This window comes from Mycobacterium sp. NGS41, from assembly GCF_059812725.1.
In genome coordinates this window covers 112,482-168,226 of record NZ_JCALDF010000009.1, presented here as the reverse complement: position 1 = coordinate 168,226, position 55,745 = coordinate 112,482, and the positions used below count along the sequence as shown (strand labels likewise).

Annotated in this window: 61 protein-coding genes and 1 pseudogene (2 of these 62 cut by a window edge); 27 read left to right on the top strand and 35 right to left on the bottom strand. The window is 63.9% G+C overall.

Going from position 1 to position 55,745, the window contains the following annotated elements; all coding sequences use genetic code 11:
* Positions 1–426, bottom strand: partial view of a 3-hydroxyacyl-CoA dehydrogenase NAD-binding domain-containing protein gene (locus AC5Y21_RS11560; RefSeq protein ID WP_499912337.1) — the 5' end (the start) only. The gene continues 1,719 nt to the left of window position 1, outside the view; 426 of the gene's 2,145 nt are visible here — the first part of the coding sequence; its start codon is at positions 424–426; the stop codon falls past the left edge of the window.
* Between the two features lie 4 nt (positions 427–430).
* Positions 431–1,642, bottom strand: coding sequence for an acetyl-CoA C-acetyltransferase (locus tag AC5Y21_RS11555; RefSeq protein ID WP_499912336.1), 1,212 nt, complete (start codon positions 1,640–1,642; stop codon positions 431–433).
* Positions 1,643–1,961: 319 nt separating this feature from the next.
* On the opposite strand from AC5Y21_RS11555, the gene AC5Y21_RS11550 reads away from it, so the two are divergent.
* A complete protein-coding gene (locus tag AC5Y21_RS11550) occupies positions 1,962–3,170 on the top strand; it encodes a pyridoxal phosphate-dependent aminotransferase (protein ID WP_499912334.1) in 1,209 nt (402 codons plus the stop codon).
* On the opposite strand, the gene AC5Y21_RS11545 is transcribed toward AC5Y21_RS11550, so the two are convergent.
* From AC5Y21_RS11545 to AC5Y21_RS11530, 4 genes are read right to left on the bottom strand one after another with little or no spacing between them, the layout of a single operon-like run.
* Positions 3,148–3,591, bottom strand: a complete 444-nt coding sequence (locus AC5Y21_RS11545; RefSeq protein WP_499912333.1) for an SRPBCC family protein — start codon at positions 3,589–3,591, stop codon at positions 3,148–3,150. The genes AC5Y21_RS11550 and AC5Y21_RS11545 overlap by 23 nt on opposite strands.
* 42 nt (positions 3,592–3,633) lie before the next feature.
* A complete protein-coding gene (locus tag AC5Y21_RS11540; protein WP_499912331.1) occupies positions 3,634–4,092 on the bottom strand; it encodes an SRPBCC family protein in 459 nt (152 codons plus the stop codon).
* A 57-nt stretch (positions 4,093–4,149) separates the two neighbouring features.
* Positions 4,150–5,229, bottom strand: coding sequence for a CaiB/BaiF CoA transferase family protein (locus AC5Y21_RS11535; protein WP_499912329.1), 1,080 nt, complete (start codon positions 5,227–5,229; stop codon positions 4,150–4,152).
* Between the two features lie 5 nt (positions 5,230–5,234).
* Positions 5,235–5,678, bottom strand: coding sequence for an SRPBCC family protein (locus tag AC5Y21_RS11530; RefSeq protein ID WP_499912327.1), 444 nt, complete (start codon positions 5,676–5,678; stop codon positions 5,235–5,237).
* 56 nt (positions 5,679–5,734) lie between these two features.
* On the opposite strand from AC5Y21_RS11530, the gene AC5Y21_RS11525 reads away from it, so the two are divergent.
* Positions 5,735–7,414 (top strand): alpha-keto acid decarboxylase family protein, encoded by a 1,680-nt coding sequence (locus tag AC5Y21_RS11525; protein ID WP_499912325.1) that lies wholly within the window; start codon positions 5,735–5,737, stop codon positions 7,412–7,414.
* Positions 7,415–7,508: 94 nt separating this feature from the next.
* Here the strand turns inward: AC5Y21_RS11525 and AC5Y21_RS11520 are convergent, their stop codons facing one another.
* The 5 genes from AC5Y21_RS11520 to AC5Y21_RS11500 form a co-directional block, all read right to left on the bottom strand.
* On the bottom strand, positions 7,509–7,694 hold the full coding sequence (locus tag AC5Y21_RS11520; RefSeq protein ID WP_499912323.1) for a (2Fe-2S)-binding protein: 186 nt from the start codon (positions 7,692–7,694) through the stop codon (positions 7,509–7,511).
* 12 nt (positions 7,695–7,706) lie between these two features.
* The gene (locus tag AC5Y21_RS11515; protein WP_499912322.1) at positions 7,707–8,336 is read right to left on the bottom strand and encodes a fatty-acid--CoA ligase; all 630 of its coding nucleotides are present in this window, start codon (positions 8,334–8,336) and stop codon (positions 7,707–7,709) included.
* A complete protein-coding gene (locus tag AC5Y21_RS11510; protein WP_499912320.1) occupies positions 8,333–9,784 on the bottom strand; it encodes a FadD3 family acyl-CoA ligase in 1,452 nt (483 codons plus the stop codon). The genes AC5Y21_RS11515 and AC5Y21_RS11510 overlap by 4 nt, the downstream gene beginning before the upstream one ends.
* Positions 9,785–9,859: 75 nt before the next feature.
* On the bottom strand, positions 9,860–11,050 hold the full coding sequence (locus AC5Y21_RS11505; RefSeq protein ID WP_499912318.1) for an amidohydrolase family protein: 1,191 nt from the start codon (positions 11,048–11,050) through the stop codon (positions 9,860–9,862).
* A gap of 86 nt (positions 11,051–11,136) precedes the next feature.
* On the bottom strand, positions 11,137–11,556 hold the full coding sequence (locus AC5Y21_RS11500) for a lipoprotein LpqH (protein WP_499912316.1): 420 nt from the start codon (positions 11,554–11,556) through the stop codon (positions 11,137–11,139).
* A 107-nt stretch (positions 11,557–11,663) separates the two neighbouring features.
* Here AC5Y21_RS11500 and AC5Y21_RS11495 point away from each other — a divergent pair, with 107 nt between their 5' ends.
* Both AC5Y21_RS11495 and AC5Y21_RS11490 read left to right on the top strand, forming a co-directional pair.
* A complete protein-coding gene (locus AC5Y21_RS11495; protein WP_499912314.1) occupies positions 11,664–12,428 on the top strand; it encodes an enoyl-CoA hydratase/isomerase family protein in 765 nt (254 codons plus the stop codon).
* Entirely contained in the window at positions 12,425–12,862 is a 438-nt protein-coding gene (locus AC5Y21_RS11490) for an Rv2576c family protein (RefSeq protein ID WP_499912313.1), read from the top strand. The genes AC5Y21_RS11495 and AC5Y21_RS11490 overlap by 4 nt, the downstream gene beginning before the upstream one ends.
* Here the strand turns inward: AC5Y21_RS11490 and AC5Y21_RS11485 are convergent.
* Positions 12,778–13,488 (bottom strand): TetR/AcrR family transcriptional regulator, encoded by a 711-nt coding sequence (locus AC5Y21_RS11485; protein WP_499912311.1) that lies wholly within the window; start codon positions 13,486–13,488, stop codon positions 12,778–12,780. The two genes, AC5Y21_RS11490 and AC5Y21_RS11485, sit on opposite strands and share 85 nt — an antisense overlap.
* Positions 13,489–13,682: 194 nt before the next feature.
* On the opposite strand from AC5Y21_RS11485, the gene AC5Y21_RS11480 reads away from it, so the two are divergent.
* Positions 13,683–14,975, top strand: coding sequence for a cytochrome P450 (locus AC5Y21_RS11480; RefSeq protein WP_499912394.1), 1,293 nt, complete (start codon positions 13,683–13,685; stop codon positions 14,973–14,975).
* Position 14,976: 1 nt separating this feature from the next.
* Here AC5Y21_RS11480 and AC5Y21_RS11475 read toward each other — a convergent pair whose 3' ends face one another.
* The 4 genes from AC5Y21_RS11475 to AC5Y21_RS11460 are packed head-to-tail and all read right to left on the bottom strand — an operon-like array spanning position 14,977 to position 17,431.
* Positions 14,977–15,255 (bottom strand): cytochrome C oxidase subunit IV family protein, encoded by a 279-nt coding sequence (locus tag AC5Y21_RS11475; RefSeq protein WP_499912392.1) that lies wholly within the window; start codon positions 15,253–15,255, stop codon positions 14,977–14,979.
* Positions 15,256–15,261: 6 nt separating this feature from the next.
* Positions 15,262–15,840, bottom strand: coding sequence for a cytochrome c oxidase subunit 3 family protein (locus AC5Y21_RS11470; RefSeq protein ID WP_499912309.1), 579 nt, complete (start codon positions 15,838–15,840; stop codon positions 15,262–15,264).
* Positions 15,837–16,649 carry a hypothetical protein gene (locus AC5Y21_RS11465; protein WP_499912308.1) on the bottom strand — a complete coding sequence of 271 codons (813 nt, stop codon included), beginning with the start codon at positions 16,647–16,649 and terminating at the stop codon, positions 15,837–15,839. Before AC5Y21_RS11465 ends, AC5Y21_RS11470 begins: the two co-directional genes overlap by 4 nt.
* Positions 16,646–17,431 (bottom strand): hypothetical protein, encoded by a 786-nt coding sequence (locus AC5Y21_RS11460; protein ID WP_499912306.1) that lies wholly within the window; start codon positions 17,429–17,431, stop codon positions 16,646–16,648. Before AC5Y21_RS11460 ends, AC5Y21_RS11465 begins: the two co-directional genes overlap by 4 nt.
* 101 nt (positions 17,432–17,532) lie before the next feature.
* On the opposite strand from AC5Y21_RS11460, the gene AC5Y21_RS11455 reads away from it, so the two are divergent.
* Entirely contained in the window at positions 17,533–18,135 is a 603-nt protein-coding gene (locus AC5Y21_RS11455) for a TetR/AcrR family transcriptional regulator (RefSeq protein ID WP_499912304.1), read from the top strand.
* A gap of 11 nt (positions 18,136–18,146) precedes the next feature.
* On the opposite strand, the gene AC5Y21_RS11450 is transcribed toward AC5Y21_RS11455, so the two are convergent.
* Together AC5Y21_RS11450 and AC5Y21_RS11445 are read right to left on the bottom strand one after the other, a co-directional pair.
* Positions 18,147–18,548, bottom strand: coding sequence for a hypothetical protein (locus AC5Y21_RS11450; RefSeq protein WP_499912303.1), 402 nt, complete (start codon positions 18,546–18,548; stop codon positions 18,147–18,149).
* Positions 18,549–18,657: 109 nt separating this feature from the next.
* Complete coding sequence (locus AC5Y21_RS11445; protein WP_499912390.1) at positions 18,658–18,957, bottom strand: hypothetical protein; 300 nt, start codon at positions 18,955–18,957, stop codon at positions 18,658–18,660.
* Between the two features lie 278 nt (positions 18,958–19,235).
* Here AC5Y21_RS11445 and AC5Y21_RS11440 point away from each other — a divergent pair, with 278 nt between their 5' ends.
* From AC5Y21_RS11440 to AC5Y21_RS11430, 3 genes are all read left to right on the top strand, one after another.
* Positions 19,236–20,042 carry an Rv1363c family protein gene (locus tag AC5Y21_RS11440; protein WP_499912301.1) on the top strand — a complete coding sequence of 269 codons (807 nt, stop codon included), beginning with the start codon at positions 19,236–19,238 and terminating at the stop codon, positions 20,040–20,042.
* Entirely contained in the window at positions 20,039–20,680 is a 642-nt protein-coding gene (locus tag AC5Y21_RS11435) for an Rv1363c family protein (RefSeq protein WP_499912300.1), read from the top strand. Before AC5Y21_RS11440 ends, AC5Y21_RS11435 begins: the two co-directional genes overlap by 4 nt.
* Positions 20,681–20,811: 131 nt before the next feature.
* Entirely contained in the window at positions 20,812–21,333 is a 522-nt protein-coding gene (locus AC5Y21_RS11430) for an Rv2253/PknI dimerization domain-containing protein (RefSeq protein WP_499912299.1), read from the top strand.
* An 80-nt stretch (positions 21,334–21,413) separates the two neighbouring features.
* On the opposite strand, the gene AC5Y21_RS11425 is transcribed toward AC5Y21_RS11430, so the two are convergent.
* From AC5Y21_RS11425 to AC5Y21_RS11385, 9 genes are all read right to left on the bottom strand, one after another.
* The gene (locus tag AC5Y21_RS11425; RefSeq protein WP_499912298.1) at positions 21,414–23,162 is read right to left on the bottom strand and encodes an MCE family protein; all 1,749 of its coding nucleotides are present in this window, start codon (positions 23,160–23,162) and stop codon (positions 21,414–21,416) included.
* Positions 23,163–24,542 carry an MCE family protein gene (locus tag AC5Y21_RS11420; protein WP_499912296.1) on the bottom strand — a complete coding sequence of 460 codons (1,380 nt, stop codon included), beginning with the start codon at positions 24,540–24,542 and terminating at the stop codon, positions 23,163–23,165.
* Positions 24,539–25,978, bottom strand: a complete 1,440-nt coding sequence (locus AC5Y21_RS11415; protein WP_499912295.1) for an MCE family protein — start codon at positions 25,976–25,978, stop codon at positions 24,539–24,541. The genes AC5Y21_RS11420 and AC5Y21_RS11415 overlap by 4 nt, the downstream gene beginning before the upstream one ends.
* Positions 25,975–27,093 (bottom strand): MCE family protein, encoded by a 1,119-nt coding sequence (locus tag AC5Y21_RS11410; RefSeq protein WP_499912294.1) that lies wholly within the window; start codon positions 27,091–27,093, stop codon positions 25,975–25,977. The genes AC5Y21_RS11415 and AC5Y21_RS11410 overlap by 4 nt, the downstream gene beginning before the upstream one ends.
* Positions 27,093–28,115 (bottom strand): MCE family protein, encoded by a 1,023-nt coding sequence (locus AC5Y21_RS11405; RefSeq protein ID WP_499912292.1) that lies wholly within the window; start codon positions 28,113–28,115, stop codon positions 27,093–27,095. The genes AC5Y21_RS11410 and AC5Y21_RS11405 overlap by 1 nt, the downstream gene beginning before the upstream one ends.
* Positions 28,112–29,380: an MCE family protein gene (locus AC5Y21_RS11400; protein WP_499912290.1), complete on the bottom strand. Its 1,269-nt coding sequence runs from the start codon at positions 29,378–29,380 to the stop codon at positions 28,112–28,114. The genes AC5Y21_RS11405 and AC5Y21_RS11400 overlap by 4 nt, the downstream gene beginning before the upstream one ends.
* A gap of 19 nt (positions 29,381–29,399) precedes the next feature.
* Positions 29,400–30,245 (bottom strand): MlaE family ABC transporter permease, encoded by an 846-nt coding sequence (locus AC5Y21_RS11395; RefSeq protein ID WP_499912289.1) that lies wholly within the window; start codon positions 30,243–30,245, stop codon positions 29,400–29,402.
* 25 nt (positions 30,246–30,270) lie between these two features.
* Complete coding sequence (locus AC5Y21_RS11390; RefSeq protein ID WP_499912288.1) at positions 30,271–31,083, bottom strand: MlaE family ABC transporter permease; 813 nt, start codon at positions 31,081–31,083, stop codon at positions 30,271–30,273.
* Between the two features lie 207 nt (positions 31,084–31,290).
* Positions 31,291–32,496 (bottom strand): CaiB/BaiF CoA transferase family protein, encoded by a 1,206-nt coding sequence (locus AC5Y21_RS11385; RefSeq protein WP_499912286.1) that lies wholly within the window; start codon positions 32,494–32,496, stop codon positions 31,291–31,293.
* 385 nt (positions 32,497–32,881) lie between these two features.
* On the opposite strand from AC5Y21_RS11385, the gene AC5Y21_RS11380 reads away from it, so the two are divergent.
* The 6 genes from AC5Y21_RS11380 (at position 32,882) to AC5Y21_RS11355 (ending at position 37,367) form a co-directional block, all read left to right on the top strand.
* The gene (locus AC5Y21_RS11380) at positions 32,882–33,583 is read left to right on the top strand and encodes an SDR family NAD(P)-dependent oxidoreductase (RefSeq protein WP_499912285.1); all 702 of its coding nucleotides are present in this window, start codon (positions 32,882–32,884) and stop codon (positions 33,581–33,583) included.
* Positions 33,584–33,623: 40 nt separating this feature from the next.
* On the top strand, positions 33,624–33,824 hold the full coding sequence (locus tag AC5Y21_RS11375; RefSeq protein WP_499912283.1) for a ferredoxin: 201 nt from the start codon (positions 33,624–33,626) through the stop codon (positions 33,822–33,824).
* Positions 33,825–33,838: 14 nt separating this feature from the next.
* Positions 33,839–35,209 carry a cytochrome P450 gene (locus tag AC5Y21_RS11370; RefSeq protein ID WP_499912281.1) on the top strand — a complete coding sequence of 457 codons (1,371 nt, stop codon included), beginning with the start codon at positions 33,839–33,841 and terminating at the stop codon, positions 35,207–35,209.
* Positions 35,210–35,352: 143 nt separating this feature from the next.
* On the top strand, positions 35,353–35,796 hold the full coding sequence (locus AC5Y21_RS11365) for a hypothetical protein (RefSeq protein ID WP_499912279.1): 444 nt from the start codon (positions 35,353–35,355) through the stop codon (positions 35,794–35,796).
* A gap of 30 nt (positions 35,797–35,826) precedes the next feature.
* Entirely contained in the window at positions 35,827–36,798 is a 972-nt protein-coding gene (locus tag AC5Y21_RS11360; protein ID WP_499912277.1) for an Rv1363c family protein, read from the top strand.
* A complete protein-coding gene (locus AC5Y21_RS11355; protein WP_499912275.1) occupies positions 36,795–37,367 on the top strand; it encodes a hypothetical protein in 573 nt (190 codons plus the stop codon). Before AC5Y21_RS11360 ends, AC5Y21_RS11355 begins: the two co-directional genes overlap by 4 nt.
* 96 nt (positions 37,368–37,463) lie before the next feature.
* Here AC5Y21_RS11355 and AC5Y21_RS11350 read toward each other — a convergent pair whose 3' ends face one another.
* The 7 genes and pseudogenes from AC5Y21_RS11350 to AC5Y21_RS11320 all read right to left on the bottom strand — a co-directional run bounded on the left by AC5Y21_RS11350 (position 37,464) and on the right by AC5Y21_RS11320 (position 44,159).
* Positions 37,464–38,651, bottom strand: coding sequence for an acyl-CoA dehydrogenase family protein (locus AC5Y21_RS11350; RefSeq protein WP_499912274.1), 1,188 nt, complete (start codon positions 38,649–38,651; stop codon positions 37,464–37,466).
* Positions 38,635–39,645, bottom strand: coding sequence for an acyl-CoA dehydrogenase family protein (locus tag AC5Y21_RS11345; RefSeq protein WP_499912273.1), 1,011 nt, complete (start codon positions 39,643–39,645; stop codon positions 38,635–38,637). Before AC5Y21_RS11345 ends, AC5Y21_RS11350 begins: the two co-directional genes overlap by 17 nt.
* Positions 39,646–39,722: 77 nt before the next feature.
* Positions 39,723–39,959 (bottom strand): annotated as a pseudogene (locus AC5Y21_RS11340) (nitroreductase family protein); the annotation flags it as partial.
* Positions 39,960–41,354 (bottom strand): acyl-CoA reductase, encoded by a 1,395-nt coding sequence (locus AC5Y21_RS11335; RefSeq protein ID WP_499912271.1) that lies wholly within the window; start codon positions 41,352–41,354, stop codon positions 39,960–39,962.
* Positions 41,351–42,697, bottom strand: coding sequence for a hypothetical protein (locus tag AC5Y21_RS11330; RefSeq protein WP_499912269.1), 1,347 nt, complete (start codon positions 42,695–42,697; stop codon positions 41,351–41,353). Before AC5Y21_RS11330 ends, AC5Y21_RS11335 begins: the two co-directional genes overlap by 4 nt.
* Positions 42,698–42,763: 66 nt before the next feature.
* Positions 42,764–43,507: an alpha/beta fold hydrolase gene (locus tag AC5Y21_RS11325; RefSeq protein ID WP_499912268.1), complete on the bottom strand. Its 744-nt coding sequence runs from the start codon at positions 43,505–43,507 to the stop codon at positions 42,764–42,766.
* Positions 43,508–43,526: 19 nt separating this feature from the next.
* Complete coding sequence (locus AC5Y21_RS11320) at positions 43,527–44,159, bottom strand: TetR/AcrR family transcriptional regulator (RefSeq protein WP_499912267.1); 633 nt, start codon at positions 44,157–44,159, stop codon at positions 43,527–43,529.
* Positions 44,160–44,373: 214 nt separating this feature from the next.
* Between AC5Y21_RS11320 and AC5Y21_RS11315 the strand changes: the two genes are divergently transcribed.
* From AC5Y21_RS11315 to AC5Y21_RS11290, 6 genes are all read left to right on the top strand, one after another.
* Positions 44,374–44,754 carry a carboxymuconolactone decarboxylase family protein gene (locus tag AC5Y21_RS11315; RefSeq protein WP_499912266.1) on the top strand — a complete coding sequence of 127 codons (381 nt, stop codon included), beginning with the start codon at positions 44,374–44,376 and terminating at the stop codon, positions 44,752–44,754.
* Between the two features lie 8 nt (positions 44,755–44,762).
* A complete protein-coding gene (locus tag AC5Y21_RS11310) occupies positions 44,763–45,677 on the top strand; it encodes an NAD(P)-dependent oxidoreductase (RefSeq protein WP_499912264.1) in 915 nt (304 codons plus the stop codon).
* A 226-nt stretch (positions 45,678–45,903) separates the two neighbouring features.
* A complete protein-coding gene (locus AC5Y21_RS11305; protein ID WP_499912263.1) occupies positions 45,904–46,995 on the top strand; it encodes an amidohydrolase family protein in 1,092 nt (363 codons plus the stop codon).
* Between the two features lie 52 nt (positions 46,996–47,047).
* Positions 47,048–48,193 (top strand): amidohydrolase family protein, encoded by a 1,146-nt coding sequence (locus AC5Y21_RS11300; RefSeq protein ID WP_499912261.1) that lies wholly within the window; start codon positions 47,048–47,050, stop codon positions 48,191–48,193.
* Between the two features lie 2 nt (positions 48,194–48,195).
* Positions 48,196–48,597, top strand: coding sequence for a Rieske (2Fe-2S) protein (locus AC5Y21_RS11295; RefSeq protein ID WP_499912260.1), 402 nt, complete (start codon positions 48,196–48,198; stop codon positions 48,595–48,597).
* Positions 48,598–48,609: 12 nt separating this feature from the next.
* On the top strand, positions 48,610–49,476 hold the full coding sequence (locus AC5Y21_RS11290) for an alpha/beta fold hydrolase (RefSeq protein WP_499912258.1): 867 nt from the start codon (positions 48,610–48,612) through the stop codon (positions 49,474–49,476).
* Positions 49,477–49,481: 5 nt separating this feature from the next.
* On the opposite strand, the gene AC5Y21_RS11285 is transcribed toward AC5Y21_RS11290, so the two are convergent.
* Positions 49,482–49,964 (bottom strand): hypothetical protein, encoded by a 483-nt coding sequence (locus tag AC5Y21_RS11285; RefSeq protein ID WP_499912256.1) that lies wholly within the window; start codon positions 49,962–49,964, stop codon positions 49,482–49,484.
* 33 nt (positions 49,965–49,997) lie between these two features.
* On the opposite strand from AC5Y21_RS11285, the gene AC5Y21_RS11280 reads away from it, so the two are divergent.
* The 6 genes from AC5Y21_RS11280 to AC5Y21_RS11255 all read left to right on the top strand — a co-directional run.
* Complete coding sequence (locus AC5Y21_RS11280; protein WP_499912254.1) at positions 49,998–51,302, top strand: NADH-ubiquinone oxidoreductase-F iron-sulfur binding region domain-containing protein; 1,305 nt, start codon at positions 49,998–50,000, stop codon at positions 51,300–51,302.
* Positions 51,299–51,595: a ferredoxin gene (locus AC5Y21_RS11275; RefSeq protein WP_499912252.1), complete on the top strand. Its 297-nt coding sequence runs from the start codon at positions 51,299–51,301 to the stop codon at positions 51,593–51,595. The genes AC5Y21_RS11280 and AC5Y21_RS11275 overlap by 4 nt, the downstream gene beginning before the upstream one ends.
* Before the next feature lie 142 nt (positions 51,596–51,737).
* Positions 51,738–53,387, top strand: coding sequence for a thiolase C-terminal domain-containing protein (locus AC5Y21_RS11270; RefSeq protein WP_499912250.1), 1,650 nt, complete (start codon positions 51,738–51,740; stop codon positions 53,385–53,387).
* Positions 53,384–54,334 carry an alpha/beta hydrolase gene (locus tag AC5Y21_RS11265; protein ID WP_499912248.1) on the top strand — a complete coding sequence of 317 codons (951 nt, stop codon included), beginning with the start codon at positions 53,384–53,386 and terminating at the stop codon, positions 54,332–54,334. The genes AC5Y21_RS11270 and AC5Y21_RS11265 overlap by 4 nt, the downstream gene beginning before the upstream one ends.
* Positions 54,334–55,149 carry an NAD(P)-dependent oxidoreductase gene (locus AC5Y21_RS11260; protein WP_499912246.1) on the top strand — a complete coding sequence of 272 codons (816 nt, stop codon included), beginning with the start codon at positions 54,334–54,336 and terminating at the stop codon, positions 55,147–55,149. The genes AC5Y21_RS11265 and AC5Y21_RS11260 overlap by 1 nt, the downstream gene beginning before the upstream one ends.
* A 114-nt stretch (positions 55,150–55,263) precedes the next feature.
* Positions 55,264–55,745, top strand: the beginning of a protein-coding gene (locus AC5Y21_RS11255) for a cytochrome P450 (protein ID WP_499912244.1). Its footprint extends 721 nt past the window's final position; 482 of the gene's 1,203 nt are visible here — the first part of the coding sequence; its start codon is at positions 55,264–55,266; the stop codon falls past the right edge of the window.

Below are 55,745 nucleotides of genomic sequence, written 5' to 3'. Positions count from 1 at the left end.
CGCCTCCGGAAATCCGAACTGTGACCCCTTCACATCGGCCGCGATGCGGTGATGGCAGGCCAGCGCGATCTCCAGGCCGCCGCCGAGCGCGGCGCCGTTGAGTGCGGCCACCACTGGCACGCCCAGCGTCTCGATGGTGCGCAGCTGCTTCTTGACGTTCTCGACCAGATCGAAAGCCTCACCGGCGTTCTCCGGCCCAATCTGGATCATGCTCTTCACGTCACCACCGGCGAAGAAGGTCTTCTTCGCGCTGGTGATCACCACGCCGGTGATCGAATCTTTCTCCTCGACAAGACGATCCACCGTCTTGCCCATCGACTCGATGTAGTTTTCGTTCATCACGTTGGCCGAACCCGACGGGTCGTCCAGCGTCAGCGTGACGATGCCGTCGGCATCTTTGTCCCACTGAATTGCGTTGTCGGCCATGTACTTAAACCCTCTCGATGATCGTCGCGACACCCATGCCGCCGCCAATACAAAGCGTCACCAACGCGCGCTGGGCGTTGCGGCGCTCCAGCTCGTCGACCATGGTGCCCAGGATCATTGCGCCGGTGGCACCCAGCGGGTGGCCCATCGCGATGGCGCCACCGTTGACGTTGAGCTTCTCGTCCGGGATGTTCAGGTCCTTCTGGAACTTGAGCACCACCGACGCGAATGCCTCGTTGAGCTCGAACAGGTCGATGTCGTCGACGGTCAGTCCGGCGCGGTCGAGCACCTTCTTGGTGGCCGGTGTCGGCCCGGTCAGCATGATCACCGGGTCGGCGCCGCTGGTGGCGGTGGCCACGATGCGCGCCCGCGGGCTCAGCCCCTGCGACTTGCCCGCCGCCTGGTTTCCGATCATCACCAGCGCGGCGCCGTCGACAATCCCGGAGCTGTTACCGCCGGTGTGGACGTGGTTGATCTTCTCGACGTAGTAGTACTTCTGCAGAGCGACGTCGTCGAAGCCACCCATCGCGGCCAGACCCTCGAAGGCCGGCTTCAGCTTGCCCAGCCCTTCCTTGGTGGTGTCGGGCCGCATGTGCTCGTCGTGGTCGAGGATCAGCAGACCGTTCTGGTCGCGGACAGGCACCACGGACTTGGCGAAGTAGCCGCCCGACCACGCCTCGGCGGCCTTCTCCTGGCTGCGTAGCGCGTAGGCGTCGACGTCGTCGCGGGAGAAGCCCTCGATGGTCGCGATGAGGTCGGCGCCGATGCCCTGCGGGACGAACATGACGTCGTAGTTGGTAGCGGGGTCCAGGCCCATCGCGCCGCCGTCTGATCCCATCGGCACCCGACTCATCGACTCCACGCCGCCGGCCAGCACCAGGTCATCCCAGCCGGAGCGCACCTTCTGCGCGGCGGTGTTGACGGCCTCCAGGCCCGACGCGCAAAACCGGTTGAGCTGTACGCCGCCGGAGGTCACCGGCATACCAGAGGCCAGCACCGCGGCGCGGGCGATGTCACCGCCCTGGTCGCCGACTGGTGAGACGCACCCCAAGATGACGTCGCTGATGAGGTTCTCGTCGAGGTCGGGGTTGCGCTTGCGCAGCTCCTCGATCAAGCCGACGACCAGGCTCAATGGCTTGACTTCGTTCAGCGAGCCGTTGCGCTGCTTGCCGCGCGGCGTGCGGATGGCCTCATAGATGAAGGCTTCTTCGGACATGTCTGCTTCCTGTTCGCGAAAAGGGGGTTCAGATCCGTCTAAAAGACTAGGTCCAGTAATTGAACACTAACAAAGGACTCGGCCAACCTGTTGGTTGGGCGGGATTTAGCTGGTCACAGGCTGGGCGACGTCGCTCGTGGTCGGCGCGCGGCTTTCGGTGTGAACGTAGGGCGTTCGGAGTGAACGTAGGGCGGGCACCCGCGAAACTTTCCGCCCAGGCGTCACACCCAAAGCCCAGGATTCACAGTCGACGCCGCCAAGTCACACCGAAAGCGCAGGATCTACAGTCGACGCCAACAGCACCCTAAGCTCGACGACCATGACGGTGTCGCGGCTGCGGCCCTACGCCACCACGGTCTTCGCCGAGATGTCGGCGCTGGCCGCGCGCATCGGCGCGGTGAACCTCGGGCAGGGCTTTCCCGACGAGGACGGACCGCCGGCGATGCTTAAGGCCGCCCAGGACGCCATCGCCAACGGCGTCAACCAGTACCCGCCCGGCCTGGGAATCATGCCGCTGCGCGAGGCGATCGCCGCCCAGCGCAAAAGGCACTTCGGCATCGATTACGACCCCGAAACCGAGGTGCTCGTGACGATCGGCGCCACCGAGGCCATCGCGTCAGCGGTCCTCGGGCTCGTCGAACCCGGTTCGGAGGTCCTGCTGATCGAGCCGTTCTACGACTCCTACTCGCCGGTGGTGGCAATGGCCGGCGCTCATCGCGTGCCCGTGCCGATGGTCCCCAATGGCCGCGGCTTTGCGCTGGATCCCGATGCGCTTCGGCGCGCGCTGACACCGCGGACCCGGGCGCTGATCATCAACTCCCCACACAACCCGACCGGCGCGGTGTGCACCGCCACCGAACTGGCGGCCATTGCCGAGATCGCGGTGGCCGCAGATCTTTTGGTGATCACCGACGAGGTATACGAACACCTGGTGTTTGACGGCGCCGAACACCTGCCGCTGGCGGCTTTCGACGGTATGGCCGAACGGACCATCACCATCTCGAGCGCGGCCAAGATGTTCAACTGCACCGGCTGGAAGATCGGATGGGCTTGCGGCCCAAGCCAACTCATCGCCGGGCTGCGCGCGGCCAAGCAGTATCTGAGCTACGTCGGCGGCGCGCCGCTGCAGCCGGCGGTGGCGTTGGCGTTGAACACCCAGGACGCCTGGGTGCCCGCACTGCGGGCACGCCTGCAGGCACGACGCGATCGGCTGGCCGCGGGCCTGGCCGACATCGGCTTCGAGGTACACGACAGCTACGGCACCTACTTCCTGTGCGCCGATCCGCGCCCGCTGGGTTATGACGACAGCACCGCGTTCTGTGCGGCATTACCGCAGAAAGTCGGGGTGGCCGCCATCCCGCTGTCGGCGTTCTGCGATCCGACGGCGACGCATGCCGCACAGCAAGCCGAAGTGTGGAATCACCTCGTGCGCTTCACCTTCTGCAAAACCGATGAGACTCTGGACGAGGCGATCAGGCGACTGGCGGCGCTCCGGCATGGGCCGGCTATTTCGACTCCCGGTTCATGACGAAATCCCGCAGCCCCTCGGTTGCGGAGCTCAAGACCTTCTTGCGCGCTCGCTTCACCAGAAACTCAGGCAATGGCGCCGACGGCTCCAAGGTGATCTCGAAACGCACTCGGGTTCTGTTCTCCCCCTCGCGGTGCATGGTGAACTCGACGTGCTGGCCGTGCTGCTGCACGGTCTTCTTGGCGTCCCACACCATCCAGTCAGGCCCCCAGTGGAATTCGAGCAACTGCTGATCGACGATGCCGATCACTTTCACCGTGACTTTGACGTGGTGCGGCCGGCCGTCGGGATAGGTGTCGATGACCTCCGCGCGCTTGTGCACCGACGACCACAGCGGAACCGAGCCGATATCGGCGAGCGCGTCCAGGATCACTTCCGGCGGCGCATCAATGATGATTTCTCGCGATGCTTGTACAGCCACTAGAACAAAATTAGCAATCCGACTGCCGCACCGACACAGCCATCAGGCCTCGCTGTCGTGGGCGGCACCGCTGTTGGCGACCCACTTGCGCAGCCCCTCCGTCGCGGCATCCAGCACAACCTTGGTCGCACGCTTGACGATGAAACCCGGAATTGGACCTGACGGTTCGACGGTGATGTCGAAATGCACCCGGCTCTTGTCCACACCTTCCGGCTGGACCCGGTACTCGATGTGTTGCCCATGCTGCTGGAACGTCTCTTGGACGTCGTACACCACCCAGTCCGGACCCCAGTGGTATTCCAGGATTTCGTTGTCTACCAGACCCATAATCTTGACGGTGGCCTTGACGTGATGGGGCCGACCGTCCGGGTACCGGTCGATCACCTCCACTTTTTTGTGCAGCGGAGACCATTCCGATAGGACACCAACATCGCTCAGCGCCTCCATGATCACTTCCGGCGGCGCGTCAATCAAAATTTCACGCGATGCTTGTACAGCCACTACTGCCAAGCTAGCAACCTGGTCGCGCTCCTGCTCTTGTTTGGCGCAATTTCGTGGTTACCAATCGATTTCGGCGATCGGCGTAGTGGCGGCCGGGGGCGGAGCGACCGGTCCGGCCGGTGTGCGGGAGAACCGCGGCGCGGGTGCGGCCTGCTCGACGCCGTGGGCGGTGATCACCGTGGACCGCGCGTTCAAATGGTCGTTGCCCGCGGCCTCACCCCACGTCAATACCGGCGTGACGCATGCGTCAGTTCCCTCGAAAACCTGCGTCCACTCCGCGCGGGTTCGACTGGCGAACCGTTGCGCGAAGAGGTCGTGCATCGTCGGGTATGACCCGATGTCGAGCTGGTTGGGCACTTCGTCGGCTGACAGGTCGAGCCCGACCAGCAACGCCGCGAAGAATTGCGGCTCGATCGCGCCGACGGCCATGTACTTGCCGTCGGACGTCTCGTAGCAGCGGTAGAACGGGGCGCCGCCGTCCAGCAGAAACGATTCGCGTTCGTCTCGCAGCGCCCCCGTCGACTTCATGGTCCACATCATCTGCGCGAGCACACTGACGCCGTCGACCATTGCGGCGTCGACGACCTGACCCTCACCCGAACGTTCCCGCTCGTACAGCGCGGCCACGATGCCCAGCAGCACCAGCATCGAACCGCCTCCGAAGTCGGCGACCAGGTTCAGCGGCGGCATCGGCGGCCGGTCGCGGTAGCCCAGCGCCGAGAGCGCTCCGGTCTGCGACAGATAGTTGATGTCGTGACCCGCGGTCGGTGCCAGTGGCCCGTCCTGTCCCCACCCGGTGATGCGCGCGTAGATCAGTCGCGGGTTGACCGCCGCGCAGTCGTCGGGCCCGATGCCGAGACGCTCGCAGGTGCCGGGCCGGAAACAGTCCAGCAACACATCGGCCTTGGCGGCCAACTCCAGTAGCGTCTGCGGTTGCGTCTTGACGTCCAGGTCGACGATCCTTTTCCCGCGATGCAGCAAATCGCGGTCCTCGGACGGCATCTGCAAACCCCCGGGCCGGCGCACCCGCACCACGTCGGCCCCCAGATCGGCAAGCACCATCCCCGCGTGTGGCCCGGGCCCGATGCCGCCGAGTTCGATCACCTTCACCCCGGCCAGCGGCCCAACCTTTGCCACCGGGACTATTTACCCTTCTTGACCTTCAGCACCCGATTGCGCAGTTCCTTGGTCGCGGAATCGATCGTCCCTTTGACGGCCCGCTTGAGCACGAAGCCGGGCAGCGGCACATTCGGGTCGACGCTGATCTCCATCTTGACCAGAGTCTCGTCACCTTTGGGTACCAGGGTGTACTTGCCGTCTTGCGACTTCTGTTGACCGGAGCTCACCAGCGTCCAGCTCACCTCGTTGTCGCTCCACGTGTAGGCCACCACTTGCTCGTCGGTGATGCCCGCCGTCCTGACCTTCATCTTGACTTTGCTGGGCCGCCCGTCGTCTCCGGTTTCGAGGATCTCTGCGCTCTGGTGGGGCTCCGACCACTCGGGCATCGCTTCGAAATCGGCGATGACGTCCAAGATCTCCTCGGGACTGGCTTCGATGGTTACGTCGCGGGATTCTTTGATTGCCATGCCCGCACCATAGCGAAACGGCGACCCGCGGGGCGCGGTTTCGGCAGCGTACCGTCGTGTTCGTGACTGACTCCCCCAGCGATGCCGCCTACACTGTCGGCGACTACCTCCTGGACCGTCTCGCAGAACTCGGCGTCACGGAGATTTTCGGCGTCCCCGGCGATTACAACCTGGAATTCCTCGACCATATCGTCGCCCATCCGGCCATCCGCTGGGTAGGCAGCGCCAACGAGCTCAACGCCGGCTACGCCGCCGACGGGTACGGTCGGCTACGCGGAATGGCAGCTGTGGTAACGACATTCGGAGTGGGCGAACTTTCGCTGGCCAATGCGATCGCGGGGAGCTACGCCGAACACGTGCCGGTGGTGCATATCGTCGGCGGCCCGTCGAAAGACGCCCAGGGCACCCGCCGCGCGCTGCACCACTCGCTGGGCGACGGCGACTTCGAGCACTTCTTCCGCATCAGCCGCGAAATCACCTGCACCCAAACCAATCTCATGCCCGCAACGGCCTCCCGAGAAATCGACCGGGTACTCAACGAGGTGCGCGAGCAGAAGCGGCCGGGATACATCTTGATGTCCACTGACGTGGCACGGTTTCCCACCGAACCGCCCCGCGAGCCGCTGGCCCACTACGCCGGCGGCACCAGCCCACGGGCGCTGTCCCAGTTCACCGCGGCCGCCGACGAACTGATCGGCGATCACCAGTTGACCGTGCTTGCCGACTTGCTGGTACATCGTCTGCAGGCAGTCGACGAACTGGAGATGCTGCTGGCTGCCGATGTGGTCCCGCACGCCACGCTGATGTGGGGCAAGAGCCTGCTCGACGAGAGCTCGCCCAATTTTCTGGGAATCTACGCCGGAGCGGCCAGCGCCGAACGGGTGCGGGCCGCGATCGAGGACGCGCCGGTGCTGGTCACGGCCGGGGTGGTGTTCACCGACATGGTCAGCGGTTTCTTCAGCCAGCGCATTGACCCGGCCCGCACTATCGACGTCGGGCAGTACCAGAGCAACGTGGCCGACCAGGTGTTCGCACCACTGGAAATGGATGCGGCACTCCGGGCGCTGACTGCGATCCTGACGCGGCGAGGGATAACGTCACCACCCGTCGCGCCGCCGCCCGACAGCCCGCCGGCACCGACACCGGCGCGCGACGAGCCGCTTACCCAACAGATGTTGTGGGACCGCCTTTGCTACGCGCTCACGCCGGGAAATGTGGTGCTGGCCGATCAGGGCACCTGCTTCTACGGCATGGCCGACCACCGGTTGCCGCACGGCGTTACTTTCATCGGCCAACCCCTATGGGGCTCAATCGGTTACACGCTGCCCGCCGCGGTCGGGGCCGCGGTGGCGCATCCGGAGCGCCGAACGGTGCTGCTGATCGGCGATGGGGCCGCCCAGCTCACCGTGCAAGAGCTGGGCACGTTCTCCCGCGAAGGGCTGTCGCCCGTCATCGTCGTGGTCAACAACGACGGGTACACCGTCGAACGGGCGATTCACGGAAAGACGGCCCCCTACAACGACATTGTCGGCTGGAGTTGGACCGAGATCCCCAAAGCCCTTGGGGTGGCCAACCATCTGGCATTCCGGGCGCAGAACTACGGCGAACTCGACGACGCGCTCACCGCCGCCGCGCAGTTTCAGGACCGCATGGTACTTATCGAGGTCGTCCTGCCGCGGCTCGAAATTCCGCCGCTGCTAGCCCAATTGGTCGGCCCGCTGTCCCCGGAAGGCTAGCCCTGCTAATGGCGGCCTTTCGGCGAGCGTGCGTAAAATGCCAACGCTAGCGGCGCGTCGGCGTACAAACACGCACGCTCGCGGCTAGAGGGCCCTATACCGAGTGTGCCGGGCGGTCCGTGCTTGTCGACGCGATGATCGCCCGGACCGTGCGTCGGCAGCGCCCGCAATCGGCACCGGCCCCACAGATTTGGGCGATGTCCTTCGTCGTCGATGCGCCTGCGGCGACGGCGTCGGCCACCATCTGACTGGTGATTCCGTTACACAGGCAGACCCACATCGAGCGATCCGCTCACTCCGGCGCGATGCGCATCATGTCGAGGAACCGGCCGACGAACAGCGGCGGGTAGGCACCCACTCCCGCCCCGGTCATCCATTGGGCCGCGGCGTCCGGATGCTCGATCCACTCCCGAGCGCTGTCCTCGTCGGGAAACTCCTGCAGGATCAGCACCTCGTCGTGATCGTCAAAAGCCTGGAAAACCCAGGTCTTTCGGATACCCGCCGCGATAAAGCTGTCCATCGCCGAATGCACACCCGAGATCAGGGTTCCGACGTTGTCGACGGACGCCATGGCGGCCACCACGACTCCGGGTGCCGTCGCAGCCGAAGGCTGCGGCCCCGCCACGATCTTGTCGACGATCGCGCCCGCAAAAACCGCGGGGATATCGTCGACGCCGACGGCATCGAACCAGTCGAAGAAGACCCGCGAGCGCAGCAGCTCCACGATCGTGTCAGGGGTGTGCACTCCGATCATCACCAGCACGCGGCCGTAGTCGTGCGTTGACGCGTAGACCATCACGTATTGCGCGCCGATGTCGGCCAGAGCCGATTTGTTGCGCTCGAGCAGCGGCCATACCCGGGCCGGGTCGGGGACGCGATAGTCCGATGCGATCACCATCGACTGAATGATGCCGGTGCTCAACGGAGTTGGTCCTTCATCACTTTTCCGGTGGCATTCAGCGGCAGCGAGTCGAGGAACTGGATGGATCGCGGAGCTTTGAATCCTGCCATCCGCTTCCGGCACCACGTAATCAAGTTCTCTTCGGAGACCGGTGTTGTCGCCACCACATAGGCCTTCCCAACCTGGCCGAGACGCTCGTCGGGAACGCCGATCACCGCGGCCTGCGCGACCGCCGGATGCTCCAACAGGAACCCCTCGATCTCCGCCGGATAGGCGTTGAAACCGCCCACGATGAACATGTCCTTCTTGCGCCCGTCAACTCTTAGCCGACCCGCCGAATCCAGGCTGCCCAGATCCCCGGTGTGCAACCATCCATCGTCATCGATCGCCTCCGCGGTGGCAACAGGATCGTCGAAATAACCCTGCATGACGTTGTACCCGCGGACTAAAACCTCGCCATCATCGGCAATGCGCACTTCGACCCCCTCGCACGGCAAGCCGGCAGTGGTGGCCACATCCTGGAAGGAGTCGCCGGGCCGGGACAGGGTGACGTTGCCGGCCTCGGTGAGACCGTAACCGGTCATCAAGGTCTGGAACGGCAGTTCGCCGTGGATGCGACGGACCAGTTCGACAGGAATGTCGGCGGCGCCGGTCACGCCTGCCCGCAAAGTCGACAGTTTGGACTTTTCTTGAACTGTCAGCAACGAGTGGTACAGCGTCGGCGGGCCAGGGAGCATCGTGATGCGTTCGCGCTCAATAAGATCCACCACAGTATCGACGTCGAAAACCGGTATCGGCAGCATCGTGGCACCGCGCAGGAAGGACGCGATGAGTCCCGCTTTCAGACCAAAGGTGTGGAAATACGGGTTGATCATCAAATAGCGGTCACCCTCGCGCAGATCGGCGAGGGTCGCCCACTCCTCGTACGCTCGCAGTGTCTGGTGATGATTCATCATCACGCCCTTCGGCCGGCCGGTCGTGCCCGACGTGAAGATGATGTCCGAGACGTCGGTGCCGCTCACCGTCCGCTCGAATGGGGAACCGCCGGCGAGGAAGCCCGATTTCAGATCGATAATCGGTATCCCCGTGGGCGCCGTGTAGTCCTGACCGAGAAATCCCTGCTGCACCAGGACGGCCTTCGCTCCACTGCGGACGATGATGTCGCCCGCTTCTTCCGTCTTGAACCGCGTATTGACGGGCACGAGCACGCCGCCCGCGGTAAGTAGTCCGAAGGCCGCGATTATCCACTCGGCCGAGTTAGGTGCCCAGATTGCGGCCCGATCGCCCTTGCCGATGCCGATCGACGCGAAGGATCCTGCGGCGCAACGAATTCGGTCGACCAGGCTGGTAAAGCTCAGCCGCAGCGGTCCGTCGACAATCGCTTCCGCGTCGCCGAACCGGTCCGCCGTGCTCAAGACCATCTCGGGGATGGTCTGCCACTCAGGCTCGATTGGTCGACTCCTCCTCATCGCGCTTCGCGTCCCCCTCGCCGCTGCGCGGCTGGGGGTGCCTCCACTGCATCGTCGCCGACCGGGGCGTATACGTCACACCGTGACAAGCCGACCGAGGTTGCCGCCCATGATCTTTGCCTGATCCTCGACGGACAGGTGCGATAGCGCGTTGACGTAGAACGTCGGTTCCGCAAGCCCCTCCGGGTGCGGCCAGTCCGAGCCGTACAGCACCTGGTCCACACCGACGAGGTTGATCAGATCGTCGATACCGTCCTCGAAGAACGGGCTGACGTGGATGCGGTTCTTGACCATCTCGACCGGGTCGCTCTGGAATGCTTCCGGGGCCTTCCGGTAGACCTCGGCAAGGCCGTCGAGCAACGGCGTCATCCACTTCGAGCCGGCCTCGACGATGGCCACCTTCAGCTTCGGATGGCGGTAGAGCGCACCGTGAATCACCCACGAGCCCACCGCGTCCTGGATCGGCCGCCACTCGTTGAGGATGCCCATCGCATTGGTTTGGAACGGCAGCATCTCCTGGTCGGCACCGTCCCATTCGGACGTGTAACGGGAGTAGCCGCTATCGCTCGAGTGCATACCTACCAGCAAGTCGTGCTCGACGACCCGCTCCCAGAACGGGTCGAACTCGGGCAGCGCGAAGGAGCGCGGGCCGCGGAAGCCGGGGACGGGGGCCGGCCGGATCAGGATGCAACGCGCGCCGCGCTTGACCGCCCACTCCAACTCCTCGATCGCCTTCTCGACGATCGGCAGGGTGATGACCGGGGTGGTGAAGATCCGGTTCTGGTAGTTGAAGCCCCACACCTCGTCGAGCCACTCGTTCAGCGCATGGATCAGGACGTGGATGGCGACCGGGTCGTCGCGCAACCGCTCCTCGAGCAGGCTGGCCAGTGTCGGGAACATCAGAGTGCGGTCCAAGCCCAGCTCGTTCATCTTCTCCAGCCGGGGGCCAGGCTCGAAGAACGCCGGGATCGCGCGCATCGGCTCACCGAACAGCTCGCGCTTGGTCTTGCCGTCCGGGTTTCCGAACTTGAAGTACTCCTCCCAGGCGCCCGGCCGGGCGACGACCTCGAAGGTCGGGTTGGGAATGTAATTACTGATGTGGCCGCGGATCGCGATCTTGGTGCGCCCGTTGATCTGCACGTACTGGACGAAGTCCTTGTACTCCTTGGGCAGAAACTTTGTCAGCGCCTCCGGCGGCTCGTAGAGATGATTGTCCGCGTCAAAGATCGGGAACGAAACGTCCTCCCGATGCGACAACTGCCCCATGAAATCCTCCTTCGCAATTTTTGAGAATTATATTCTCTACACGCGCCAAATCGCAACGCGGCCCCGGTGAGCCCAAGTTCGCGCGGTCAGCACGTCACGACGATTTTGAACGTGGCGGTTGCCGGTTCACTCGGTTTGTCGGTCTGGTAGCCGTTGGCGGTGCCGCTAATGACGAATTTGTCGCCAGTCATGCTTATGTCGGCGTCACTGCCGCCACCGCGGGAGTACATGCCGCTGAACCCACCAAGGTTCTGGATGTGCACGGACACGGCTATCGCGGGTTGCGCATCCTCGTCGATGACGACCTTCGCTCCGGCAAAATCGCTGCCGATGTCGATCATCCGAGTCCACTCCCTCTGACCGCACTTCACGGTGTGGAACTTGCGATCGTTGCCGTTCACGGTCACTGATGCGGTGCTAGCGAGCTGGGTTGGTGGCCGCGACGTGCATGCCCCAAGCAGGGCAACGGTGAGGGTCGCAGCGACGGCCACGATTGGCTTCCGCACCGAGTCACCTCCATCCTGCTAGGAAAGTTTTTGGACCTGCAGCGATGATGTTATTCTCGCGAAAAGAGAATGCCAATACCGGGATTCTTGTCGAGGAGCGACAAAGCATGGTGGACCTGGAGATCGACGGTCTCGTTCCGGGGTTGGCGGTGCTGACCATCGATCGCCCCCACGCGCGCAACGCCATCGCGCCGGACACCATGGCACAGCTGGAGAAAGCGCTCGACGCGGCGGCCGGCGCCGAAGCGCTGGTGATCAAGGGGGCCGGCGAGCACGCTTTCGTATCCGGCGGTGACCTCAAGGAGTTGAGCGCGCTGCGGACCGAAGAAGACGCCGCAGCGATGGCACGGCGGATGCGGTCCATCTGCGACCAGCTGGCAGACTTCCCCGCGCCCGTCATCGCCGCACTAAACGGCCACGCGTTCGGTGGCGGCGCGGAAGTCGCTGTCGCCGCCGACATCAGGGTGGCGGCCGACGACATCAAGATTGCCTTCAACCAAGTGCAGTTGGAGATCATGCCTGCCTGGGGCGGAGCCGAGCGACTGGCCGCCCTGGTCGGAAATAGCAAGGCGCTGCTGTTAGCCGGTTCGGGAACCGCCCTCAGCGCGTATGACGCCGAGCGGATCGGTCTGGTGGATCTGGTGTTGCCGCGCGACGTCTTCGACTCCCCTGACCAGGGATGGCGCGCCATCGCGACGTCGTTGGCCCGCCGCCCGGCGACGGAGATAAAGCGGGTAATCCGGGGAGTTTCGGCTGACGAGGCGATAGCATCCTTTGCACGGCTATGGGTTGCCGACCCACACTGGCAGGCCGCAGAACGGGTCATGAACCGCAGCGCCAAATCCCGTCCGGCAGCCGGAGGAGCGTCATGATCACCAAAATGAAGACAGTGATGGGCATCGGCTCCATCGTGTCGTTGGCTTCTCTACTAGCGGCAGCGAGCGTGCCGATGGGAAGCGGACGGGCACATGCTGACCCGGTCATGCATCACGTCAAGTACACAGTCAGCGCGCAGAAGCCGATCTACGCCAATATCTACTACCTGGATCATGAGCCGGCTATCTTTGCTGACTACAGCCACAACCCTTACTCGTTCACCCCGAACGTCAACATCGACATCGCGCCGGGCAAACCGTGGACCTATGAGCTGGACCTGTCAAAACCCGACGTGTACGCGATGGTCGTGGCGAATACGGGCACGGAACCCGGGGCACCCAACCTTCATTGCGAGTTGGCGGTAGACGGAGCCGTCGTCGTATCCAAAGACGGCCCCAAAGGCGTGCTTTGCTCGCTGCGGAACTGGTGAACCACCCAGGCCGGCGGGGCGCCCGCAATGGGCTTGGGCTCGCCTTCCAATCGGCGCAGGTAACCTTCGACCAACTCCACGGTTTCGGCGTGGCCGCTAGACATGCCGATCGCCTGCTCGAGCACCAGGAACCGCGACAAGCTGGTCATCAGCACGGTCCAGACGACCGGCGGCACGTCCTCGTATTCCGCGCCGTAGCGCTGCAATGCGGCCGCTACCGCCGTCCGCTGTTCCTCGCGGAAGCGTTCCGCGTAGTAAGCGATTTCGGCTCGCATCTCCTTGCGATGATTGGCCAGCGCCATGAACTCCATGGAAATTCGGGTGAACGAAGGATCGGTGCCGAATCTCCACAGTGCCCACAAGGGCTGCGGCGAACGCAACGCTTGCGCCTGCACCTGAAGACCTTCTTCGGCGCGGCGGCGGAAGACCTCGAGAAACAGCTCATCCATGGTGCGGAAGTAGTAGTGCACGAGTTGGGGTTTCAGCCCCGCCTGGCCGGCGAGCCGACGCGATGTGACGGCGGCGTAGCCCTCCTCGAGCATCAGCTGCTCGGCCGCATCGAGGAGCAGGGCGCGATTCTTCGCGTCCGGCGCCCCGATCCTGCGGGCTCCGGAAGAAGATGTCATGCCATTACTCCGTACTCTCTGCGCTCCGGTGCCGACCACAGGGATCGTATCGTGGCCCGGCCGTGCGACCTTGACCACGACATTACCGCCATGCTAAGCAGGTGCTCAGCACATTTCTCGATCTCGACATCGGGCGGCGATACCGCTTGCCGCCGAACACCACCGGTAAACCCAGCCCAGGGAGACACAACCCGATGAGTGACTACGCCTCGATCGACTTCTTCACCGATCAGTCTCTGGTCCCCGATCCGCACCCGTACTTCGATTACCTGCGCAGCCAAAATCCGGTGCTGCGCCTGCCGCACTACGGGGTAGTCGCCGTCACCGGCTACGAAGAGGCCACCGAGGTCTACAAGGACCCCGACACGTTCTCGAACATCGTCTGCCTCGGCGGGCCATTTCCTCCACTGCCTTTCCAGCCCGAGGGTGACGACATCAGCGCACAGATCGACGAGCACCGCAGCTCCTTTCCGATGTTCGAGCACATGGTCACCATGGATCCACCGGACCACACCAAGGCCCGATCGGTGCTGAGCAAGCTGCTGACGCCGAGCCGGCTGAAGCAGAACGAGGAGTTCATGTGGCGCCTCGCCGACCGTCAGCTCGACGAGTTCCTGCACAACGGTGAGTGCGAATTCATCGCCGAATACTCCAAGCCGTTTGCCACGTTGGTGATTGCCGACCTGCTAGGGGTTCCCGAGGAAGACCACAAGGAGTTTCGCTTTGTCCTGGGCGCCGACAAACCCGGGCGGGTCGGTGCACTTGACCACGAGTCGGTCGGCGTCAACCCGCTGGAGTGGCTCGACGACAAGTTCTGTAACTACATCGAGGACCGGCGGCGCCAGCCGCGCGGCGACGTGCTGACCTTCCTGGCTGAAGCGAAGTACCCGGACGGATCCACACCCGAGGTCATCGACGTGGTCCGCTCGGCGACGTTCCTCTTCGCGGCCGGCCAGGAAACCACCGCCAAGCTGCTCAGCGGCGCACTTCAGGTAATCGGCGACCGACCGGACATCCAGCAACAGCTGCGGGACGACCGCAGCCTGATCCCGAACTTCATCGAGGAATCGCTGCGGATGCAAAGCCCCGTCAAGAGCGACTCACGGCTGGCCCGCAAGGCCGCCCGCATCGGCGGTGTCGACATCCCCGCGGGCACCGTGGTGATGATTCTGCCCGGAGCCGCCAATCGCGACCCGCGCCGGTTCGAGAACCCGCACGAGTTCGACATCAACCGAAAGAACGTGCGCGAACACATGGCCTTCGCCCGCGGGGTGCACTCCTGCCCCGGCGGACCGCTCGCCCGCGTTGAAGGCCGTGTCTCGATCGAGCGCCTGCTGGATCGGATGCCGCACATCGAAATCAATGAAGCCCACCACGGGCCTGCCGCGGAGCGTCGTTACACGTACGAGCCGACATATATCTTGCGGGGTTTGAGCGAACTGCATCTGACGTTCACGACCGCCGACTCGGTCGCACCCGTGGCCTGAATCAGATTGTCATGCCGACGAAGTAGCAGCCGAGCAGGCTTGCCGCGATCAGGATGACCCAGGCGTCGGTCAGCCGACACAGCAGGACCGGAGCCTGCCGCACTTCCATAAACTCTCGAAAGATGATGCGCACCTTGATGACTGCGATCACGATGACGCTCGAGGTAACCAGGGCGTTGGCCCGCATCGAGCCATCGGCGGAGTGGTCTATCCAGAGATAGGCCAGCGTGAGCGTGGCCAGCACTGCCCAAACCACCAGCAGCCTCTTGTTGAACTTGATCACCGATCACCTCACCACGTACAGCAACGCGAAGATGAGCACCCAGAGGAAGTCGACGGTGTGCCAGTAGGTGGCGCACGTTTCAATGTTCTCCTGCGATCGGCGCGCCGGACTACGAAGTTGGTAGACGGCGATGCCGAGCACGACGAAGCCGATCAGCAGGTGCACAAAGTGGATGCCGGTGAGAAAGAAGTAGTAGGTGAAGAAGTCGTTGCTGTCGAAGCCATTTCCCATGCCTACCAGCCGGGCCCACTCAAACACCTTGAAGAACAGGAAGACTGCAGCTAAGGCGGCCGTGATGTACACGTCCCTCAGCGCCGCCCGGTAGGCGCCGGCGCGGGACGACTGAACACACCGGGCCACCGACCAGGAGCTCAGCAGCAGCACAAGCGTGTTGAAAACCCCGATACGTAGGTCCAGGTGCGCCTGGGAGTGCAGGAATAGCTCGGGGCTTCGGGCGCGATAGAAGAGATAAAAGCCGAAATACCCGGTGAAGACCAGTGTTTCGAACAGCACGAACACCCACATGTCCGGCTGGCCCGGTACCGCCCTGGCGCGTTTGTTCGTCTCGGCGAGGTCGGTCATGACTCAGCCGCCTGCTTCCGTCGGTCGGGCAGGGGTCCGGTGCCGAAGTCTTCGCGGCGGATCATCTGAAAGAGCATGACGATGAAAGTGACTTGGTAGACGCCGAACACGACCATGTCCAGCCACCAAGCGATCTGACCATTCCAGGCCAACACACCGCGCCGGAAGATCCAGCAGGGTGCCACGACCACCTCGGTGAGCGCGTTGCACAGGTTGAGATAGCCGAACCACTTTGGAAACACCCGATTCTTGTCGAGCAGAATCGCGAGCATCCAGATCAGCGAGCCGATCAGGAACACTCCCATGGTTCCGTCGAAGGACAAGAACGCGAAGTCATAGAGCCAACCGATCGCATCGGGGTCGCGCTCAGGTCGCAGCGTCCCGACGATCAGCGCAATACAGAGCAGGTACAGGCCGGGAACTGCGCTGAGCGAGTAGATGATCAGATACGAATAGCCGAACGCGCAGCTGACGGACATGCGTCGCATCGAATACGCGATGAGCGCATTGTTGATCGCGTTCATGCCGCCGATGGCGAAAATGATGCCGAGCCCGACCGGTATCCCGAGGTGGCGTTCGGAGAACCAATGGACCTGCGTCGCAAGATCCCAGGTGGGTTGCGGCGGGGGCTGAACCTGCGCCACGACGAAGAACACCGGGAAGAAGAGGTTGTAGAAGACGACGAGCGTCCACCAAGCCAGCCACAGCTCGCGCTTGGGGTTGTGCCGACAGTGCCAGACAATCCGATGGTGCAGCGGGCCCGCGGGCGGCGTGGCCGAGGACGCCGGCGTCGCGATCACCGCGCTCATGCGTTGACCAGTTCTTCTCCGCGTCCGGGCTGCTCGGCGCGCTCGCGACAGACGGCCTGTCGCAACACGACGCCCATCACAACGATCCAGACCGCAATGGCGACGTTTTTCACCCAGAAGGACAGCAAGCCGTCCCACGCCAGCGGACCGGTCAACGCCACGCCGACAAAGGCCGCGGGGACCAGCGCGGCCGCTACGAGAAGGTTGAAGTGGGCCACCCAACGGCTGAATATCGGACGCGGCTGGTCGTCGAAATAGATTGCCAGGGCGAGGATCACGCTTTGCCCGATCAGATAGGGGACCAGAATGGTGAAGGTGATCCAGGCGAAATCGTTGAGCAACTGGGTCAGGTCCGGGCTCCGTTCGGGACGGAAGGCGGCCAGCAACCAGCAGACGTTGGCGATGAGGAAAAGGGTAGGACCGCCGGCGGCGCACCCCAGCATGGCGTAGGAGAAGATCGGCGTCCGATGCGCCATGCGGCGGATCTGCAGCACGATCAGCGCCAGGATCGGGACGAGGCACACGCCGAACCAGTTGAACACGATCATGCTGTACCGGATCTGGGGAAGATGGGCAGGGTCACGATAGAACGCGGCGACCTGTTCTGCGGGCATTGTGGGTGACATCGGCGGATTGAAGCCGGGAAAAAGGAAGAAGGAGGCGATCCATAGGATCAGCGCCACCGGCAACGTCCAGAGCAGGATCACCTCGCCGTCGATCCGCCGCGACGCGGTTCGCGCAGAGTGGTGACCGCCTTCATCGTTTTCGCCGACGTCGGACATCGGTACTCCTTCCCCGCACGAAATCGCAGCCAAAACTTGGCTAGTGAGCGAAGCTAGCCGATCGGCTAGCCATGGTCAATAGCGTCGTCTACTCTCGGTGCGTGGGAACAGCACGGCAGCCGGTCACCGATCGGCGATTCTGGCTGATCGCGCATAGCGCGGCCCGGACGCGGGTCCTCGACGCTGCGTTGGACCTGTTCGCCACACACGGCGTCAGCGGTACGTCGCTGCAGATGATCGCTGATGCCGTCGGTATAACGAAAGCTGCTGTCTACCATCAATTCCGGACTAAAGAGCAGATCGTCATCGCCGTAACCGAGCGCGAACTCGGCCGGCTCGAGCCGGCGCTCGAGGAGGCCGAAGCATACGACGACGGGCCTCAGGCGCGAGATGCCTTGTTGGTGAGCGTGATTGAGATGGCCATTCGTGACCGCCGGCTGGTGCGCACCCTGCAATTCGATCCGGTCGTGGTTCGGTTGCTGGCCGAACACAAGCCGTTTCAACTTTTCATGGACCGTCTTTACCAAGTGCTACTGAGCGATGCGGGTCTGGACGGGCGGATCGAGGCAGCCATGTTCTCGGGCGCGCTCAGCACCGCGGTCATGCATCCCCTGGTCGCCGACATCGACGACGACACGTTGCTTGAACGGGTCACCGATTTAAGTCGGCGTCTTCTCGGTCTGCCTCGAAAATTCCCCGACTGAAAACGATGCGACTACGTGTCGGCGCGGACCCAGGTCATAATGCCGTCGTGGGCGATACAGATCAGGAACAGACCGTCGGGCGCCTGCGCGACGTAGTTCTGGTAGTTCGGGCAGTCGGCGTTTTCGTCCTTGACCCCCGCCATTGGTGGTGAGCGGAACCATCGGGGCTGGTATTTCCTCGGCGATCCGCAGAACATCAGCCGCCCGGGCTGCGAGGCGGGGGGAACGGTGCTGTCGTCGACGCCGAAGGCGTAGTAGGTGGTGTTGTCACACGGCGCTCCGAGGACCTGGTGCGGCATGATGCCCGGGGTGCAGGCAGGGTAGTCGCAGACGGTGGGCCCGGCGAAGGACGGCGGCGCCGCCAGGGCACCAGCGCCGAGCAACGCGGCGAACAGGGCCACGATTAACCGCACGCGATTACTTTGCCACACCTGAAAAGAAAATTCTCCTAGCTGGAAAAGATGGATTGTGGATCATTCTGACTTCCCCGCCACGCGCAGCCCGCTCCATACCTTGCCCGCGTCAACGCCCTTCCCCGCGCGGCTGGTTGGCCAAAAAACACTGCACTCGGGTAGCGGCATCGTTTGGCGCGACTCCCATCGCCACTAATCTCTGAACGATTGTGGCAGAGGGAACACCACCATCGAAATCGTGCGTGATCACATGAACGCTCGGAAACCAATATTCTGCATTTACCCCCGGCGGCGGCGGCTTCGTGTCGCCGCCTACGCAACGAACGTAACCATCGATGCCAGTGTCAGCGTGAGCAGACGGCGCCCCCATCAGCATGCCCGAGGCGATGGGCAAGACGGCGATGGCCATGCCGACCGCCGCAGTAACTCGCTGACCGCTGCGGAAATTGGGGATCTGCATCGCAATCTTCTCCCGAAACGTCATGTAGCCACGTCGCACATGCTCGCTTCACGCTACTCGTTTTCAAACGGACCCACTAGCGATTGCCTCAGCACAACCACCGTCTGCGCAAACCACCCGAACGCTACTTCGCCCCCTGACAAGAAGACATTTCCGCACGTAAGAGCCGCGCGGCAGCTGCCCGATGGCGGCATTGAGCCCAGGCCCAAGTGATAAGCTGCTTGGCTGTGCACGATCCGGAGGGGCCCGACGCCGACGGTTGTGGTGACCCGACGGATGTAACCGATCCCGCCGAACCGCAGTCGCGCTCAGGGGTCGACGCCGGCGCTGTAGCGCCCGCGTCGGATACGGGTGCAGAAGACGAGGTTGCCATGGCGGAAGCGCGCGCCGAGGCGGCTCGGGCACGCCTCGCACGGCTGCGCCGGGCGGCAGAAACCGGGGACGCGGGCGAGGACGCCGAGTCCCGAGATGCCGAGCAGCGCCCGGCAAAGCCGGCTCGGGCACGGCGACAGTGGCTGCGCCGTCCCGGGAGGCCGCGGTGGCTCCGCCGCCCAGGGCGAAAAACAATAGCTGCCGGCGTCGGCATCGTGCTCGTCTCCACTTCTCTCGCCGCGAGCGGCTACATGCTGTGGCAGCACCACACCGCGGTGCATAAACGCCAGCTCGCCGCCGAGTTCAGTGCAGCCGCCCGACAAGGGATCACGGCACTCATGTCGATTGACCCCGATCATGCCAAGGAGGATGTCCAGCGCACGATCGATGCCTCCACGGGCGACCAAAAGAACCAGCTATCTGTGCTGTCGACCCTGATAGTCAAGAAGGCCGAGGACACGAAGGTCGGCATCAAGGTCACCATCGAAGCCGTCGCCGTCCAATCGCTGAGCGACAATTCGGGAGTCGTGCTTGTGGCGGCGAAAACCGTTCCCACTGGGCCGGATAACGACAAGCCGCCACCGGCCTTGTTTCGGCTCAGCGTCAAAATGGATCGCGACGGCGGCCAGCTCAAGATGTCGAAGGTTGATTTCCTGCCATGACTGTCGAACATGGCTCGTCGCTGGACGCCACCGAAAAAGCGATTGACGGCGTGGAGACTTCACCCGCCGACGAGGACGGGAGGCCACCCGCTAGCGAGGGACCGGCACGCTTGCGCCGGCTGGCAGCGATTCGGCGCCGCGCCCATCGGTATTTGGCGAGGTGGCGTTCGATCGTCGCGACAACGTTGGTTATTGCCGCCGTGGGAGTCGCTGCCGGCGTGTACTTCATCCTGTACCGGCGGGATCAGCAGGTCGACGAAGCGGCTGCGCACCGGGCAATCCAGGCGGCGTCAGATGGTGCCGTGGCGGTGTTGTCGTATTCCTACGACCATTTAAACCGCGATTTCAACCACGCGAAACCACATCTCACCGGCGACTTTCTGGTCTATTACAGCAAATTCACCGACGCTGTCATCGCGCCGACGGCGCAGCAGGGACAACTGACGGCGACCGCCAAGGTGATTCAGGCGGCAGTCTCGGAATTGCATCCCGATTCGGCCGTTGTGCTGGTTTTCGTCGACCAGACCACGGCGAGCGTGCAAAAGAAAGATCCCGAGAAGACGCAGAGCAGCGTCCTGGTCACGCTGAGAAAAGTCAACGGTTCCTGGCTGATCGCGAAATTTGACCCGTCCGGATGAGCGCGGTAGATCTTGTCCTAACCGTTACCTGGCGGGCCGAAGCGGTGTAACGTCATCGCTCGAGAACGCCGCACCCGACGGCGAAAAGGTGCCATAGGCACTCTCGGATTACGCGCTTCGAGGAGCACCTGATGCGTTCAGTCAAAACACTCACCACCGCAACGCTGTTGGCTGCCACGGTATTCGGCGGTTTGAGCACTGCATCCACAGCCCAGGCAATAACCAAGGAAGACGTGGCCCTCAACGGGACTTTCCGCGCCACGTCCATCGGCGATTATGCCCAGACAAATGATCAGTACTTTGGCGAGCCAACGGTCTATCAAGTATGGACCATCAATTCGTCGTGCGTATCAACCCAGGAATGCCACGGCACGGTGACGAGCGACCGGGGCTGGAGCGCGCCCATCTACATGCTTGATGGGGAGATGTGGAAGATCAAACGCGAAGTGCCGAACTGGGAGCGGTGCGAGGACGGTACCGCGTTCACCGGACAGCAGACCTACTTTTTCTACCCGGTGAACGACAATGGTGGACATCAAATCGGGTCGCGGGTTTTCGCGGGCAAGGACAAGACGGTTGGCCCAACCGGTGCCTGCGGGCAAAACCAATGGCTTGATATCACGATGCCGTTGCGCCTGGACCAGCTCTCCTGACCGGGCGGTCGTAAGCTTCTCGTAGCCTTGTGCCCGCGCCTTCGGGCCGCTTCGCGGCCCGCATCGTCTCAGGCCGGAATTCAGATGGGAAGCATGTCCTTCCACGTCTTGGGCGCTTTCGGGGCAACGAGATCCGACTGCTGGTACAACTTCCCGTCCGGACCGACATAACGACCGGTGCGCTGATCGTACTTTGCCACCACGACCGAGGGCGCGGGCTTAGATGCGTTGGCCCCGAACGAGCTTGGCGCAGCTTGGGGCTGTCCACCATGGACGACCTGATCCGGTGGAGCCGGGGCGGCGGGTGGAGGCGGCAGTGTTGGTGCGGCGGGTGGCGCGGGCAGTTCCCCCGGTAACGGCACGTCGAGTGGCGCTATGGGTGGAAGGTCGGCCGACATCGGCGACACGGGCGCCAGCGTGGGTCCCGACGACGGCACCGGCGGAACAGCCGCTCCAACCGTGCCCGGTGGCGGGTTTTCTCCCCGCGGCCCCGCGGGTGTGCCGCGCGGCACCGCCCCCGGCGGCAGCGGCGTTCCCTCGACTGGGCCGAAGATTCTGTCGTTAACGGTAATTCGGTCATCAGGCGGGACGCCCTGGGAGAGCAGGTTCGGATCCAGTGGATAGGGACCGAGGGTGTGCTGGCGCATAGCCAACGGCATATACGGCTTATCGCTGTTGCAGATTTCGACTGTCGGCGCGCGCTTACCCGGGTGACCCATGCAAGGATAGTTGCGGGCTCCGCGAACCGAAATCGGCGAATCCTGCGGCAGTTTGCAATACAACCCGTCCGGTGTGTCGATGTCGCTCAGGTCGTCAGGGGATCGCCAGGTGTTGGGTGGCATGAAGCCCACCGTGCAAATAGGCGGATCGTCGACCGTAGCTGCGAAGTCGCCGTAAGCCCTACCGTCGGGATGGTTTTCGCCCTGCGCGGCCTGCTCGGCAGCAACCCCCGACGGTAGCAACACCAGCAGCTGCTCTATCGAGGCGTGGTACGTGACGCCGATCTGTCCGATGGTGGTCAGGTTGGCAAGCAATACCGGCAGCGTGGGTTTGATTTGTTCGAGAAGCCGGGACGCTTCGTTCGCTGTGTCAGGGCCGTTCTGCAGTATGGTGCGGAAGTGAGAATCGTTGTTCACCAGCACATCCGAAATCCCGGCTAAGCTACGTGCCCACGTTCTGATCGAATCGGCGGTGCGTGCCTGGGTATCCAATAACGGCCCGGTGTCTTCGGTGAGGGCTCGGGTGCGATCGACGACACTGTTGGCGTCGCGGGACAGCGTCTGAGAGGAATCAATCAGTGACCCCAGGTCATAACCGGCACCGTTGAAGCCCTGGAAGGTCTCGTCGAGGAGTTGGCCGAGCTTGGTCTTCGGGATGCTGTTGACCAAGGCACTGACCTGATCGAGCATCGGCCCGACCGGCTGCGGAAGGTCCTTGTCGCGCACGCGGATGGTCGACCCGTCGTGCAGGCAAGGGCACGAATCGGTGCTGGGCTGCAAGTCCACGTACTGTTCACCGACCGCGGAGACACTGAGCACCTTGGCTGTCAGGTCCGCGGGGACCTTGGGTGAAGTATCAAGCGACAGCGTCGCTTTCGCGCCCGTCGCCGTCAAAGCCACCGAGGTGACCTTACCGAGCTGAACCCCACGGTAGGTCACATTGGAAAACCGGTACAGGCCGCCGGTAGCCGGTAGCTCCAGCGTCACCGTCATCCGGCCGATGCCCAGCAGGGTCGGCGCTTGGATGTAGAAGATGACCATCGCGATCACGCCAATGGTCCCGACGACCGTGAAAATCGCAAGCTGGATACGAACGAAGCGGGTCAGCATCTATCCACCCGCTCCCGTCGGAGGCGCCGCTGCGGGCGGCGGCGCTTGACCAAGACCCGCAGCCGGTGACGGTGCCTCACCCGGGGGAGGCCCGGGCAGTGGACCGTAAGCCGATGGGGGTCCGGGCAGCGGGCCGGCACCCGGCGGAGGTGGGGGCAGCGGCAACGCGTTGGGATCGACCCACGGTGGCCTCAGGGGGTTATGCAACGGATCGAGTGTGTAATTCATCCGATACGGGTCCCCGGGCACCGGCGGCACGGGCATATCCAGCTGCCCCCAGTGGGTTCCCAGCATCAATCCCTTCTTGAGCCGTGGAATCGTGAGATCGAAATCGAAATGCAGGTTGAAGTAGTCGCCTCGAACCGCTCGGTCGACGAAGTTCTGGGTGAACGGGAACACGAACGACGCCGCGACGGCCGCGCCGAACTCCGGTCCGACATCGGCGAGCGCTTTGATGGTCGGCTCCAGGTTTTTGAGGTTCTTGACCAAGTCGCCTTGAGCGTCGTTGACCAGCCGGGTGGCGGTATTGCTGAACACGCGAAGATGATCCAGGGCGGCCGTCAGACGGGGCCGCTCCTTGATCAACACCTCAAGCGCCGGCGGTATCTTGCGCAGCGCGTCGGTCAAGACGTCGCGTTGGTCGGCGAAGGTGGCCGACAGCCGATTCAGCGCCTGGATGGAGGCGACGATGTTGTCCCGCTGGTCGTCCAGTGTCCCGACGAACGTGTCGAGGCGAGTTATCAGATCCCGCACCGCGCCCTCGCGCCCGGACAGGGCAGCGGAGAAATTGTGGATGACCTCCCCGATCTGTCCCAGTCCCCCCCCGTTGACGACCGCTCCCAGCGACGACAGAGTTTGTTCGGTCGACGGGTAGGCCGATGTGCACTGATGGGTGGGCGGTGGGCAGTTGGGGCTTTTCAGCGGGATGGTGGCGCCCGGCTGCAGCCGTCCGCTTCCCGACTGGCCGGGCGGCGTATTGAGCTCCACATGCATCGACCCCAGCAGGCTGGTCTGACCGACGGTGGCTACCACGTTGGCCGGGACGACAACATCGCGCTTTACCGAGATCTCGACGTCGGCGTGCCAGCCTTGCACCTTCATCGCGCGGACACTGCCGACGACGACGTCGTTGATCATCACCGGCGAATTCGACTCCATCGTGCCGACATTCAAGAGCTCGACGTGGTAGACGTTGGCCCCCGGCCCACGTCCGACCGCGCCGGGCAATGGTAGTGAATTCAGACCGTGAAACGCGCATCCCGTCGCCGTCAACACCACGCAACCGCCGATGGCGAACACCCGCCGGGCGAAGCCTGATGGCCCGGCTTCTCCTCGGGCCGAGCGCCCGCATCGTCGCAGGGCCGCAACCCGGGCGATCATGGTTGTGGCCCTTCGGCCGGCAGCAGCATGCCTGACACATCCGGCGCCGCCGGTGGTGGTGGCGGTTCCATCGGTGTCGACGGCGGGGGCGGCAGCGGCATCGCCGCACCGGGTATCCGCGCGGGTGGCTCCGCCCCCGGCGGTCCGATGGGATCACCGGGCAGGCCGGTGTAGGCCGACACCGCGGGCGGGATCTCGGGTGGTCCGGGTTTCGGGCCCTCGCCGCCGGGCGCCAGGCGCGGTTCGGTGTAGAGAATCCTGGACGGGTCGATCGACTTGGCTATGAGCGGGTTCAGGGGAAGTGGTGAGTTGTTGAAGTTGGTCTGCCGCAATCCGGGACCGATGAATAGGGAGCACAGCTTGCCCGATTCGACCGCGGTGATGTTCTCTATGGCGCCGATTTGCGTGCAGCCCGGAACGCCCAGCAGAACCTGGCCGCCCCATGTGGGATTCGCCATATTCATGAGCCCGAATCCTCCCACGATGGTTCCGGTGTCGGCGTTGTAGTCGTTGAAGAAGTTGCCGAACGCGTTCGGCGCACCGTGCAGAATGTTTTCCAGGGCCATGTGGTGATCGACCAGGTTCTGCGTGACATCGGCCAACCTTGCGATCTGCTCGCTGGTCTGGTTGCGCGTCCCGGCGATGAATCGCTGCACCTCGCCGACCGCGGTCGACAGATCGGTCAGCGCCGCGTCCAGCTCGGATTTGCTGTCGTTGACCACGCTGGTGAGCGTGGCGAGCCGGTCGTTGAACTGCACGATCTGCACATTGCTGTCGCGCAGTGCGCCGACGAAGGTCTGCAAGTTCTTGATGATATCGACAATGTTGCCGCTGCCGTTGGCGAGGATCCGGCCCACGCCTGACAATTGGCCGAGTGTCTGCCGCAGCTTGTCGCCGTTGCCGCCGTCGAGTGCATTGGCGGCGCTGTCGATGAACCGGCCCACCGACGTGCCCGATACACCACTCTTGGGTCCCAAATCCGTTGCCAGCCGCATCAACTGGGTTTTGACCTCGTCCCACTCGACCGGTACCGCCGTCCGTTCGACCGGTATAACCGCCCCGTCGCGCATGACCGGCCCACTGTCCCGATAGGCCGGTGAGAGCTGGACATAGCGGGCAGACACCAGATTCGAGGCGACGACAACGGCCTTCGCGTCCGCCGGAATGGGCACGCTGTGGTCGACCTTGAGGGTCATCTTGGCCTGCGTGCCCTGCGGCTGAATGGATTTGATGGTGCCGACTTTGACACCTGAGACCCGCACCTCGTCACCAGAGTAGATCGCGGTGGCGGTGGTGAAATAGGCGGTAATCGTCTTCTGCCCGAAGACCGTATTACGGACGACCACGGCGGCGCCGGCAACGATGAGCCCGACCAGGACAACCGCCGTCACGGCCGCCAGCCGCGTGCGCGGAATCCGGGCGATCCGGGAAGTCACTGTGATCCTCCGATCCGTCCGCCCAACGTGCAGCCAGGGCACTGTGGAATCAAGTTGTACGGCCAAGGGGTCAGCGCCCGAGGTACCGGCGATGGGAAGCCGGGGCCCTTAGAAGTATCGAAGGTGCGGAATCCCCACAGGTAGTCGAACAACTCCTGAAAGAGTTGCGGGACAAGGAAGTTCGGGGCGAACGCCTGGTAGGCGTACATACCGGAGATGGCCTCACCGACCGTGATCTGGAATTTGGCGAGACCCGGCAGCGCCTTGCCGATGTTGTCGCGATTCTTCTCCAGCACCGCGGTCACCCGATTCAGCCGCTCCAGCGTCGGCGCCAACGTGCTTTCGTTCTCGTGCACCAACATCGTCAGCTGCTTGGCCACCACCGACGTGTTGGCCAGTAGGTCCACGATCTCTTGTCGCCGCGCCACCAGCACTTGCAGCAGAGAATCGGAGTTGAGGATGAGCTTGTTGACCTGCATGCTGCGCTCGGAAAGCACAGCGGTGACGTCGCCGGCACTCTTGAACAGCTCGCCCAGGTTCTTGTTGCGGCTGTTGAGGGAACGTGATAACCGCGTGATTGCGTCGAAAGCCGGCCCCATCTGGGGCGCGATCTGGTCGAGCGTCGCCGACAGCGTGTCCAACGACTGGTTCAGCGCCATGGTGTTGGTGCCCGCGGTGTCCGTCGTCAGGTCGCTGACCGCTTCCGTCAGCGAGTAAGGCGAAGACGTGCGCGAGACGGGAATGAGAGAGTTTGGATGCATCGTGCCGCTGCCGGCGGACTCCACCGTCAGCATCCGCTCACCTAGGAGCGTGCCGGTGCGGATGTGCGCGGTCGTCTCCGACCCGAGCTGGATGTTGCTCTTCATCGCGAACGTCACCAGCGCATCGCCGTGGCGCAGCTTCACATCCGACACCGTGCCGACCTTCAACCCCGACACCGTCACGGGGTTGCCCGTCGCAAGGCCGCCGGCTTCCGTGAACAGCGCCTGGTACCTGACCATGGTCGCCCACGAGACGAACCGGTCGGGCGACAGGCCTACCAGGATGATCATGACGATCAGGGCAACGCCGAGGAATCCGGCTTTGACGAGCCCAAATCCGCGATATTTGAGCATTAGGGTTCCGTGCACCTTCCCGCATCTGACCTGTAGATATTGGCGCGCACGGTCTTGCCATTGAGATCCGTACCGCGGAGCCCGAACTGGCAGAGGTAGTACGGAACGGTGGCGCCGTTCACGCCGAGTCGGACCAGCTTGCGGTAGTTCTTCGGCGCCTTGGCGATTGCCGTGTCAAGGCGGTCCCTATCGCCATCGAGTATCGGCGCCAGCCGATTCAACTGAGCTATGGTGCCGGACAGCGGCGGGCGGGCCTCGGCCAGCAGATCCGCCAGCGAGGCGGTTCCCTTGTCCAGGGCGTCAATGGCGGACCCGATCGTGTCGCGGTCATTCGACAGGCCGCTGACAAGCTGCTCGAGGCGATCGATCGCGCCGGAGAACTGTTTGCCATCCTTGGCAACCGTGCCGATCACGATGTTGAGGTTGTCGATCAGTTGCTGCACGGTTTGATCGTTGTCGGCCAAGGCGTTGGAAAACGACGTCGTCTTGGCGAACAGCGAGTCGAGAGTCGCGCCCCGACCCTGAAAGACCTGCAACAAGCCCGACGTCAGGGCGTTGACGTCGCGCGCATTCAGGCCCTGGGTAACGGGTTTGAGTCCGCCAAGCAGCAGATCGAGGTCAAGCGCCGGCGCGGTGCGGTTGACCGGAATCTGACCCCCGGCCGGCAGGCGCTTGGTCGAGCCCGGGCCATCGACGAGTTCGAGGTAGCGATCGCCCACCAGGTTGAGGTAGCGGACCGCTGCCCTGGTGCCCTCGGTGAGGACGATGTTGCGGTCGGCGTCGAACTTCACCACTACTTTTTTGTCCGGCCGCAGCGAAACGCTGTCGACTGTGCCCACCCGGACCCCGGCGACCCGCACCGACTGCCCCGGCTTGAGACGCGACACGTCGGTGAACACCGCCGAATACCCGGTCGTCGCACCCGTCCGGTACTGGCCGAAGATGAAGAACAGGAAGGCGCTCAGGATGGTCATCACCACCGCGAAGATCGCGAATTTGATTAGTGTGGCGCGCGCTCTCATCCGGGTTGTCCGATCTGAGCGGAGTTGCGTGGTGGGCCGGCGATCGGCCCGTACAACAGCTGCTTGAGGAGATCGGAGTTGAGCAATAGCTGTGGATTCCCGAAGTTCACGGGGTTCGCGCCGGTATCGGCGATCAGCTGCGGCGGGTTCGTATTGAACGGCAGCCGCGGCAGACCCACACACCGCGGGCCGCCCGTCGCCGCGACCTTGGGCAGGTTCGTCGGATACCGGTAGCGTTCGGCGCCCCACGTGAGGCTCGCCGAGATGTTGATGCTCGGTTCCGACAACGGCGCACCATGCGATATGTTTATCAACCCGCCTAAACCGCAGGTGAGCGCCGGGCCGTACTCATTGGTCAGATCGGTGGTCGGCACCAGCAGATGCAACACATTCGTCAGCGGTTGGCGGTTTGTCGACAACACGTCGTTGCCGATATCGGCCAAGCCGATCGCGCTGATCAGCAATGCATCCAGGTTGTGCTGCTCATCGGCAAGCGTCTTGCTGATCCGGGTCGCATTGGCCGCAGTCCTCACAAGGTTCGGTGCCGCGTCGGCATAGGCATTGGACACCGCCGGCAAGACCGCAAGGTCATGCCTGAGTGCGGGAAGGCTCGGCTCCAGCCTGGCCAGAAACGAATCCAAGTCGCTCAGCGATTGACCAAGCTGCGGGCCCCGCCCGCTGAACGCCTTTGCCAGCGCCCCCAATGATTCGTTGAGCTTCGGCGGATCGATCTGCGCCAGAACCGACACCAATTGCTGGAACACGGTGTTGATTTCGACCATGACGTGTTGGCCCTGCAGCGTCTGGCCACCGTGCAGCCGCGCTGCCGAGGGCGGCTCGGCGGGATTAGGCACCAGCTCGACGGACTTCGCGCCGAATACCGTCGATGACGCGATTTCGACGTGCACGTTGGCGGGAATGTATCGCAACTGCGACGGGTCCATCGCCAAATGAATGGCGGCGTCGCCGTTCGGCAGCGATGTGATCTCGGCGACCTTGCCCACCTGCACGCCGCGCATCTTGACCTTGGCGTCCGCATTCATCACCAGGCCGGCTCGTTGCGCAATCACGGTCACTGGCACGGATTCGGTGAAGGAGCCGCGAAACAGCCCTATCGATACGGCGAAAATGCCGAAAATGACGACGAGTGTGAACAGGCCGAGCAGAGGTGGCAGGTAGTTCCGTCCAGCCGGCGGCCGGGCATGACCGGCGCGCGGGAGTCGACCCGCGACCGCGCCGCGACCCGCTGGCACGTTCTGCGTCACTGCCGTCCCACCTCCTCTGCTAGCCGGACAGGTTGAAGTTGCCGTTGGTGCCGTAAATGGCCAGTGAAACCAGCAGGATCACCGACACGACCACAATCAGCGATGTCCGCACCGCGTTACCGGTCGCGACGCCCACACCCGCAGGTCCGCCCAACGCAAAGTAGCCGTAGTAGGTATGGATCAACAAGATGGTGATCGCCATCGCGACCGCTTGCAAAAACGACCACAACAAGTCGATCGGGTTGAGGAAGGTCGTGAAGTAGTGGTTGTACAAACCGCTTGATTGACCGAAGAGAACCGTCGTGATGAATTGGCTGGCGAGAAACGACAGGACAACGGCGATGCTGTACAACGGCGTGATCGCCATCATTCCCGCAATGATCCTGGTGCTGACGAGATACGAGATCGGCCGAATCGCCATGGACTCCAGCGCATCGATTTCTTCGTTGATTCGCATGGCGCCCAGTTGTGCCGTCACACCGGCCCCGAAGGTGGCAGCCAAACCAATGCCGGCGACGATCGGCGCCGCGATCCGGACGTTGATGAAGGCAGCCAGGAATCCGGTCAGCGCCTCGATGCCGATATTGCCCAGCGAGCTGTAGCCCTGGACCGCCAGCGTGCCACCCGCGGCCAGCGTCATGAAGCCAACGATCGCGAGCGTCCCACCGATCATCGCCAAAGTCCCGGCACCCATGCTGATTTCGGCGATCAGACGGATGATCTCCCGCCCGTAGTGGGTGACGGCGAACGGTATCCCGCCGATCGCCCTACCGTAGAACAGCGTGTGATCGCCGATTCGGCCAAGTGCGCCGACCGGCTTTTCGAGTTGTCGCGTCAGTCGTGGATAGACGGGTCGCAGTGCCACAGCGTGTGTTCAACCCTCCTTCGGGCTACTTGGCTGACATTCGGATGCCGATGGCGGTGACCACCACATTGACGACCATGAGAGACATGAACGCGAACACCACCGTTTCGTTGACGGCATTGCCGACCGCCTTGGCGCCTCCGCCGGAAACCGTCAGTCCGCGATAACACGCGACCAATCCGGCGATCAGACCGAAAAGTGCCGCCTTGACGCACGAAATGACAACCTCGGGGATGCCGGTCAGCAAAGTGATGCCCGCCGCGAACGCGCCCGGATTAACGTCTTGGACGAACACCGAAAAGATGTATCCGCCCACGATGCCGATGATGACGACCAGGCTGTTCAGTAGCAAAGCCACCAGGCCCGCGGCCAGCATGCGCGGCGTCACCAGGCGCTGAACGGGGTTGATACCCAATACTTCCATCGCATCGATCTCTTCGCGGATTGTTCGCGAACCCAAGTCCGCGCACATCGCCGTCGCGCCGGCGCCCGCCACGATCAACACGGTCACCAGCGGGCCGACCTGGGTGACCGCGCCGAATGCGGCGCCCGCACCGGACAGGTCAGCGGCGCCCAGTTCCCGCAACAAGATGTTGAGGGTAAAGCTGACCAGCACGGTGAACGGAATCGCCACCAACAACGTGGGCACGAGCGCGACACGCGCAACAAACCACGACTGCTCTAAGAATTCACGCCACTGAAAGGGCCGGCGGAACACGAACTTGATCGCGTCCGCCGACATCGCGAACAGGCCCCCGACCGCCTGCATGGGCTTGGCGCCACGCCCCAACGAGATCCCGGAGGACCACCGTTCTGCGCCTGTGGTCCTACTCGCCATGGGTTCGAGGCCGTTCCGGGCTGGCGACGACGATCTTCCTCACGCCGGCCCCTCCATTCTGTCGCGTGAGTTGGCGCCCCCAGGGAATGCTCGTGATGCTGGCCGGCCAAGCCGCGACTCCTTGAGGCATCCGGCCATTGTGACCCATGCCACCCCCAAGGGGGGCAAAAACCGCACAACCGTTATCGAACACATCGCAGGCAGCTCCTAGGTGACGGCGCCGGCCGTCTTGAGTTCGATGATGCGGTCCCAATCGAGTCCAAGCTCCATCAGGATGTCGTCGGTCTGCTCGGCGAATCCCGGAGCGGGGCTGGTCTGCGGAGCGGTGACATCGAACTGGACCGGGTTGGCGACCAGGTCGAGTTCGCCTGCGCGCACCACGTATTCGTTGGCCCGGATCTGGGCGTCGTCGACAGCCTGCAGAGTGTCCTGCACCGGCGCCCACGGTCCGGCGAGTGTCGCAAAGCGTTCGCTCCACTCGGCAAGGGTGCGGGTCGCGATGACCTTGGTCAAGATCTCAACTGCGTCGGCCGTGTTGGCGGCGATGGTCTCCGCGGTCGCGAAGCGCGAATCGTCGATCAACTCCGGACATTCGATGTGCCTGCACACGTCGGCCCAGAACTTGGTGGGCTGCATCATCACAAAGGAGATGTAGCGTTCATCGGCCGTCGCGTAGACGCCTACCAAGGGGTTGACGGGCGACCCGTGTATGCCGGGTGGTGGCGCTTCCAGGCGCTGACCTAGATGCTTCGTCAACGCCACCGTGTGTCCCAGCGACCACAGCCCGCTGCCCAGCAGCGACACATCGACCACGGACGGTTCGCCGGTGCGCTCACGCTTCAGCAACGCGGCCGCGATGCCGCCGGCGAGGTTGGTTCCGGAGATGGTGTCGCCGTATGCCGGTCCAGGAGGCGCGATCATGCCCGGCATCCCCATCGGGGTGATGGTGGCCGCGGTTCCGGCCCGGCACCAGAAGGCGGTCATGTCATAGCCGCCCTTGACGGCCTCTGCGCCGCGGGGACCGAGCGCGCTGCCCCGGGCGTAGATGATCTTCGGATTCACCGCCCGAATGTCGTCGACGTCGATGCCGAACTTCTGGCGTGCGTCGGGCAGGAAGCTGGTCAGGAACACATCGGACCGGCGGGCCAACTCATACAGCACCTCTTTGCCCTGCGCCACCGACATGTCCAGTCCGATGCTGCGCTTGCCGCGGTTGGCGTGCTCGATGTTGGGATTGAGGTCGCCTTCGACATGCAACATCCCGGTCTGCCGAAGTCCGCGTTGCGGGTCGCCGCTCACCGCGTGCTCGACCTTGACCACATCGGCGCCCCATTCGGACAGCACCGCGCCCGCCGACGGGACGAACCCGTACATGGCGACTTCCAGGACGCGGATGCCCTCCAGGGGTTTCATGCGCAGGCTCCGATAACCGGGACCGTTTCGCAGGTCGCCGCAGTCGGAACTCTGTCGGCAGGTGGCGCATCCGCGATGGTCAAGCCCGCGTACCGCGATGCCATTCGGTCCCCTGCCGTAGTACCGATAATTTCATTCTCGTTCCCGGCGAATCTTACATTCGACTCTCGAGAATTCAAGAAATTCTCAGGAAGGTGCCCGTCTTGTGGCCTGCATCCTAATCTGACATATGTAGAGCTGACGGGTCTCTTCGGTGCAGGCTGCGCGGGGTTTCACGGTCACCTTGCAAGCCGCTCCGGCGGGAGAGTAAGGTTCTCATAATTGTAAGGGCGGTTCTTTCTAGCGGAGACGCTAGCGGTTGCAGCAGAGGTTCGGTATCAAAGACGTGAAAACCGCACTAGTCACCGGAGGCGGATCCGGCATCGGTCAGGCCGTCGCGCGGCGCCTGCGCGCCGACGGTCTCGACGTGGCCACCGTCGACCTCAGGCCGTCCGACGACGACCTTGCTTTCACCGCCGACGTAACCGACCGTTCCCAAGTGGATGCTGCCTTGTCGGCCATTCATGACCGGCTGGGGCCGGTCGCCGTGCTGGTCAACGCCGCGGGCTTGGACGGCTTCAAACGGTTCGATCAGCTCACCTTCCAGGACTGGCAACGCGTAATCGACGTCAACCTCAACGGCGTCTTCCACATGATCCAAGCGGTGCTGCCCGACATGGTGGAGGCCGGTTGGGGACGCATCGTCAACATCTCGTCGTCGAGCACGCATTCCGGTGTCCCCTACATGTCGCACTATGTGGCGGCCAAGTCGGCGGTCAACGGGCTCACCAAATCGCTGGCACTTGAATACGGGCCCAGCGGCATCACCGTCAACGCGGTGCCGCCGGGGTTCATCGATACCCCGATGCTGCGGAACGCGGAGGCACAGGGGTTGCTCGGCGACGTCGAGCAGAACATCGCCAAGACTCCGGTGCGGCGGATCGGCAAGCCCGAAGACATCGCCGCGGCGTGCGCCTTTCTGGTGTCCGAGGAGGCCGGCTACATCACCGGCCAGATCTTGGGCGTCAACGGCGGCCGCAACACTTGAGCACTTCGTAGCCACAGCCCACGCGAACATAGGAGACACCGTGAAGGTCTGGGTTGATCCAGAACGCTGTCAGGGCCACACCCTCTGTTCGATGATCGCTCCGGATTCATTCCAGCTGAGCGACATCGACGGCAGTTCGTCGGCGATCAACGAAGAGGTGCCGCCAGATCAGCAGGACCAGGTACGTGAAGCCGCACAGTCATGCCCCGAACAGGCCATCCTCATCACTGGCGAAACATAAAGGGAGACAGCACGTTGAGTGTGGACGACGTCGTCAGGGACAGTGACAGCGATCGCAAGAAGAACCGCTATCACTTCGATCGGCATGACGCCGAGTACCGATCGCGGTTCAAGGCGATCACCGAAGAGATGCACGCCAAATGCCCGATGGCATGGACCGACACCTACGGCGGGCACTGGGTCGCCGCCGGCAGTAACGAGGTTTTCGAGCTCGCCCGTTGTCCCGTGGTCTCCAACGACCATGACATCCACGGCGAACGCCGTGGCTACAAAGGTATTTCGATCCCGACGGCCCGCCGCGTCAACGTCGTCCGGGGCGGCATCCTGGAAATGGATGATCCCGAACACCGCACCTATCGAACCGTGCTGAATCCGTACCTGTCGCCGGCCGCCGTCAAGCGCTGGGAGCCGTTCATCGACGACATCACGCGCGCCTGCCTCGACGAGAAGATAGAGCAAGGCCACATCGACTTCGTCGACGATCTGGCCAATATCGTGCCCGCCGTGCTGACCCTGGCGATGCTGGGCATCCCGCTGAAGAAGTGGAACATGTACAGCGAGCCGGTGCACGCTGCGGTCTACACCCCGGAACACTCCCCCGACATCGAACGCGTCACCGCGATGCACCGTGAGATGGGGCTCGACATGGTCAACAACATGATCGAGATCCGCGAGAATCCGCGACCCGGCATCGTGAACGGGCTGCTTCAGATGCGGATTGACGACGAACCCGCTCCCGACCTGGAGATCCTCGGCAATCTCGGTTTGGTCATCGGCGGTGGGTTCGACACCACGACCGCGTTGACCGCCCATTCGCTGGAATGGCTGTCGGAGAACCCCGATGAGCGCGAGCATCTGCGCAGCAACCTCGATACCCTGCTCGACCCCGCGACCGAGGAGTTCCTGCGCTTCTTCACTCCAGCGCCCGGCGATGGCAGGACATTCTCCGACGATGTCGAGATCGTCGGCAACCACTTCAAAGAGGGTGAGCGGCTGTGGATTTCGTGGGCTATGGCCAATCGCGACCCTTCGGTGTTCGCCGACCCGGATAAAGTCATACTCGACCGTAAAGGTAACCGGCACTTCAGTTTTGGCATCGGCGTACACCGCTGTGTCGGATCGAATGTGGCTCGCACGGTGTTCAAGTCCATGCTGACGGCCGTTCTGGACCGGATGCCCGACTTCCATTGCGACCCCGAAGGCGCCGTCCACTACGAGAGCATCGGCGTCATCCAGGGCATGCGTAAGCTGCCGGCCACCTTCACCCCGGGACCCAAGGTCGGCGCGGGCCTCGATGACACCCTGGAAAATCTGCAGCGCATCTGCGACGAGCAAGAACTCGCCAGACCAGTTACCGAGCGAAAGGAAGCAGCAGTTATCGACTGAGCCGCTCGCGGCCCAAGTGCGGGCACCGCCCGCTTGCGCGGCGACCCGCTACGCCCTTAAAGGGCCGGTTGACTACCCCGATATTTCCAAGTAGGCCTGTTCAGAGTGGCCACTCTTTATATTCAGGCCAAGCGCGCGCCGAGATGGGAGATACAGCGGTGAAGACTTTCGCAGTGAGCCTTGCGCTCGCCACGACCGCGCTGACTGTCACGCCGACCGCCCACGCCGACATGCTGTTTGGCAACTACAGGGTGGACACAAACCGGGATCCCGGCCACAGCTGGATTTGGTCGATTAACCCGTGCACTCCTCGAGAGCCGGGTTGCGTAACCGTCCAAGGCGTTCCGCAACCCAACGGGCAAGCGGCGCCCTGGAAGGCAGACGCTCACTTGTCCAACGGCCGCTACACCGTGGCCGTTGATGTACCCGACGGTGTGCGCTGCGTGGTCCAGTTCTTTCCCTCGCATGACGTTTACTCGTGGGATGCGGCCTCACTGAGCGGTCAAGTAGTCTCCACGTTCGACACCGGCTGTGGCGGCGGACCGGGGGGCACCGATAGTTACCCGTTCTCGCTCGTGCGATGGTAGCCGAGTGAGAGGTACAGGAGTCGGTCGATCATGCCGCGACGGGTAGTAAGCACGACGGCTGAGGGGAAGAAACCGCCGCAAGATTCGGCCACCTCGAAAGCCGAAACCATGGCGTTGCTCGAGGAAGCCGAGGCCGAAGCGGCCGAAGCCGAAGCGCTGGCGGTCGCGGCGCGCGCCCGCGCTAGGGCCGCCCGGCTTCGGCGTCAAGCGCAGGCCCAAGCTGAGAAAGAGGCCGAGACCGCGGGGGCTGAGACCACCGAGGCCGAAACCGCCGAGGCCGAAACCGCCGAGGCCGAAACCGCCGAGGCCGAAACCGCCGAGGCTGAGACCACCGAGGCTGAGGCCACCGAGGCTGAGGCCACCGAGGAAGCGCCGGCCGCCGACGAGGATGCAACCGACACCACCGAGGCCGTCACCGACACCGACGAAGCGGAGACCGCGGAAGACATCTCCGACGAAACGCCCGAAGACGCAGAATCGGAATCCACGTCGGCTCGCTCTCGGCGACGCGTACCGTTGCCCTCCTTGTCCGTGGCGTGGAAAGCCGCCGTCATCCTCCTCATCTGCGTCTTCACCGGCGCCAGTGGATACATGGTGTGGCAACGTCATGAAACCACCGAGCGCAACCAGCGCGCGGCGAACTTCGTAGCGGGGGCCAGACAAGGTGTCGTCAACATGTTTTCGTTGGACTTCAACAGGGCCAAGGAGGGCGTCCAGCGGGTGATCGACAGCACGACCGGCCAGTTCAGGGACGACTTCCAGCAGCGCGCACAAGATTTCACGACCGTTGTCGAGCAGTCCAAAGTGGTCACCCAGGGAACCGTGAATGCAGCGGCCGTGCAATCCATCGATGGGAATTCCGCGTTGGTACTCGTCGCGGCGACAGAGCGGATCACCAACGCCGCGGGCGCCAAAGACGAACCACGCAGCTGGCGTCTCAAGGTGACCGTCACAAACGACGGCGGCCAATACAAGATGTCCAAGCTGGAGTTCGTTCTGTGAGCGACGACACCGGCGACATCGACACCGCCGACGACTCTTCCACGCCGTCCAAACGGAGTGGGCGTAGCGAGCCTGACGCGCGGTTCAAGCTGAAAGTCGTTCCCGTTATTCTCATTTTGCTCCTGCTGATTTCCGGTGGCGCGGCGACGTGGCTGTACTTCACGCAGTACCGGCCTGATAAACAAACCGACGCCAGTGTCCGGAGCGCGGTCATCAATGCGGCGTCCGACGGAACGGTCGCGTTGCTGTCCTACTCTCCCGATTCACTCGACAAGGACTTCGCCGCCGCAAAGTCGCACCTCTCCGGAGATTTCCTGTCGTACTACAACCAGTTCACCGAGCAGATCGTGGCTCCGGCGGCCAAACAAAAGTCGCTGAAAACCAGCGCTCGAGTGGTGGGGGCCGCAGTCACCGAATTACATCCAGATTCTGCCGTGGTGCTGGTGCTGGTCGACCAGGCCACCACAAGCAAGGACAAACCCGACCCCGCGATGGCCTCCAGCAGCGTGCTGGTGAGTTTGATCCGAGCCAACGGCACCTGGCTGATCACCAAATTCGACCCGGTCTAGCGAGTTCGACCCGAGCCGCTTTTTCCGCCAGCAGACGCAGAATCGCATTGAAACGCTGGTAATTACGCGATTGTGCGTCTGCTCGCCAGTGAATACTCAGCTGCGCGGCAAGCCCAGCACGCGTTGAGCGATGATGTTGCGCTGGATTTCCGAAGTGCCGCCGGCGATGGTGCCCGAAAAGCTGCGCGCGTAACGCTCGAACCAGCTGGCGAAATAGTGGTCCAGGTTCATCGGCGCGTATGGGCCGCTCAAGGCGGGGTGGATGAGCCCGTCGGGGCCGGCGGCCGACAAGGCGTGTTCATAGGCGCATCGCTCTGCCTCAGAGCCGAGCAGCTTGAGTACCGACAGCTGGGCCACATCGTCTTCGCCTCGGGACGCGCGCGCCAGCGCCACCGAACCCAAGAGCCGCAAAGCATGTTTGTCGATGATTGCGGTGGCGTAGTGGTCGCGGTCCAGTGCCGTGGCCGGATGGAAGTCGGCGATCATATTGTCCAGCCGGTCCGCGAAGCCCAGCCACATCATGGTGCGCTCGTGTCCGAGAGATCCGTTGGCCACCCGCCATCCCTGGTTGAGCTCACCCACCAGGTTTTCCGCCGGAACCTTCGCATCGGTGAAGAACACCTCGTTGAAATCCAGGTCGTCGGCCGAGCAGATCGACGGGAAGGGCCGGCGCACAATGCCTTCGGTGTCGGTCGGGATCAGTAACGCACTGATGCCCTTGTGTTTTGGCGCGTCGGGATCGGTGCGCACAAAGGTCAACAAAACGTCGGCATCGTGCGCCCCGGAAGTCCACACCTTCTGCCCGTTGACCACGAAATGATCGCCTTGCGAACCGGAACAGCGCACCGCACTGGTACGCAACGACGCCAGATCGGATCCGGCGCTCGGCTCGCTCATCCCCAGCGAAGCGGTGATCTCGGCCCGCAGTATCGGCACTGCCCAGCGGTGCTTCTGTTCCTCACTGCCGAACGACAACAGCGACGCCGCAACGATATTCACGCCCTGCGGGTTGAGGCTGTGGTAGATCCGGCGGCGGCACAGTTCCTCCAGATAGACGTACTGCTGCAACACAGTCGCGTTGCGCCCGCCGAATTCGGGTGGCTGAGTGGGTAACAGCCAGCCGTTGTCGAACAGCAGCCGCTGCCAACGACGCGCCCATTGCGGCATGTGCGAGACCGACCGTGGGCGTTCCAGGGTTTCGCTTGCGGGCGGCAGGTTTTCGTCGAGGAAGGCCGAAAATTCCGCTCGAAACGCTTCGACGTCGGGATCAAAAGTCAGCTGCACGGTACTCCTCCGCGATCCGCGCCCGATGCTCCGCCGCGCCGCCGAGCATCAGCTCACCCGCTTTGGCTCGCTTGAGCGCGAATTGCAGGTCGTTCTCCCAGGTAAACCCCATTGCGCCGTGCAGCTGTATGCCGTGCCGGAACACCAGCGCCTGGCACTCTCCTGCAGACGCCTTGGCCATTGCGGCTGCCAGCCGGCGGCGCGGATCGTCCGCGGCAATCGTCAACGCGGCGAAGTACGCCAACGCGCGACCGCGTTCCACCGCGACGTGCATGTCGGCGGCCTTGTGTTGCACCGCTTGGAAGGACCCGATCGGCACACCGAACTGGTGACGGCTGCGCACGTGTTCGAGGACCAGGTCGAGGATGCGCTGGCAGGCGCCGACCATCGTGATCGCCATCCCTGTCAGCGCAACATGATTCGCGCGCTCGCGGTCGACGGTCACCCGGGCGCTGTCAGGCACCCGCACCTCGCCGAAGGACAGGTCGGCAACATGCAGCACCGGGTCGAACACCGCCGAACGCCGGGCCGACACCTGATCAGCCGAGATGATAAACACCCCGGCGTCGGTCACCACCGCCAGCCGGTCGGCACGATCGCCATCCAGGACGTGGCGCGCCGTGCCGTGCAACACCCAGCCGTCGGCGTCCCGGTGCGCCGACACCCCGTGGTACACGGCGGTCCCGGATTCATGCGGATCGAACCGATCTGCGGCGAGGGGCGCGAACTGACTCATCGTCGCCAGAAATGGGGTGGGATCGGTCGCGTGGCCGAGTTCTTCGAGCACGATCGCCAGCTCCACCGCGCTGCCCGGATCGTTCAGCTCGGTCCAGCCAAGGTCCAGATAGGCCTTCCACAGCGGCTCCCAAAAGGGCCTGGAGTCTCCGCTGTCCTCGGCGACGCTGCGCACCAGCGAGGGTGGGCATTGCTTCGCGGAAACATCGCGCACGGTCTGCTGCCACAGTCGCTGGTCAGCGTCGAACTCCAACAGCATCCAGGCCCGCCTTCCGTCATAACCGCTCAGGCGAGAATAGCATTCTCCGTTGCGGAAGTAATAATCTCGGAAACCGGCTATGACGTAGGCGGCAGAGCCGTCAACACGTCGTCGGCCGGAGCGTCCCAGTGGTCGAGATTGAGCGCCTCGGCGAGCGGGCGTCGACGAACGCACCCGTGCCTGCCCTCAGGCCAGCCGACCACGACGTGGCCGGCGATCAGCCAGTCCGTGGGAGCGCCGACGGCTTCCCGCAGCAACTGTTCACCGCCGTAGGAAGCCCAGCTGGTAAGGCACGCGCCGAGGCCTTGGGCGCGTCACGCGCCAGCGGTGGTGATGTCGTCGTCGCCCATCCAATGGACGAATCGTTGCAGTGGATACATCGCGTCGTGCGGGCTGCCCAGCACATGGGCGTTGGCAGTTCCCAAGCGGCACAAGCGCTGAGCGCCGGCACTAGCCAGCCGATCCCGTAGTCGCTGCTTGCGCTCGTACGGATATACACCGATGGTCTGTGTGGCGACGTTGACATATCGGAGGGCGTCGTCCAGAGATTCGACCATCACGACGTTCGACGTCTTGTTGGTGGGCTGAAACTCCACCGGCGAGTCCGACAGGATCACCAGGCCGCGACCGTCGAATCCGCCCCAGGTCTTGAGGTCGCCCATCGCTTCCATCACCTCGACCTCGTCGCGGAGCTCTGCCGGCAGCGGCGGGCCCTGCGCCGACGCGAAGTCACGGTCGACGTTCAGCCGCTGCGCCAGCTGGGCACACAGCGATTCGACCTGCGCCCGTTCGCCTTCCACGAAGGCATAGCGGCTGGCCAGACAGGCTTCCTGGTTGGACACTGTGGTGTCGGCGGCTAGCCGGTCGGCCACGTCGGCAATGCTGTCCGCGGAGTCGAACGCCTCGCGGCCGATCATCGAGATGGACGATTTGGGGTCGAAGGAGATCAACTGGAGCCCCGGACCCAAATACCGGATCACGTTGGCGATCGCCTCGCCACCGCCCCAGGCGACGATCTTGTCGAAGTACTGCGGGCGGTAGAGGGTGCCTTCAATGGAGGTGTCTCCGCCCTGCCAGTACACCGCCGACATCGAGCGCACGATGGGATGCGCCGGATCGATTTCTCCCATGGTGCGCAGCACCGCAACCGTGGTGAATGGATCGCTCGACGGCATCTTGAACAGATTGACCGCCTTGACCAACGCCCCCTGCGCAATCGATGCAACACATCCCGACGGAGCATTGCCGGCCAGCATGTGCACCATGCGCGGTGGGAAGGCGCGGATCGCTCCCTTGTTGCCGTACACATCGACACGCTCAATCCACCCGTCGAGCGCCTCGCGGTTGGCAAAGTTCGAGTCGACGATGCTCTCCAGCAGTTGCCTGTTCAGGTAGTAAGGGGCCTGACGGTAGAGGTTTTCCACGACGCGGCGCGGCAGCGGATTGGTGGCGGCGATCAGCTCGAGACATTGCTGCAAGTGGGCGTTTCGATCCAGATGCAGACGATCACCGGTTTCAGCCAGGAAGTCGATGATCTCCGCCAGCTTGACATCCAGCAGGGGTGGCAGCTGCGCGCGCGGCACCACGACAGCATCGAGATCGATTGCGGGCGTGGTGAAATCGGCGCCCAAGTCGCGTGACGTGTACCGAACCGCATCACCGGCAACCAACACGCCCCGAACGAAGTGGGGTGCTGAGAGCGTGGTCATGCGACCCCCCGTACATAGGCGTCGATGGACCCGGCGCAGCTGATCTTGTCGCCTCCCGGCAGATCGGCGTATCGCGTGATTTCGCGGCCCACGGTCGGACCCTGATGACCGCACCGGCATTGAGCAAAACTCACGCTGACCCGGTCGCCGCTGATCACCCCTCCCCAGCGTCCTTCGATCGAAGTGTCGAAAAACGCTGCCCGAGCCTCGATTTCATCGCCCACGGCGTCCAGCAGTTGCTCGCCGCTGGAGTCTAACGGGAGCATGATCACCCATGGCGAGATGTGATACCGCCCGGCATGGCACAGCGGGAACGTTCCGTTGATCTCGCGCATGCTGTACATGTGGTAGAGACGCTCTTCGGAAACGTTGAACGTCTCCAGGATGTACTCACGGTAATTTTCCGGCAGCACAGCGCCTTTGAGCCCGCCAGCCACCATCATCGCGTTGGTCGGGTTGAAATCGTCGCCGCCGTGGCCGTCGGCGCGAATCCCTTCCGCGATCTGATAGAGCGTGGCGAACATGCCGGTCGCAAGCAGGGGCAGGTTGCGGGCCTCGATGACCGCGTCGATGGCTTTCTTGGCCGACGCGTCCATGTCGGCCATCCGCTGCGCGGCAATGCGCTCGAACTCCGCGATCTCGTTGGGCCGCGCCGTGCCGTCGGCCAGCTTGCGCCGCAAGGTGATCATGTCCACCATCGACCCGACCGTGATCGGCTCTCCGTCGCCGAACTGGTAGGGCGGGTACCGCGTGGAAAAGCAGTCCACCATCGCCTGCCGGATCGCGTCCTCGCGCGGGGCGGCGAATTGTGGCCCCAGGCCGAGGAATTTGCGGTCCTCGCCGCGGGTAAGGCCTGTTGCCCATACCAGGGCCTCGATGTTGATCCGCGCCGAGAGCTCGATGTCGCCCTCGGTGCACGACAACATGGCGGGCTTGCCGGTGGTTCCGCTAGAGCACGACAGGTAATGCCCGACGGTTTCGAGCCGCTTGATCCAGCCGTCGAGTGTTTCCACGCCACCGGTGTCCAGACCTTGCACGGGGCGGGTCGACACGGTGGCCAGCCACTTGCCCATGCGGTCCCAGCGCCGCTCGCTGAGCCATCCTTCACCGTAAGTCTTGTAGGTGGTGTGGGCGAAAAGCAGTGGCACCAGGTCGGCGGGCTGCCTGATCTGCTGTACGCCACTGGATTCCGCGCGATTGGCCAGCAGCGGGATGTCGTGAGCCTGGCTCTGCAGTCGCTCGTTGGCGGCTTCCAGCTGCACCGGCAGCAAGTCGGCGGGTGCGATATCGAAGCAATCCTTCGCCCCGACCAAGTCCACCAGGCGCGCAGCTGCAGACGTCATCTGTTCCCTCTTTTCAACCGGCCGCATTAAGTAAACACCACTGTATATTAATGACGGTGCGTCCGGCTAGCCTTCGGCCCAGCGGCGACACCGGACGGCCAAGGTTGCGGCCAGCCGTCCGGGGTGGCTGTACATCACGTCGTGGCAGCTGTCGATGCAGATCATCGTGTCGACACCGCCGAGTTGCTCCACGGCATACAGCTGTTGTCGCACCGACAGTGCTCGGTCGCGCAGGGTCATGATCCAGGTCCGGTGCACGTCGTCGGGCAGGTCGCTGCGATCGACCGGCTCGAAGATGACGTTGGGCGATTCCAGGTACAGCCGCGATAGCGCCAGCTTGCGCTGCTGCCGTGTCATGCCATTGCAGAACGCGAATCGTGCTGCCGGGCTGGGCATTGGGAACGACGCACCTAACCAACGCGCCGATCGCGCCAACGGAGCCAGAGGCCCACGCAGCGCGTCCACCACCGACGACCCCTGCGGCGGAACGAATGCGGCCACCATGATCATCTCGAGCGCCCGTGCCGCCCCGAGCTTTGCCACGATTCCCGGCACGGTCAAACCGGCCATCGAATGTCCCACGACGACGACGTGTTCGAGTCCGGCGTCATCAATGTCGGCCACCGCGGAGTTCACCCAGTCGGCGATCCTCACCGTCGTCAGGTCCGCGGGTTTGTCGGCACGTCCCGGGAGATCCACTGCGAGCACTCGTAATTCGGGTGCAAGCAAGGCCAATTCGGCAACGGTGGACTCCCAGCAGTCGGACGCGTGAGCGCCGCCGTGGACCAGTACGAGAGCGGGTAGTGCCATCCCCGTCGGTGTCGGCGGGTCAGTCGCGGCGCAGGACGCCGCGAAGAAACAGGTTGACCGCGTATTGCAAGTGGCGCCCCTCTTCCTCGGCGCTGCGATAGATACCGCACTCGGCCAGCCGCACGGGTAGATACTCGATCATCGCGATGAAGTGGCCGGCGGCCAACTCGAGGTCCTCAACCTGGATCGCTCCGGCGTCTTGGTGAGTCCTGAGCAGATCCATGACCTGCCTACGTCGCCCCGACCAGATCATCGAATGTGCGCTGATCGCGAACTCGGGAAACCGCGCTGACTCGTTCATCGCGATCCGGGTCAGACGCATGATGTCCGGGTCGATCGCGCGCGCGAGCCCGGCCCGGCCGATCGCGACCAGAGCGGTGCGCAGATCACGGTCATGCACGTCGTCATCCGGCTCGGGCTCGGTCCTTCGGGTGAGCGCCCAGGGGATGACCTCGACGAACACGGCCCGCTTGTCGGGATAGCGCGCATACAGCGTTCGCCGCGTGATGCCGGCCGCACGCGCGATCGCTTCCATCGTGGCCCCGTCGTAACCATGTTTGACGAAGGTCGCGACGGCGGCCTTACGTAGTTTCCGATCTAGCTTCTTGGCTTCGGCCTGCGTTGGTCGACCGCGCCGGGTTGTGGCCACCACGGTGGAAAGTATACAAACTTGTATATATGAAACCCTCACGCTGGACAGAAATAGACGCCCGTGTATGCCTAGCCGGTCGGGCGACGAAAGACACGCAAGGCAAGAATCCCGATACGGCCGAGAGAAGGGCTACCGGGCCCTCGACACTTTCAGCGCGACCTAGGCGGTGATTGTCTGCCGGTGAATGCCCGCGCCACACCAAAGGAGAAGACCATTGGATCGTCAAACCTACGACAAAGGACTCGAAATCCGTTCCGCCGTATTGGGCGAGGCATACGTCACCAAGGCCCTGGCCGACGCGGACGACTTCACGAAGCCGCTGCAGGATCTGGTCACCGAGTACTGCTGGGGAACGGTATGGGGCCGTGACGGCCTGCCGCTCAAGACTCGCAGCATGCTCAACTTAGCGATGATCCCGATCCTCAACCGGCCGAACGAATTACGCACTCACATCAAGGCGGCGCTGACCAACGGCGTCACTCGCGACGAGATCCGCGAGGTCTTCCTGCAGGTAGCCATCTACGCCGGGGTGCCGGCCGCGGTCGACAGTTTCCGCATCGCCCAGCAGACATTTGCCGAGCTGGACGAGAGCTAGGGCCCGCCATGGAGATCGGGTTCATCGGGTTGGGAAACATGGGCTTTCCCATGGCGCGACGGCTCATCCAGGAGAATCACGATGTCGTCGCCTTCGACACCAACAGCACCGCATTCGAGCGCATCGTCGCGCTCGGCGCACGGGCCGCATCGTCGCCAAGAGAGGTTGCCGATCGTGCAGAAACCGTGCTGGCCAGTCTCCCATCGCCGACGGTGTCGATCGAGGTGGCAACCGGCCCAACAGGAGTGATCAATGGCTCCCGGGTGAAGCGCTACGTCGACCTGTCGACCATTGGCCGCCAAACAGCCGTCAAGATTCACGACCTGCTGGGCGAGCGGGACATCGTCGCAATCGACAGTCCGGTCAGCGGCGGCGTCCGCGGGGCCGAGAAGGGCGCATTAGCCGTCATGGTATCCGGCCCGCGCGGCGAATTCGACGTCATACGAACCACTCTCGAAGCGATCGGCCGGCCCTTCTATGTCGGCGACCAGCCCGGCTCGGCGCAGACCATGAAGCTTGCCAACAACATACTGGCGGCCAACGTCCTGGTCGCGACGGCAGAAGTCGTCGTGATGGGGGTCAAGGCCGGCCTGGACCCCAACGTGATGATCGAGGTGCTTAACGCAGGTTCAGGCGGGACGAGCGCGAGCCGCGACAAGTTCCCCCGCGCGATCCTGCCGCGCACCTTCGACTACGGCTTCGCCACCGGGTTGATGCTCAAAGACGTGCGGCTCTATCTCGACGAAGCCAAGGCGCTCGGCGTGCCCGTCGACGTCGCCGAAGTGATCGGCGGGATCTGGGAGGCTACCGCGCGCGACCAAGGCCCGGATTCCGACTTCACCGCCGTGATCAAACCGCTGGAAGAAGCCGCCCGCGTCATCGTGGGCCAAGCGGACGAATCCCCCGGACGCTCTGCCGTCTGACGCTTGGCCACCACAGCGGTCCCGCCGGCCATACTGAGAATGGTATTATACCTATACAAGAATGCCACTTGCGATCGCAGCCCTGATACTGGTCTCTACCAGGGCCGATGAATAATCGAAACGCTTACCGAAAATGCATTGATCGACGACCGATGAGAATGTTAGATTGTCTATCATCTGCCCCTGACGGGCACATTTTGACGACCGAAGCCGGAGGATGGCTTTCGTGATCGACCACGCTGACGGAACACGCACGCCGCTGATTGACGCGAGCGTGCATATCTTCTTCCCGTCCAACAAGGATCTGCGCTCGTACCTGCGCGAGCCTTTCAAGAGCCGCGGTTTCCCCGACTACGAGATGGACTGGTACGGGGCGCCGGGCGGTGAGTACGCCCCTAACACCGACGGGCCGAATCGCCGGTACCCTGGTTCAGATCCGGAATTCGTTGCGAGAGAACTGTTTTCGAGCCGCGGGGTGGATGTCGCGGTCCTGCACCCAATGGGCCGCGGCATCATGCCGGACCGCCATCTGGGCAGCGCTCTGCACGCCGCCCACAACGAGATGATGGTGGAGCGCTGGCTGGCACACGACGAGTTCGGTGACCGGTTCCGCGGCACCATCCGGGTGAACCCCGACGACATCGCCGGCGCATTGCGCGAGATCGAAAAGTGGCGGCGCCATCCGCGCGTCGTGCAGATCGGCGTCCCGCTGCAGTCCCGCGAGGTCTACGGCAAACCACAGTTCTGGCCATTGTGGGAGGCGGCGGTCGACGCGAACCTTCCGGTTGCCGTACACATCGAGGTCGGCTCCGGAATCGCCTTTCCCCCGACGCCGTCCGGGAACACCCGCACCTACGAGCAGTACGTGAGCTTCATGGCGCTGAACTACGTCTACCACCTGATGAACATGATCGCCGAGGGCGTGTTCGAACGCTATCCAACGCTGAAGTTCGTTTGGGCCGACGGCGCGGCGGACTTCCTGACGCCGTTCATTTGGCGGATGGACACGTTCGGCCGGCCCCATCTTGAGCAGACACCTTGGGCGCCGCGCATTCCCAGCGACTACCTGCCCGGCCATGTGTATTTCGTTCAGGGCAGCCTCGACGGTCCCGGCGACGCCGAGTTCGCCGGCGAATGGTTCGGCTTCACCGGCAAGGACGACATGGTGATGTTCGGCTCCAGTTATCCGCACTGGCAGTGCGGTGATGTCAAGAAGCTGCCGAAAGCGTTGTCCAGCGAACAGCGCGAGAAGCTGTGCTGGCGAAATGCGGCAAACCTGTACGGAATCGACATTTCGGTCGACCTGGCTAGAAGTTAGCCGCGGAGAGTCGCAAAATGGAAGGGAAACAAGGAAGGCCGAGGAGATCGAGATGACGCTCACCCACACGCACGAACGTGTTCCCGCCGCCGAGCGGATAGCCGTCCGGTGCGTCGACTCGGATGTTCACCCGGTGCCCAGACGCGGTGAAATTGTCCAGTACATCCCCGAGCCGTGGCGCAGCAAGTACTTCCTCACCCGCAACGTGGGTGAGCAGATTTACTACGACGCACCCGATTACGCGCACAGCTACGCGATGCGGGTGGACACCTTCCCGCGGGACAACGAATTCCCCGGCAGCGACCCGGACATGGCGTTTCGCCAGCTGATCATGGAAGCGGGTTCCGATATCGCGATTCTGGAACCGGGCGCCTACCCGGCTCGGCTGCCTGAAGCGCAGCACGCGATGTCATGCGCCTTGAACGACTGGCAGGCCAACCATTGGCTCGACAGCCACAACAACTGGCACGAGCGCTGGCGCGGCTCGATCTGCGCCGCCATTGAGGAGCCCGAAGCTACCGTCCGCGAAATCGAGCGCTGGGCCGGCCATCCCTACATGGCGCAGATTCTGATCAAGGCTGAACCGCGGCCGTCATGGGGCAACCCGAAATACGACCCGATCTGGGCGGCCGCCACCAAGCACGACATCACCGTGAGCTGCCACCTGTCCCGCAGCCAGTACGACGAGCTGCCGACACCGCCGGTGGGATTCCCCAGCTACAACCACGACTTCATGGTCACCTACTCGCTGCTGGCCGCCAACCAGGTGATGAGCCTGATCTTCGACGGCGTCTTCGACCGCTTCCCGACGCTGCGAATCGTCTTCGTCGAGCACGCCTTCACCTGGATCCTGCCGCTGATGTGGCGCATGGACGCGATCTACGAAGCGCGCAAGTCGTGGGTGGACATCAAGCGCAAGCCGTCTGAGTACGTGAAGGACCACATCAAGTTCACCACCCAGCCGCTGGACTACCCGGAGGACAAGACCGAGCTGACCCGCGCGCTGGAATGGATGGAGTGCGACAAGATCCTGCTGTACTCATCGGACTACCCGCACTGGACTTTCGACGACCCGCGCTGGCTGGTGAAGCACCTGCCGAAGGCGGCCCGGGACGCGGTCATGTACAAAAACGGCATCGCGACCTATCACCTGCCGGAGACCGTCCCGGTTCTCGAGGGTCAGACCCGGGTGCTCTGAAATTGACCGAAGAAACCACCAGGCGGCCCCAGCCCCGCCTCGCCCAGGGCCGCGAGCATGTGGTCGCGACAGTGGACGAAATCCCGCCGGGCACACACAAACTGGTGCCGATCGGACGCCACGGTGTGGGCGTCTACAACGTCAACGGCACCTTCTATGCGATCGCGAACTACTGCCCGCATCAGGGTGGGCCGCTGTGTTCGGGACGCCCCCGCGGCCGCACCATCGTGGACGAGACCGCTCCTGGTGACTCCGTCATGGTGCGCGACCTGGAGTACATCTATTGCCCTTGGCATCAATGGGGTTTCGAGCTGGCGACCGGCACGACGGCGGTCAAGCCGGAGTGGAGTATCCGGACGTATCCGGTACGCGTTGTCGGCAATGACGTTCTGGTCATGGCATAACAGGAGAATCGCGTGTCTTCTATCGAGGTCAACGGCGGCAACGTGGTCTATGAAATCCTCGGTGACTCAGGCGATCTCATCGCCCTGACGCCAGGCGGCCGGTTCAGTAAAGAGATCCCAGGTTTGCGTCCGCTGGCCGAAGCGCTGGCCGACGGTGGTTATCGCGTGTTGTTGTGGGACCGGCCCAACTGTGGTGCCTCCGATGTGCAGTTTTACGGGCAAAGCGAATCGCACATGCGCGCCGAAACTCTGCACAAGCTGGTGACCGGCTTGGGTTTCGAGCGGTGCATTTTGGCCGGGGGCTCCGGTGGGGCAAGAGATTCCATGCTGACCACGATGCTTTACCCCGAGATGGTCACCAAGCTTGTGGTATGGAACATCGTCGGCGGCATTTACGGCACGTTCGTGCTCGGCTCCTTTTACATCGTCCCAAGCATTCTCGCGGCCCGTGGCACCGGAATGGACGGCGTGGTAAGGGTGTCGGAGTGGCGCGAGCGCATCGACGAGAACCCCGCCAACAAGCAGCGGTTCCTCGACTTCGACAAGGATGAGTTCCTCAAGGTGATGCTGCGCTGGCTCAACGCGTTCGTCTCCAAGCCGGGCCAGACCATTCCCGGTGTCGACGACGAGATGTTCGACCGCATCACAGTTCCCACACTCATCATTCGCGGTGGCGAGAATGACTGGGACCATCCCAAACGGACGTCGCTGGAAGTCAGCTGCCTGATCAAGGGATCGAAGCTGATCGATCCCCCGTGGCCGGAGGATGCCTGGGAGCGTGCCTCTGAAGACCGCGCGGCCGGTAGGGTGCAGCACTTCAACATGTTTGACACCTGGGTGCTGGCTGCACCGGCAATCCTCGAATTCTTAGGATCCTGATGCGGTTACCGGGTGCGAATGTGGACCTCGCAGTTGAGCGACGCCTCCAGCGCCGTGTGGATCCGGCTTTCCGGGATGCGCTCGAGGTCCTCTTCGCGCAGCGTCACATAGACGATGTCGAAGCCGTCATCCCCGGGCCGGCGGGCGATCTCGCCGGTGAGCCCGAACCCGGACAGCACGCCACGGGCGTCGTCGTCGGTGCCCCTGCTGACGAAGGTGACCACGCCGCCCGTGGGCGTTACGCCGAAAACGCTGAAAGCTCTGCTGCACAAGTCGATTGCGGCTTCTTTGGTCGCGTCCACATCGTCGCTTTCGATCAGCAGCTCCACCTCGCGCCGACTGGCCGGCAGGGCCGCGAGATTGTTTTCGACCACGTCGGCGCCGATCTCACCCACCAACCCGAGGAGCCCTGCCATGCCCTCGCGTAACTGCTCCGGCATGAGCACACCGTCCGGGTCGACATTGACCCGCACCACCGCAGTCCGCATGCGGGCAAGCCTAACCGGAGCGATCGCGGGCTCATGAATACGCAGGCAGCATCCGACTTGATCACCACCACCTGGCCCGGTTGCCCACCCCGCCTTCTGGTTCCCGGTGTCGAGCATTACGAGGCATATCGGCAGCAGGGCGGCTACCGGCCGCTGTCGAGCGCCGACCAACTGCTGGCCGACGTCGAAGCCAGCGGCCTGCTCGGCCGTGGCGGCGCGGCATTCCCACTCGCAATCAAGTTGCGCGCGGTGCGGGACAACGGGCGAGCAATCGGGGGGCCGGGGAGCACTGTCGTCATCGCGAATGGCGAAGAGGGAGAACCGGCTTCGATCAAGGACCGGTGGCTGTTGCGCAACAGGCCGCACCTGGTGCTCGACGGGCTCCGGTTGGCAGCGGCGATCGTGGCCGCCGATCGCGCGTATGTGTATGTGTCCGACCAGGAATCGGCGCTCAGCGTCGAAACCGCACTGAGCGAACTCGATCCGGATAGCCTCGGTGGCCTCACCGTCGGGATGTGGACGGTGTCGCCTGGGTACGTCGCCGGCGAGGAGACCGCCGCGGTTCGCGCGATCAACGGCGGGCCCGCCAAGCCGACGGACAAGCCGCCGCGCCCCTACGAAGAGGGTGTCGGCGAGCGGCCCACGCTGGTGAGCAATGTCGAGACACTTGCCAATCTGCCCTGGCTGCAACACCACGGTCCCGCGGAGTTCCGTACGCAGGGAACGCCACAATCGCCGGGTACCTTCCTGGCCACCATCAGCGGCGCCGGCCGATCACCGGTTCTGTACGAGCTTCCACACGGCGTGCCGTTCACCGAACTGGTTGCGCAGCACGGGGTTTCACCTGACCAGGTGCGGGGCGCGCTGATGGGCGGCTATTTCGCCGGCCTACTCAATCAGCGCGTACTGGATACCACCTTGGACCACGAGACGATGCGCAGTCTCGGCAGCGGTCTGGGTTGCGGTGCGATCTCGATCATCACCGCCGACTGCCCGCTTGCCGTCGCGGCCTCGGTGCTGGCCTACTTCGACCGCGAGAATGCCGGGCAGTGCGGATCGTGTTTCAACGGAACGGCGGCAATGGCCGCGGCGGGCGGCGCCCTGCGCGACGGCGTCGCCACGACCGAGGACGTCGATCGGCTGCGACGGTGGTCGGTGGTGCTGCCGGGTCGCGGCGCCTGCGCGACGCTGGACGCCGCCTGCAACGTGGCGGCGACCTTGCTGGACCAATTTCCCCGGGAGGTGGCAAACCATCTCGATAACGCCTGCCCGGACTGCCGTGATCACCGCTTCCGCGCCGACCGTCCCTACGAGGCGGAAACCATGAGGCACGCATGAAAATCCGGTTGGACCGCACTGTTTGCGACGGCTTCGGTCTGTGCGCCAAGCATGCGCCGGGTTACTTCTCGCTGGACGACTGGGGATACGCGTCCCTGATCGGGGACGGCGACGTGCCCGAACAAGACCACGACGCGGTCATGCGCGCGCTGCTGGACTGCCCGGTACATGCCATCACCGAGATTGGTGACCGCCGCCCCACCACCCCGCACCCGGAGCTGCACGACGAGGACGATCCCGCGGCGCGAGTCAATACCGAAGCGAACGAAGCTCAATGGGGCTTCACCCGTTGACGCATTTTTCGCCGCAGGACCCGTCAGCGAAAGCTCATTCGGGTCACAAGCTGCCCTGGATAGCGCCTGCTCGGAAGTGATAACGTAATTCTCCGAATTGCATAATGGCCCTACCGCCCACAGCCCGATTTTCGGAGGTGACGTGACAGCAGCACCGGGTCGCCCGCTGCCCCTGATCACCGACCAAAACGAGTTCTTTTGGAAGTCGGGAGCCGACGGCAAGCTGCGCCTCCAGGAATGCCAGGCCTGCCAGGCGCTGATCCATCCGCCCGCGCCGGTGTGCCGCTACTGCCGATCCCGCGAGATCGGCGTGCGGGCGGTCTCCGGCAGGGCGACTCTGGCCGGCTTCACCGTCAACCACCGGTTCAGCGTTCCCGGTATGCCGGCGCCCTACGTCATCGCGCAGGTAGCCATCGCTGAGGATCCCCGCGTCCGGCTGACCACCAACATCGTCGACTCCGACCCTGAGCAACTCGAGCTCGGCCAACAGGTCGAGGTGGTCTTCGAGCAGATCGAGGACGTCTGGCTGCCGCTCTTCAAACCCGCCTCAGGCACCGCTTCCCTGCCGGACGACGAAATCGCGCCGGAACGCTTCGGCGAATATGTCCGGCCCATGCTCACCACGGAGAAGTTCGAGGATAAGGTCGCCCTCACCGGGATCGGCATGTCGAAGATCGGTCGACGGCTGATGGTGCCGCCGCTGTCGCTGACCATCGACGCCTGCGAGGCCGCCATTGCCGATGCCGGGCTGACGATGGCCGACATCGACGGCCTCTCGACCTATCCCGGCGGCGGCAACCTCGGCGGGTTCGGCGAGGGCGGGGTGACCGCGCTGGAGGCCGCGCTGGGCATTCGGCCGACGTGGCACAACGGCGGCATCGAGACGTTCGGCCCGGGCGGGTCGGTCATCGCCGCGATGCTCGCGATAGCGGGCGGTCTCGCGCGTCACGTGCTGTGCTTCCGCACGCTGTGGGAAGCCACCTTCAACGAGCGGATGAAGCAGGGCAAGATCATCCCCTCCATGGGGCGCACCGACAGCTGGCAGTGGCCGTTCGGCGCCACGTCGGCGGCCCACACGTTGGCGATCAACGCTCAGCGGCATTTTCATCGTTACGGCACCATCAAGGAGACGCTGGGCTGGATCGCGCTGAACCAGCGGGCCAATGCCGAACTCAACCCGACCGCCGTCTACCGCGATCCGATGACGATGGACGACTATCTAAACGCCCGGCCGATCACCACGCCGTTCGGTCTCTACGACTGCGACGTGCCGTGCGACGGCGCTATCGCCGTCATCGTCTCCGCCGTGGACGCCGCCCGCGACCTGGCCAAGCCTCCCGTCCTGGTGGAAGCGGTGGGAACACAGATCGTCGAGCGGATCGACTGGGACCAAAGCACCCTGACCCATGAGCCGCAGGTGCTGGGCCAGGCCGCGCACGTCTGGACGCGCACCTCGCTTCGGCCGGCCGATGTCGACGTCGCCGAGCTCTACGACGGATTCACCATGAACTGCCTGTCCTGGATCGAGGCGCTGGGCTTCTGCGGAATCGGGGAGGCCAAGGAATTCTTGGACGGCGGCGAGAACATCGCCCGCGACGGCGTGCTGCCGCTTAATACTCATGGCGGCCAGCTTTCGCACGGCCGCACCCACGGCATGGGCCTCCTGCACGAGGCGGTCACCCAACTGCGCGGCGAGGCGGGTGAACGGCAGGTCGCCGACGCCCGGGTCGGCGTGGTCAGTAGCGGGGGGCTCACCCCCAGCGGCGTCCTTCTGCTGCGGGCGGACGCATGAATCCACTCCCCAGGCTGGTGATCGTCGACGGCGTGCCGATGTCGGCTCTGGTCTCGGAGGCCGCCGGTAAAGCCGACCCCAGGGCGGTGATCCTGGCCATCCACGGCGGCGGCACCACCGCCATCTATTTCGACTGCCCGGGCCACCCGTCGTACTCGTTGCTGCGGACCGGCGCGGAGGCAGGATTCACGGTGGTCGCGCTGGACCGGCCCGGTTACGGCAGCTCCGCCCCTTATCCGGAGGCGATGGCCGCACCCGCGCAGCGGGTCGACCTTGCCTATGCGGCGGTGGATCGCATCCTTGGACAGCGACCACGCGGCGCCGGGTTGTTCGTGATGGGCCATTCGGGCGGTTGTGAACTCACGCTGCGGATGGCCGCCGACGAGCGCGGCGCCGATCTGCTCGGCATCGAACTAGCCGGCACCGGTCGGCACTATCACCCTGCGGCCCGGGAAATTCTGAAGACGGCAACCAGAGAACGCCGACCAGCGGGCCTGTATGACTTGCTCTGGCAACCGGAGCGGCTGTATCCGGCCGAGGTCCTCAACGGGGCCACCATTTCTCCGAGCGCTCCAGCGTACGAGGACCAGATGGTGTCAGACTGGGCCCGCCAGACCTTCCCGGCGCTTTCCCCCGCGGTGCGGGTGCCAGTGCAGTTCAGCATCGCCGAGCACGAAAAGGTCTGGCAGACAGACGACTCGGCGCTGACCGAGATCACCGCGCTGTTCTCCGGTTCACCGCGGTTCACCGTCAACAGACAAGCCGAAGCGGGGCACAACATCAGCCTCGGGCGCAGCGCCGCCGACTACCACCGCACGGTGTTTGCATTCGTGGACGAATGCGTTTCGGCACTGGGTCCGGACCGCCCGGCGACCGTGACGCCACAGTCACTCTCGGACCCGAACGTGACTGCAGCGTCACGCTCGACAGCCGAAGAGGCCGGCTAATGCGGGTCGGATTCATCGGCCTGGGCAGCCAGGGCGGCCCCATGGCACGCCGGATCATCGAGGCCGGCTACCCGACGACTTTGTGGGCGCGCAGGCCGTCAACCCTCGAGCCATTCGCCGATACGGACGCCAAGGTCACCGGGACACCCGCCGAACTCGCTGCAGCCAGCGACCTGGTCTGCGTCTGCGTGGTCGGCGACGCCGACATCGAGGAGGTCACCGGCGGTGCGGGCGGCGTACTCGCGGGGCTCAATCCGGGCGGGGTGATCGCGGTGCACAGCACGGTGCATCCCGAGACCTGCCGTGAGCTCGCGAAGACGGCCAGCGCCCAAAGTGTTTCGGTGATCGACGCGCCGGTGAGCGGCGGTGGCCCGGCAGCGGCACAGGGCCGCCTGCTCGCGATGGTGGGTGGTGACGCCGACGTCGTCGAACGCTGCCGTCCGGTCTTGCAAACCTTCGCCGATCCGGTCGTCCATCTCGGCGACGTGGGCTCGGGGCAGACCGCCAAGCTGCTCAACAACCTGCTGTTCACCGCCAACCTGGGAACTGCGGCCGCAACTCTGTCGCTGGCGCAGACCCTCGGCCTGACCGCGGAGCGGTTCACCGAAGTGGTCTGCCGTAGCAGCGGGAACAGCTTCGCACTCAACGCAATCGGCGGAACCGGCAGCCTGGACCGGCTTGCCGGGCTCGCCGGGACACTGCTGCGGAAAGATGTCCGGCTGGTCGCCGACCTCGCCGGCCAGGCAGAGACCCGCGGCGGTGCCGTGCTGGATGCGGCCGACGCCGCGCTGACCCTGATGGACTATCCCCGATGAAGTTGACATGACAGCATTTCCACCCTTTGCGGTTCGCCACGAAACCACTACCGTTAGCCTTACAGTCGGGCCTTCCGCTGTAATGGCCTGCAGCTCGTCAGCCAGGAGTGTGCAATGACCAGATCCAAGGTCGACTTCGACCCGTTCTCCGAGGAGTTCTTCAACGGCGCCTGGGATACCTACCGACGGATGCAGGAAGAAGCGCCGGTCTACTACAGCGAGGAATACGACTTCTACGCACTGACTCGGCACGAGGACGTGGCCGCGGGCCTCAAAGACTTCGAAACGTATTCGTCGTCCTATGGCATTGACCTGTCGATGGTGCGGTCCGGGCAGAAGCCGCCGCAGTCGATCATCTTCATGGACCCGCCCGATCATCGCCACATGCGCAGCCTGCTGAACAAGGTCTTCACACCGCGCGCCATCCAGTCGCAGCGACAGATGGTCACCGAGAAGATCGACAAGTACCTCAGCGCAGCCGATCCCGACGCGTTCGACGTGGTACGGGACCTCTCCGGTCCGTTCCCCGTCGAAGTGATCACGACGATGCTCGGGGTACCGGAAGAGCACGCGCAGCAGGTGCGGCACTGGATCGA

Excerpts from the sequence above, each read along its gene's own strand:
- AC5Y21_RS11550 (WP_499912334.1), top strand. The coding sequence starts at position 1,962 with ATGACGGTGTCGCGGCTGCGGCCCTACGCCACCACGGTCTTCGCCGAG.
- AC5Y21_RS11410 (WP_499912294.1), bottom strand. The coding sequence starts at position 27,093 with ATGCTCAAATATCGCGGATTTGGGCTCGTCAAAGCCGGATTCCTCGGC.
- AC5Y21_RS11365 (WP_499912279.1), top strand. The coding sequence starts at position 35,353 with ATGGGAGATACAGCGGTGAAGACTTTCGCAGTGAGCCTTGCGCTCGCC.
- AC5Y21_RS11510 (WP_499912320.1), bottom strand. The coding sequence starts at position 9,784 with ATGAGGAGGAGTCGACCAATCGAGCCTGAGTGGCAGACCATCCCCGAG.
- AC5Y21_RS11330 (WP_499912269.1), bottom strand. The coding sequence starts at position 42,697 with ATGACGTCTGCAGCTGCGCGCCTGGTGGACTTGGTCGGGGCGAAGGAT.
- AC5Y21_RS11480 (WP_499912394.1), top strand. The coding sequence starts at position 13,683 with ATGAGTGACTACGCCTCGATCGACTTCTTCACCGATCAGTCTCTGGTC.
- AC5Y21_RS11280 (WP_499912254.1), top strand. The coding sequence starts at position 49,998 with ATGAATACGCAGGCAGCATCCGACTTGATCACCACCACCTGGCCCGGT.
- AC5Y21_RS11360 (WP_499912277.1), top strand. The coding sequence starts at position 35,827 with ATGCCGCGACGGGTAGTAAGCACGACGGCTGAGGGGAAGAAACCGCCG.
- AC5Y21_RS11345 (WP_499912273.1), bottom strand. The coding sequence starts at position 39,645 with ATGCTGTTGGAGTTCGACGCTGACCAGCGACTGTGGCAGCAGACCGTG.
- AC5Y21_RS11520 (WP_499912323.1), bottom strand. The coding sequence starts at position 7,694 with ATGTGGGTCTGCCTGTGTAACGGAATCACCAGTCAGATGGTGGCCGAC.
- AC5Y21_RS11275 (WP_499912252.1), top strand. The coding sequence starts at position 51,299 with ATGAAAATCCGGTTGGACCGCACTGTTTGCGACGGCTTCGGTCTGTGC.
- AC5Y21_RS11470 (WP_499912309.1), bottom strand. The coding sequence starts at position 15,840 with ATGACCGACCTCGCCGAGACGAACAAACGCGCCAGGGCGGTACCGGGC.
- AC5Y21_RS11420 (WP_499912296.1), bottom strand. The coding sequence starts at position 24,542 with ATGATCGCCCGGGTTGCGGCCCTGCGACGATGCGGGCGCTCGGCCCGA.
- AC5Y21_RS11505 (WP_499912318.1), bottom strand. The coding sequence starts at position 11,050 with ATGGGGCAGTTGTCGCATCGGGAGGACGTTTCGTTCCCGATCTTTGAC.
- AC5Y21_RS11490 (WP_499912313.1), top strand. The coding sequence starts at position 12,425 with ATGATCACCAAAATGAAGACAGTGATGGGCATCGGCTCCATCGTGTCG.
- AC5Y21_RS11530 (WP_499912327.1), bottom strand. The coding sequence starts at position 5,678 with ATGGCAATCAAAGAATCCCGCGACGTAACCATCGAAGCCAGTCCCGAG.
- AC5Y21_RS11310 (WP_499912264.1), top strand. The coding sequence starts at position 44,763 with ATGGAGATCGGGTTCATCGGGTTGGGAAACATGGGCTTTCCCATGGCG.
- AC5Y21_RS11460 (WP_499912306.1), bottom strand. The coding sequence starts at position 17,431 with ATGTCCGACGTCGGCGAAAACGATGAAGGCGGTCACCACTCTGCGCGA.
- AC5Y21_RS11430 (WP_499912299.1), top strand. The coding sequence starts at position 20,812 with ATGCGTTCAGTCAAAACACTCACCACCGCAACGCTGTTGGCTGCCACG.
- AC5Y21_RS11335 (WP_499912271.1), bottom strand. The coding sequence starts at position 41,354 with ATGACCACGCTCTCAGCACCCCACTTCGTTCGGGGCGTGTTGGTTGCC.
- AC5Y21_RS11260 (WP_499912246.1), top strand. The coding sequence starts at position 54,334 with ATGCGGGTCGGATTCATCGGCCTGGGCAGCCAGGGCGGCCCCATGGCA.
- AC5Y21_RS11285 (WP_499912256.1), bottom strand. The coding sequence starts at position 49,964 with ATGCGGACTGCGGTGGTGCGGGTCAATGTCGACCCGGACGGTGTGCTC.
- AC5Y21_RS11265 (WP_499912248.1), top strand. The coding sequence starts at position 53,384 with ATGAATCCACTCCCCAGGCTGGTGATCGTCGACGGCGTGCCGATGTCG.
- AC5Y21_RS11385 (WP_499912286.1), bottom strand. The coding sequence starts at position 32,496 with ATGAAACCCCTGGAGGGCATCCGCGTCCTGGAAGTCGCCATGTACGGG.
- AC5Y21_RS11555 (WP_499912336.1), bottom strand. The coding sequence starts at position 1,642 with ATGTCCGAAGAAGCCTTCATCTATGAGGCCATCCGCACGCCGCGCGGC.
- AC5Y21_RS11495 (WP_499912314.1), top strand. The coding sequence starts at position 11,664 with ATGGTGGACCTGGAGATCGACGGTCTCGTTCCGGGGTTGGCGGTGCTG.
- AC5Y21_RS11300 (WP_499912261.1), top strand. The coding sequence starts at position 47,048 with ATGACGCTCACCCACACGCACGAACGTGTTCCCGCCGCCGAGCGGATA.
- AC5Y21_RS11435 (WP_499912300.1), top strand. The coding sequence starts at position 20,039 with ATGACTGTCGAACATGGCTCGTCGCTGGACGCCACCGAAAAAGCGATT.
- AC5Y21_RS11445 (WP_499912390.1), bottom strand. The coding sequence starts at position 18,957 with ATGGCCATCGCCGTCTTGCCCATCGCCTCGGGCATGCTGATGGGGGCG.
- AC5Y21_RS11325 (WP_499912268.1), bottom strand. The coding sequence starts at position 43,507 with ATGGCACTACCCGCTCTCGTACTGGTCCACGGCGGCGCTCACGCGTCC.
- AC5Y21_RS11405 (WP_499912292.1), bottom strand. The coding sequence starts at position 28,115 with ATGAGAGCGCGCGCCACACTAATCAAATTCGCGATCTTCGCGGTGGTG.
- AC5Y21_RS11390 (WP_499912288.1), bottom strand. The coding sequence starts at position 31,083 with ATGGCGAGTAGGACCACAGGCGCAGAACGGTGGTCCTCCGGGATCTCG.
- AC5Y21_RS11425 (WP_499912298.1), bottom strand. The coding sequence starts at position 23,162 with ATGCTGACCCGCTTCGTTCGTATCCAGCTTGCGATTTTCACGGTCGTC.
- AC5Y21_RS11465 (WP_499912308.1), bottom strand. The coding sequence starts at position 16,649 with ATGAGCGCGGTGATCGCGACGCCGGCGTCCTCGGCCACGCCGCCCGCG.
- AC5Y21_RS11485 (WP_499912311.1), bottom strand. The coding sequence starts at position 13,488 with ATGACATCTTCTTCCGGAGCCCGCAGGATCGGGGCGCCGGACGCGAAG.